56 protein-coding genes and 1 pseudogene (1 of these 57 running past the window's edge) are annotated in these 57,671 nt (G+C 35.8%); 31 read left to right on the top strand and 26 right to left on the bottom strand.

The annotated features are described in order from the left end of the window. The 4 genes from BST93_RS00750 to BST93_RS00735 all read left to right on the top strand — a co-directional run. Window positions 1-205, top strand: partial view of a LexA family transcriptional regulator gene (locus BST93_RS00750; RefSeq protein ID WP_105017723.1) — the final stretch only. Its footprint begins 566 nt before the window's first position; only the last 205 of its 771 coding nucleotides appear in the window; its start codon lies beyond the left edge, outside the window; its stop codon occupies window positions 203-205. An 89-nt stretch (window positions 206-294) separates the two neighbouring features. Continuing rightward, complete coding sequence (locus tag BST93_RS00745) at window positions 295-567, top strand: hypothetical protein (protein WP_042276391.1); 273 nt, start codon at window positions 295-297, stop codon at window positions 565-567. Between the two features lie 58 nt (window positions 568-625). Then, window positions 626-1,117 (top strand): hypothetical protein, encoded by a 492-nt coding sequence (locus BST93_RS00740; protein ID WP_085775554.1) that lies wholly within the window; start codon window positions 626-628, stop codon window positions 1,115-1,117. Between the two features lie 6 nt (window positions 1,118-1,123). Then, a complete protein-coding gene (locus tag BST93_RS00735) occupies window positions 1,124-1,378 on the top strand; it encodes a hypothetical protein (RefSeq protein WP_105017722.1) in 255 nt (84 codons plus the stop codon). A 209-nt stretch (window positions 1,379-1,587) separates the two neighbouring features. Here the strand turns inward: BST93_RS00735 and BST93_RS14140 are convergent, their stop codons facing one another. Together BST93_RS14140 and BST93_RS00730 are read right to left on the bottom strand one after the other, a co-directional pair. Next, a complete protein-coding gene (locus BST93_RS14140; RefSeq protein ID WP_157546975.1) occupies window positions 1,588-1,761 on the bottom strand; it encodes a hypothetical protein in 174 nt (57 codons plus the stop codon). 9 nt (window positions 1,762-1,770) lie between these two features. After that, on the bottom strand, window positions 1,771-1,977 hold the full coding sequence (locus tag BST93_RS00730) for a hypothetical protein (RefSeq protein ID WP_105017721.1): 207 nt from the start codon (window positions 1,975-1,977) through the stop codon (window positions 1,771-1,773). A 137-nt stretch (window positions 1,978-2,114) separates the two neighbouring features. On the opposite strand from BST93_RS00730, the gene BST93_RS00725 reads away from it, so the two are divergent. Further along, window positions 2,115-2,774: a DUF2461 domain-containing protein gene (locus BST93_RS00725; protein ID WP_105017720.1), complete on the top strand. Its 660-nt coding sequence runs from the start codon at window positions 2,115-2,117 to the stop codon at window positions 2,772-2,774. A gap of 19 nt (window positions 2,775-2,793) precedes the next feature. Here BST93_RS00725 and BST93_RS00720 read toward each other — a convergent pair whose 3' ends face one another. Together BST93_RS00720 and BST93_RS00715 are read right to left on the bottom strand one after the other, a co-directional pair. Then, window positions 2,794-3,771 carry a carboxypeptidase-like regulatory domain-containing protein gene (locus BST93_RS00720; RefSeq protein WP_105017719.1) on the bottom strand — a complete coding sequence of 326 codons (978 nt, stop codon included), beginning with the start codon at window positions 3,769-3,771 and terminating at the stop codon, window positions 2,794-2,796. Continuing rightward, window positions 3,746-5,008 carry a 3-deoxy-D-manno-octulosonic acid transferase gene (locus tag BST93_RS00715; protein ID WP_181072521.1) on the bottom strand — a complete coding sequence of 421 codons (1,263 nt, stop codon included), beginning with the start codon at window positions 5,006-5,008 and terminating at the stop codon, window positions 3,746-3,748. The genes BST93_RS00720 and BST93_RS00715 overlap by 26 nt, the downstream gene beginning before the upstream one ends. A gap of 118 nt (window positions 5,009-5,126) precedes the next feature. On the opposite strand from BST93_RS00715, the gene BST93_RS00710 reads away from it, so the two are divergent. Further along, window positions 5,127-6,260, top strand: a complete 1,134-nt coding sequence (locus tag BST93_RS00710) for a DegT/DnrJ/EryC1/StrS family aminotransferase (protein ID WP_105017717.1) — start codon at window positions 5,127-5,129, stop codon at window positions 6,258-6,260. Window positions 6,261-6,262: 2 nt separating this feature from the next. Further along, window positions 6,263-7,555 (top strand): metal-dependent hydrolase family protein, encoded by a 1,293-nt coding sequence (locus BST93_RS00705; protein ID WP_105017716.1) that lies wholly within the window; start codon window positions 6,263-6,265, stop codon window positions 7,553-7,555. Window positions 7,556-7,608: 53 nt separating this feature from the next. On the opposite strand, the gene BST93_RS00700 is transcribed toward BST93_RS00705, so the two are convergent. From BST93_RS00700 to BST93_RS00690, 3 genes are all read right to left on the bottom strand, one after another. Next, window positions 7,609-8,952 (bottom strand): ABC1 kinase family protein, encoded by a 1,344-nt coding sequence (locus BST93_RS00700; protein ID WP_060523354.1) that lies wholly within the window; start codon window positions 8,950-8,952, stop codon window positions 7,609-7,611. A 110-nt stretch (window positions 8,953-9,062) separates the two neighbouring features. Beyond that, window positions 9,063-9,746: a TetR/AcrR family transcriptional regulator gene (locus tag BST93_RS00695; protein WP_085775734.1), complete on the bottom strand. Its 684-nt coding sequence runs from the start codon at window positions 9,744-9,746 to the stop codon at window positions 9,063-9,065. Window positions 9,747-9,911: 165 nt separating this feature from the next. Next, complete coding sequence (locus BST93_RS00690) at window positions 9,912-10,271, bottom strand: toxin-antitoxin system YwqK family antitoxin (RefSeq protein ID WP_042276378.1); 360 nt, start codon at window positions 10,269-10,271, stop codon at window positions 9,912-9,914. A 235-nt stretch (window positions 10,272-10,506) separates the two neighbouring features. On the opposite strand from BST93_RS00690, the gene aspS reads away from it, so the two are divergent. The 6 genes from aspS (at window position 10,507) to BST93_RS00660 (ending at window position 16,100) form a co-directional block, all read left to right on the top strand. After that, on the top strand, window positions 10,507-12,258 hold the full coding sequence (gene aspS / locus BST93_RS00685; protein ID WP_105017715.1) for an aspartate--tRNA ligase: 1,752 nt from the start codon (window positions 10,507-10,509) through the stop codon (window positions 12,256-12,258). A 23-nt stretch (window positions 12,259-12,281) separates the two neighbouring features. Then, window positions 12,282-12,539 (top strand): hypothetical protein, encoded by a 258-nt coding sequence (locus BST93_RS00680; protein ID WP_060523351.1) that lies wholly within the window; start codon window positions 12,282-12,284, stop codon window positions 12,537-12,539. A gap of 89 nt (window positions 12,540-12,628) precedes the next feature. After that, on the top strand, window positions 12,629-13,666 hold the full coding sequence (gene hemH, locus BST93_RS00675; RefSeq protein WP_105017714.1) for a ferrochelatase: 1,038 nt from the start codon (window positions 12,629-12,631) through the stop codon (window positions 13,664-13,666). A 51-nt stretch (window positions 13,667-13,717) separates the two neighbouring features. Further along, window positions 13,718-15,112 carry an MATE family efflux transporter gene (locus tag BST93_RS00670; RefSeq protein WP_042276369.1) on the top strand — a complete coding sequence of 465 codons (1,395 nt, stop codon included), beginning with the start codon at window positions 13,718-13,720 and terminating at the stop codon, window positions 15,110-15,112. A gap of 6 nt (window positions 15,113-15,118) precedes the next feature. Next, the gene (locus BST93_RS00665) at window positions 15,119-15,598 is read left to right on the top strand and encodes an acyl-CoA thioesterase (RefSeq protein ID WP_105017713.1); all 480 of its coding nucleotides are present in this window, start codon (window positions 15,119-15,121) and stop codon (window positions 15,596-15,598) included. 70 nt (window positions 15,599-15,668) lie between these two features. Continuing rightward, entirely contained in the window at window positions 15,669-16,100 is a 432-nt protein-coding gene (locus BST93_RS00660) for a hypothetical protein (protein WP_105017712.1), read from the top strand. On the opposite strand, the gene BST93_RS00655 is transcribed toward BST93_RS00660, so the two are convergent. Together BST93_RS00655 and BST93_RS00650 are read right to left on the bottom strand one after the other, a co-directional pair. After that, complete coding sequence (locus tag BST93_RS00655) at window positions 16,087-16,992, bottom strand: DMT family transporter (RefSeq protein WP_105017711.1); 906 nt, start codon at window positions 16,990-16,992, stop codon at window positions 16,087-16,089. The two genes, BST93_RS00660 and BST93_RS00655, sit on opposite strands and share 14 nt — an antisense overlap. Beyond that, window positions 16,985-17,344 (bottom strand): arsenate reductase family protein, encoded by a 360-nt coding sequence (locus BST93_RS00650; protein WP_105017710.1) that lies wholly within the window; start codon window positions 17,342-17,344, stop codon window positions 16,985-16,987. The genes BST93_RS00655 and BST93_RS00650 overlap by 8 nt, the downstream gene beginning before the upstream one ends. 122 nt (window positions 17,345-17,466) lie before the next feature. Here BST93_RS00650 and BST93_RS00645 point away from each other — a divergent pair, with 122 nt between their 5' ends. Next, window positions 17,467-18,642, top strand: a complete 1,176-nt coding sequence (locus BST93_RS00645) for a cystathionine gamma-synthase (protein ID WP_258150472.1) — start codon at window positions 17,467-17,469, stop codon at window positions 18,640-18,642. Between the two features lie 19 nt (window positions 18,643-18,661). On the opposite strand, the gene BST93_RS00640 is transcribed toward BST93_RS00645, so the two are convergent. Continuing rightward, window positions 18,662-19,972 carry an alkaline phosphatase D family protein gene (locus BST93_RS00640; RefSeq protein WP_105017708.1) on the bottom strand — a complete coding sequence of 437 codons (1,311 nt, stop codon included), beginning with the start codon at window positions 19,970-19,972 and terminating at the stop codon, window positions 18,662-18,664. A 182-nt stretch (window positions 19,973-20,154) separates the two neighbouring features. On the opposite strand from BST93_RS00640, the gene BST93_RS00635 reads away from it, so the two are divergent. From BST93_RS00635 to BST93_RS00610, 6 genes are all read left to right on the top strand, one after another. Beyond that, the gene (locus tag BST93_RS00635) at window positions 20,155-20,589 is read left to right on the top strand and encodes an ATP-dependent zinc protease family protein (RefSeq protein WP_042277260.1); all 435 of its coding nucleotides are present in this window, start codon (window positions 20,155-20,157) and stop codon (window positions 20,587-20,589) included. Further along, a complete protein-coding gene (rimK, locus tag BST93_RS00630; RefSeq protein ID WP_060523344.1) occupies window positions 20,579-21,451 on the top strand; it encodes a 30S ribosomal protein S6--L-glutamate ligase in 873 nt (290 codons plus the stop codon). Before BST93_RS00635 ends, rimK begins: the two co-directional genes overlap by 11 nt. 3 nt (window positions 21,452-21,454) lie before the next feature. Beyond that, window positions 21,455-22,399: a succinylglutamate desuccinylase/aspartoacylase family protein gene (locus BST93_RS00625; protein WP_082586918.1), complete on the top strand. Its 945-nt coding sequence runs from the start codon at window positions 21,455-21,457 to the stop codon at window positions 22,397-22,399. Beyond that, window positions 22,392-22,967: a 5-formyltetrahydrofolate cyclo-ligase gene (locus BST93_RS00620; RefSeq protein ID WP_105017707.1), complete on the top strand. Its 576-nt coding sequence runs from the start codon at window positions 22,392-22,394 to the stop codon at window positions 22,965-22,967. Before BST93_RS00625 ends, BST93_RS00620 begins: the two co-directional genes overlap by 8 nt. Before the next feature lie 112 nt (window positions 22,968-23,079). Beyond that, complete coding sequence (locus BST93_RS00615) at window positions 23,080-24,180, top strand: sensor histidine kinase (RefSeq protein ID WP_105017706.1); 1,101 nt, start codon at window positions 23,080-23,082, stop codon at window positions 24,178-24,180. Between the two features lie 2 nt (window positions 24,181-24,182). Beyond that, a complete protein-coding gene (locus BST93_RS00610; RefSeq protein WP_085775569.1) occupies window positions 24,183-24,590 on the top strand; it encodes a response regulator in 408 nt (135 codons plus the stop codon). 2 nt (window positions 24,591-24,592) lie between these two features. On the opposite strand, the gene BST93_RS00605 is transcribed toward BST93_RS00610, so the two are convergent. The 5 genes from BST93_RS00605 to BST93_RS00585 all read right to left on the bottom strand — a co-directional run bounded on the left by BST93_RS00605 (window position 24,593) and on the right by BST93_RS00585 (window position 32,372). Then, complete coding sequence (locus BST93_RS00605) at window positions 24,593-25,204, bottom strand: lipoprotein signal peptidase (protein WP_105017705.1); 612 nt, start codon at window positions 25,202-25,204, stop codon at window positions 24,593-24,595. Window positions 25,205-25,231: 27 nt separating this feature from the next. Continuing rightward, the gene (locus BST93_RS00600; RefSeq protein ID WP_105017704.1) at window positions 25,232-25,921 is read right to left on the bottom strand and encodes a hypothetical protein; all 690 of its coding nucleotides are present in this window, start codon (window positions 25,919-25,921) and stop codon (window positions 25,232-25,234) included. A gap of 31 nt (window positions 25,922-25,952) precedes the next feature. Beyond that, a complete protein-coding gene (locus BST93_RS00595) occupies window positions 25,953-26,339 on the bottom strand; it encodes a TraR/DksA family transcriptional regulator (protein ID WP_042276339.1) in 387 nt (128 codons plus the stop codon). A gap of 3 nt (window positions 26,340-26,342) precedes the next feature. Then, window positions 26,343-29,747, bottom strand: a complete 3,405-nt coding sequence (gene ileS, locus BST93_RS00590) for an isoleucine--tRNA ligase (RefSeq protein ID WP_105017703.1) — start codon at window positions 29,745-29,747, stop codon at window positions 26,343-26,345. 138 nt (window positions 29,748-29,885) lie between these two features. Beyond that, window positions 29,886-32,372 carry a ligase-associated DNA damage response DEXH box helicase gene (locus BST93_RS00585; RefSeq protein ID WP_105017702.1) on the bottom strand — a complete coding sequence of 829 codons (2,487 nt, stop codon included), beginning with the start codon at window positions 32,370-32,372 and terminating at the stop codon, window positions 29,886-29,888. 139 nt (window positions 32,373-32,511) lie between these two features. Between BST93_RS00585 and BST93_RS00580 the strand changes: the two genes are divergently transcribed. Beyond that, on the top strand, window positions 32,512-32,814 hold the full coding sequence (locus tag BST93_RS00580; protein ID WP_042276335.1) for a hypothetical protein: 303 nt from the start codon (window positions 32,512-32,514) through the stop codon (window positions 32,812-32,814). Here the strand turns inward: BST93_RS00580 and BST93_RS00575 are convergent, their stop codons facing one another. Next, window positions 32,815-33,354 (bottom strand): alpha-ketoglutarate decarboxylase, encoded by a 540-nt coding sequence (locus BST93_RS00575; RefSeq protein ID WP_105017701.1) that lies wholly within the window; start codon window positions 33,352-33,354, stop codon window positions 32,815-32,817. A gap of 116 nt (window positions 33,355-33,470) precedes the next feature. On the opposite strand from BST93_RS00575, the gene BST93_RS00570 reads away from it, so the two are divergent. Both BST93_RS00570 and odhB read left to right on the top strand, forming a co-directional pair. Then, window positions 33,471-36,221 carry a 2-oxoglutarate dehydrogenase E1 component gene (locus BST93_RS00570; protein ID WP_105017700.1) on the top strand — a complete coding sequence of 917 codons (2,751 nt, stop codon included), beginning with the start codon at window positions 33,471-33,473 and terminating at the stop codon, window positions 36,219-36,221. A 3-nt stretch (window positions 36,222-36,224) separates the two neighbouring features. Next, a complete protein-coding gene (odhB, locus tag BST93_RS00565) occupies window positions 36,225-37,508 on the top strand; it encodes a 2-oxoglutarate dehydrogenase complex dihydrolipoyllysine-residue succinyltransferase (RefSeq protein WP_060523334.1) in 1,284 nt (427 codons plus the stop codon). A gap of 72 nt (window positions 37,509-37,580) precedes the next feature. On the opposite strand, the gene fabD is transcribed toward odhB, so the two are convergent. Continuing rightward, entirely contained in the window at window positions 37,581-38,465 is an 885-nt protein-coding gene (fabD, locus tag BST93_RS00560; protein ID WP_105017699.1) for an ACP S-malonyltransferase, read from the bottom strand. An 87-nt stretch (window positions 38,466-38,552) separates the two neighbouring features. Next, the gene (locus tag BST93_RS00555; protein WP_308736845.1) at window positions 38,553-39,476 is read right to left on the bottom strand and encodes a dihydrofolate reductase; all 924 of its coding nucleotides are present in this window, start codon (window positions 39,474-39,476) and stop codon (window positions 38,553-38,555) included. A gap of 20 nt (window positions 39,477-39,496) precedes the next feature. On the opposite strand from BST93_RS00555, the gene BST93_RS00550 reads away from it, so the two are divergent. The 4 genes from BST93_RS00550 to BST93_RS00535 all read left to right on the top strand — a co-directional run bounded on the left by BST93_RS00550 (window position 39,497) and on the right by BST93_RS00535 (window position 45,358). Then, window positions 39,497-40,579 carry an aminotransferase class V-fold PLP-dependent enzyme gene (locus BST93_RS00550; protein WP_105017697.1) on the top strand — a complete coding sequence of 361 codons (1,083 nt, stop codon included), beginning with the start codon at window positions 39,497-39,499 and terminating at the stop codon, window positions 40,577-40,579. Between the two features lie 19 nt (window positions 40,580-40,598). Then, on the top strand, window positions 40,599-42,695 hold the full coding sequence (locus tag BST93_RS00545; protein WP_105017696.1) for a T9SS type B sorting domain-containing protein: 2,097 nt from the start codon (window positions 40,599-40,601) through the stop codon (window positions 42,693-42,695). 151 nt (window positions 42,696-42,846) lie between these two features. Continuing rightward, complete coding sequence (locus BST93_RS00540; RefSeq protein WP_105017695.1) at window positions 42,847-43,647, top strand: phage tail-like protein; 801 nt, start codon at window positions 42,847-42,849, stop codon at window positions 43,645-43,647. Between the two features lie 142 nt (window positions 43,648-43,789). After that, on the top strand, window positions 43,790-45,358 hold the full coding sequence (locus BST93_RS00535; RefSeq protein WP_105017694.1) for a glycoside hydrolase family 16 protein: 1,569 nt from the start codon (window positions 43,790-43,792) through the stop codon (window positions 45,356-45,358). A 43-nt stretch (window positions 45,359-45,401) separates the two neighbouring features. On the opposite strand, the gene BST93_RS00530 is transcribed toward BST93_RS00535, so the two are convergent. Both BST93_RS00530 and polA read right to left on the bottom strand, forming a co-directional pair. Then, window positions 45,402-46,331 (bottom strand): alpha/beta hydrolase, encoded by a 930-nt coding sequence (locus tag BST93_RS00530; RefSeq protein ID WP_105018121.1) that lies wholly within the window; start codon window positions 46,329-46,331, stop codon window positions 45,402-45,404. A gap of 17 nt (window positions 46,332-46,348) precedes the next feature. Further along, entirely contained in the window at window positions 46,349-49,198 is a 2,850-nt protein-coding gene (gene polA, locus BST93_RS00525; protein WP_105017693.1) for a DNA polymerase I, read from the bottom strand. Between the two features lie 110 nt (window positions 49,199-49,308). Here polA and BST93_RS00520 point away from each other — a divergent pair, with 110 nt between their 5' ends. Both BST93_RS00520 and BST93_RS00515 read left to right on the top strand, forming a co-directional pair. Further along, the gene (locus BST93_RS00520; RefSeq protein ID WP_105017692.1) at window positions 49,309-50,553 is read left to right on the top strand and encodes a metallophosphoesterase; all 1,245 of its coding nucleotides are present in this window, start codon (window positions 49,309-49,311) and stop codon (window positions 50,551-50,553) included. A gap of 44 nt (window positions 50,554-50,597) precedes the next feature. Continuing rightward, complete coding sequence (locus tag BST93_RS00515) at window positions 50,598-50,894, top strand: thioredoxin family protein (protein ID WP_042276304.1); 297 nt, start codon at window positions 50,598-50,600, stop codon at window positions 50,892-50,894. Between the two features lies 1 nt (window position 50,895). Here BST93_RS00515 and BST93_RS00510 read toward each other — a convergent pair whose 3' ends face one another. Both BST93_RS00510 and BST93_RS00505 read right to left on the bottom strand, forming a co-directional pair. Continuing rightward, the gene (locus tag BST93_RS00510) at window positions 50,896-51,513 is read right to left on the bottom strand and encodes a polysaccharide deacetylase family protein (RefSeq protein ID WP_105017691.1); all 618 of its coding nucleotides are present in this window, start codon (window positions 51,511-51,513) and stop codon (window positions 50,896-50,898) included. Window positions 51,514-51,515: 2 nt separating this feature from the next. Then, window positions 51,516-53,420 carry a hypothetical protein gene (locus BST93_RS00505; protein ID WP_219843729.1) on the bottom strand — a complete coding sequence of 635 codons (1,905 nt, stop codon included), beginning with the start codon at window positions 53,418-53,420 and terminating at the stop codon, window positions 51,516-51,518. 161 nt (window positions 53,421-53,581) lie between these two features. On the opposite strand from BST93_RS00505, the gene BST93_RS00500 reads away from it, so the two are divergent. Further along, window positions 53,582-55,531 carry a hypothetical protein gene (locus BST93_RS00500; RefSeq protein WP_181072517.1) on the top strand — a complete coding sequence of 650 codons (1,950 nt, stop codon included), beginning with the start codon at window positions 53,582-53,584 and terminating at the stop codon, window positions 55,529-55,531. A 2-nt stretch (window positions 55,532-55,533) separates the two neighbouring features. Beyond that, a complete protein-coding gene (locus BST93_RS00495; protein WP_105017691.1) occupies window positions 55,534-56,151 on the top strand; it encodes a polysaccharide deacetylase family protein in 618 nt (205 codons plus the stop codon). A 1-nt stretch (window position 56,152) separates the two neighbouring features. Here the strand turns inward: BST93_RS00495 and BST93_RS00490 are convergent. The 4 genes and pseudogenes from BST93_RS00490 to BST93_RS14420 all read right to left on the bottom strand — a co-directional run. After that, window positions 56,153-56,448: pseudogene (locus tag BST93_RS00490) on the bottom strand (thioredoxin family protein). A 44-nt stretch (window positions 56,449-56,492) separates the two neighbouring features. Beyond that, complete coding sequence (locus BST93_RS14430; RefSeq protein WP_258150452.1) at window positions 56,493-56,684, bottom strand: hypothetical protein; 192 nt, start codon at window positions 56,682-56,684, stop codon at window positions 56,493-56,495. Between the two features lie 17 nt (window positions 56,685-56,701). Beyond that, the gene (locus BST93_RS14425) at window positions 56,702-57,037 is read right to left on the bottom strand and encodes a metallophosphoesterase family protein (RefSeq protein WP_258150451.1); all 336 of its coding nucleotides are present in this window, start codon (window positions 57,035-57,037) and stop codon (window positions 56,702-56,704) included. Then, window positions 57,022-57,671: metallophosphoesterase (locus BST93_RS14420; RefSeq protein WP_373420724.1), on the bottom strand; the 650-nt coding region annotated here is incomplete at its 5' end. The genes BST93_RS14420 and BST93_RS14425, both read right to left, overlap by 16 nt.

Raw genomic sequence — 57,671 nt, 5'->3', positions numbered from 1 at the left:
TAGTCGCGAGGTATACTTGATTTCATTAAATAGAGAATATCCAGTTATTGAACAACCCGTAGAAGAAATTACAGAACTATGGGAAGTGAATTCAAAACTAAGTTTTGACCTAGAGGTACGAGAAGGTCAAGAAGCTATGATTAGCTTACAAGAAGGTTTAGAAAGTTTAAGAGAAGAAATTAAAAAAATAAAGAGCTATAATTAATTTTTAATATTAACAATAGTATCAATATTTTGTTAATAAGTTAAACAATGCAATTTTTTTTTATTTAACTTTATGGAAATTAATGAGTTATGAAAACATTTTATCTTATTGGATTATTAATGACTTTTTCAAATTTTTCAACATCTGATTACAATTATTGTGGATGTGGGGATTTTGAAGGAGGTATTACACATTACCAAATTTTGAATAATGGTAGAGGTTGCTGTACTGGGACTGTGGTCGGTGAATACGCTTATTACGATACTTATGTAAATGAGGGTGAAGCATGGCATTGGATTGGTAGGGAATTTATTTCACCGGCAGCCGCACAAGAATCTTGTTGTTCAGGTCAAAACGTTTAAATTTTTATATTATGAAAAAAATAAATTATTCTATTTTGTTTTACTAGCTATAATACTTATGGCGTGTACTAACAATTCTGAACAGATTAAAGATGATTCAGAAAAAGGGACCATTCCATCAGAAGTAGAAAAATATGCAGTTCCAAAATCTTCTGTCAGCTGGAATTCGGATAAATTTAATAAGTTGTCAATTGATGATTTGTTTGATGTTTACAAAGCTGAAAAAAATGAACATCGATCGGAATTGTATTATAACAATTTATTAGCTATGTGGCACACTAATTTTTATAGTAGGACTTCTCAATTAAATGAAGAGCAAGTCAATGTTTTAATAAATGACATGTCAAGGATGAATTCTAATATCCCCTCAATGGCTACTTTTTATTCATTGGTAAACAAAAATTATAAATTATCAGACCCAAAAAGGAAAAAATTATTGGATGATTTTTATAATAAAAACAAAATGTATTTAGAGAATGCTTCTTGGAATAATCAAGAACTTCAAAAACAGAAATTAGGACAGCTTAATAAACTGCAATTCTTAAATTAATTTGTTATGAAGCTAAAAATCTATGTATTAATTATATCTATGTTTTTTCTAAACTTTTCTTTTGGAAAAAACTGTGATTGTGGGAATTTTGAGACAGGTTTGATAAAGTATAGTGTAGAAGATGAAACAGGCTGTTGTAGTGGTTCTTTCATTGGTGAAAATGGCATGATCGGTTTTTATGAACAAAGCGAAGGTGCTTGGATGTTAGTAGACGTAGAACCAATATCATTTTCCAGTATTACTGAGCAGTGTTGTTCATGATTAATATAGGTTAAATGTTTTTACTATTCTTACAACATCAATCTAAATTGAAATGAAAAGTGCATTAAATAAGTTTAATTATAATAAGCCTATCGAACAGATAAATAAACAAATGTGTTGAACTTATGGGTTGAATTTAGCAAGACTTTAAATCCAAAGCATAAAAAAAGGCACTTAAAAGTGCCTTTTTTATAAGATTAATCTTGATTTTAATCCTTATCTGCTGGTGTAGGATTAGTATCAAAACTTTCTTGAGCATCGCTGTCGTTAGCGTCTTCACCTAGTCCTTGTACTTCAACTTTGTCCATTCCAGGTCGTTCGTCACGACAACTGGTTAAACTTAAGGTGAACAAGAATAATAGACCTAATAATATCTTTTTCATAGCAATTTTTTAATTATCGTCGCCTATTTTTTCTATTTGCTCATCAATCTCTTCATTAACTTCTTTATCTACTTTTTTAGCAGCACGTTCAAGAGCTCCTTCAGTTTCTTCAGCTTCCTTTTCAACTTCTTTGATTACTGTTTTAGTTTCAGTTTCTCTACAAGAAATGACTAATGTTGTACAAGCAATCGCAAGTAATAAAACTATTTTTTTCATGTCGGTGTTTGTTTTGATCAAAGATATGTAGCTCACCTAGCAGTTAGTCTTATAATTATATTAAGTACTTATAAAAACTGTTAAATTGTTTACGCTTTCGCGAAAGCGAAACTATTTTAACACAAATTGTTTAAAATATGAATTTTAGAAAAATGTTTGAATTTTTGCGTGAATTGCAAAAAAACAATAATAAAGAATGGATGGATCAAAATAGGAAACGCTACCATGAGGTACGGGACGATTACATAGTCTGGTTGAATGAGCTGGATCAAAAACTAATGCAAGTTGATGATAATTATATTTCAACCGATGGACGCAAGGCGCTTAATCGAATTAATAACAACCTGTTATATCATCCTAACAAGCCTATATATAAAGATCATTTTGGGGCAGGATTAGATTTAAACGCTAGCGGTAAGCAGGGTGATTTTTATATCCATATAGGTGTAAATGAGTCTTTTCTGGCTGGTGGTTATTGGAAACCTAAAAAGGAATTGCTAGACTCTATAAGGGATGCTATTGATTATAACGGCGATGAATTCAAGAAGGTGCTTAATAAGAAGTCTTTTAAAGACACCTTTGACCTTATCGATGACGGCGAAAGTTTGAAAACGGCGCCTAAAGGATTTTCACAAGATCATGAACATATTGATTTATTGCGTAAAAAAACACATGCTGTATCGCATTCTCTTACCCAAAAGGAAGTTATGCAAGCCGATTTTATGGATCATTGTGTGCATATTTATAAAGAGATGATGCCCTTTAGAGACTATTTGAATAAGGCGGTAACCGTGTAGTCTAGATTTTTTCTTTGGATTAGTCTTTGTAGAACACTTTAAACTCGGCGCCCATGCCGTAATTTTCATGACCACTGCGCAGTAATTTGCTTTTTGGATTATAGGAGAAATCAAAAAGTGTCCATTGCTTGTTGTTTAAAAATATGCGACGTACATACGTTTTCTTCCCTTCTATCTCGTCAGTAAAAGGTAATAGAGGTCTATAAGTTGTGGCTATTTTTTGGGTACCGTACTTAGATTTGAATTCACGATATTTTTTTGCTTTTATTAATTCGCCCTTGGGCGTGGTATAGCCTAAAACTTGTATGGAAGCAAAAATGCCTTCTTGAGGAATATTAATATTGAGATCTTCAATATCCAGCTCGTACACGTCGCCGGCTTCTTGGGTAATTATAAAAGTTTTTGAAGGCCACAGAGATTCTCTTACTGGTTTGCCATCTGGTGATACGTCGTAAAACACAACTCTAAACATGGTAGAGAATCTTCTGGTCTGTTTACGATTTTTGCTGCGCTGCGTGTCTTCTAGTAATATAGGTAGTTTTAATATTTTGATTTGAGTAGGTGCGTTTTCATAGCGATCAAATCTTACAGCGATTTCACTTTCTACAGTAGGTAGCCAGCAATCATGATAATTATCATGAACGAGCTCTTTCTTTTTCTTTCGTTTGTGTTTTCCTGTAAGTTGTGCGTTTATAATAACTGTTTCCAGATTGTTTTGTTTGGCTTTGAGGAATAAAGTGTCTGCGATTTTACTTGATGATAAAGCCAGTTCTTGATAGCCTATTGAGCTAATGAATAAAGAATCAACATCCTTATAAAGGACCTTTGAGAATTTGAATACACCATCACCATCGGCAAAGGTTCCATTACCGTTACCAAAACTTACCGTGGCAAATGCAATGCCTTCTTTTGTTTCATTGTCCACTACAACAATGTTATCTTGGGCATTATTAATTAAACTTATAAAAAGGCTAATTATGGACAACCATATCTTCATTGTATTCTTTTAAATAATTAAGTATTAATCGAGTGGCACCCGTATTGCTGTTAATCCAATGTCCAGAAATCATACCAGTTTTGTCTCTTAAATAATCATCTTCAAAAAGTTTATTGATTATCTCATTGAATTCTTGTTTGTTTTTTATTGAAAACAGTCCGCCTAAATCTTCAAGTTTTCCTGCCTCAGGAAATTTTTCATAGTTTTTTCCAATCACTACCGGTATTCCAAAGGTTGCGGCCTCGAGAATATTGTGCAATCCTTTTGTACCCATAGCTCCACCTACATAAGCAATACTAGCGTAGCTATAGGCTAGAGTAAGCTTTCCTATACTGTCGATTATAAGGGTAGTTGTTTCTTCGACTACTTTATTTTTTTCAATCTCACTGTACAATTGTACAGGATGATCAAGTTGATCTATTAATTGCTTTATCGCATTACTATGAACTTCGTGTGGTGCTATGATTACCTTGTAATCTTCATTTTGACTATTGGAGTTTAACCAGTTCTTCATAACCGAAATATCCTCTGGCCAGCTACTACCTACCACGAGGCACTTTTTGTTAGCGAGAAATTCATCTAAGAAATCTAGATGGTTACCACGCTCAATGAGTTGGCTGGCACGATCAAACCTAGTATCGCCGCTCACGGTTGCATTTGTATATCCCAGATTTTTAAGATGGTATAATGAATGTTCATCTTGTAAAAAGAAATGAGAAAAGGCTTCTAAAGAAGGTGTCATCCACTTGCCGTACCAGGAATTAAAAGGCATTTTTTCTCTAAAAACTCCACTTACTAGTATGGTGTGAATCTTTTTAAGTTTAAGTTGATTAAGGTATTGTGGCCAAAACTCATATTTTACCATAATTGCGAGACTGGGCTCAACAATCTTTATGAATTTTTGAGCATTAGTCCTTGTGTCAAGAGGTAGGTAACAAACAACATCAGCCAGCGATGTATGCTTTTTATTTTCATAACCACTAGGTGAGAAAAAGCTTAAAACAACTTGATATTTTTCTCGATTAATTTTTTCTAGCACTGGGACTACTTGTTCAAACTCTCCTAGGCTGGCTGCGTGAACCCAGATTTTTGGAGTAGTTTTCTTTACCTTTTGATCAAGGATATCCCACGTAGCACCACGACCTTTTGCCCCTAGGTTAATCTTTTTATTGAATAATCCGATTAGGGGCAAGCCAGCCTTTGCAGCAGCCATTATAATACGATATAAAACTTTCAAAAAACAATTGATTTTACTCAAAAATAGTACAAAAAATACGCTTGGGTCATGCTCCTAATATTGCGTATTTTTACAAGTAGAGTCAAAACATTGACTTTTTCCAAAAATTAAATTACAAATGCGTAAGATTCAAATGGTTGACCTCAAAGGTCAATATGAAAAAATAAAAGAAGAGGTAGATGCAGGTATCATGAATGTGATAGAATCTACCGCATATATAAATGGTCCCGAAGTTCACGCTTTTCAAAAAGAGCTAGAAGAGTACCTAGATGTAAAACATGTGATACCATGTGCCAATGGTACTGATGCTCTTCAAATAGCTATGATGGGATTGGGTCTAGAGCCAGGTGATGAAGTGATTACTGCCGATTTTACGTTTGCAGCGACAGTTGAGGTAATTGCGCTACTTAGGCTTACACCAGTTCTAGTGGATGTTAATCCTTTCAATTTTAACATTGATCCAGAAGCTATAAGAAAAGCCATTACTCCTAAAACTAAGGCCATCGTACCTGTTCATTTATTTGGGCAAGTAGCAAACATGAGTGAAATCATGGAAATTGCAAGAGAGCATGATTTGTATGTGATTGAGGATAATGCACAAGCTATTGGAGCTAACTACTTAAATGAGGATGGTACTAAGTCTAAGACTGGAACAATAGGTAATGTAGGTACTACTTCTTTTTTTCCTTCCAAAAATTTAGGTTGTTATGGTGATGGTGGCGCTATTTTTACTAATGATGATGATCTTGCTCATACCATAAGAGGAATCGTGAATCATGGAATGTATGTTAGATATCACCACGATGTTGTAGGAGTCAATTCACGATTGGATTCTGTTCAGGCAACTGTTCTTAGATCAAAATTACGTCGTCTAGATCAATACAATGAGGCTCGTAGAACCGCTGCTAGAAAATACACGGCAGCACTTGCTGGTAACGAGAAGATTATCACGCCGCTCATTTGTGATAACTGTGATTGTCATGTGTTTCATCAATATACCTTACTTGTAAAAGATACCGATCGCGATGCGCTCGTAGCCTATTTGAACCAACATGATATTCCTTGCGGTGTTTACTATCCTATACCATTACACCTTCAAAAAGCCTATGCCGATGATCGCTATCAAGAAAAGGACTTTGGAGTAACAAATAGATTAGTAAAGGAATGTATATCATTACCTATGCACACAGAATTGGATGACGAGCAAATCAAATTTATAACAGACAAAGTATTAGAGTTTGTAAATTCTTAATTATGAAAAATATCGCAGCACTGATGTTGTTGGTATGTCTCGCTTTCGCGAAAGCGTACTCACAACAACCTTCAACCACAACGTTCATACACGCAGGTCACTTACTAGATGCCAAAAAAGGTGAGTGGCAAACCGAAATGACTTTAATCATTGAAGGGAATAAAATACAATCAGTGCAGAAGGGATACAAAACACCTACAGGACAAATAAACCTTATAGATTTAAAAGATCAATGGGTGATGCCAGGATTTACAGATATGCATGTGCATATGGAGACAGAATATAATCCACATGCATATGTCCAAAAATATGTAGACGATCCAGCAGATGTTGCTTATGACTCAGTAAAGTATGCTGAAATCACACTTCTTTCAGGTTTTACAACAGTAAGAGATTTAGGTGGTAGTGGTATAAATATTTCCCTGCGAGATGCTATTAATAAAGGGAAAGTACCGGGACCGCGTATTTTTACGGCTGGAAAATCTATTGCTAGTACTGGCGGTCATGCAGACCCTACAAATGGTAGTAATCAAAAATTAATGGGTGATCCAGGTCCCAGACAAGGAGTAATTAATTCTCCCGAAGAAGGTAGGGAAGCTGTTAGACATAGGTATAAAAATGGCGCAGACTGTATAAAGATTACAGCAACTGGTGGTGTTTTAAGTGTTGCAAAAAACGGCAGTAACCCACAATTTACTATTGAAGAAATACGCTCGATTACACAAACCGCTGCTGATTATGGGTTTCATGTAGCTGCTCATGCTCACGGTGACGAGGGCATGCGTAGGGCTGTTGAAGGTGGTGTTAAAACCATTGAGCATGGTACCTATATGAGTGAAGAAACAATGGATCTTATGATTGAGAAAAATTGCTATCTAGTTCCTACCATAACGGCAGGTAAAGAAGTGGCACTCAAAGCAGAGGAAGAAGGTTTTTATCCAGAAGTGGTTGTACCCAAGGCGAGAGAAGTTGGTCCACAAATACAAGGGACCTTTGCGAGAGCCTACAAGCGAGGTGTGCCTATTGTTTTTGGTACTGATGCTGGTGTGTTTGCCCATGGTAAAAATGCCAAGGAATTTGGCTACATGGTAGAAGCTGGAATGAAACCTATGGAAGCCTTACAAAGCGCCACTATTTCACCAGCTATAATCCTTAATATGGAAAATGAAATCGGACAGTTGCAACCTGGTTTCTATGCAGATGTGGTAGCGGTAACAGAAAATCCAGAAAAGAATATCGCCATTCTAGAGCAAATAGATTTTGTTATGAAGGATGGAGTGGTTTATAAAGATTAAGTATCGATTCTATAAACTGCTTAATACTATAATTTCTAATAGCGCGCTTCACATTATGAGAGCGCGCTATGATTTTTAAGACCTTTTTCTTCTAGATATTTTATATAATCGTGAGTGTTTACAGTTGCTTTTAAATCGTGTAATAGATTATATAGTCCAAAGAAAGTGCGATTGATATATAGGAAATGCTTACTACCTCTATTACCGTTCATTTTACGCAATTCCTTATCGTTGCTATACTTCTCACTTAAAGAGGATATTTCATCCCAAAAAGATTCATCAGAAAAGTCGAAAGTTTTTTCTTGAAAAGGTTTAGTAAACAAACTAAGCATCTCATGGAATAAAGCAGAGAAATATTCAATTTCTTGATCAGTATCGTCTGGACGTAGGATTTCTAGCTGTTTCAATTTTTCCTTGAATGTATCAGGGTTGTTGATATGTTCTGGTACCGCAAGCTCAAAGTAAGGCTGGTAAAATTCTTCAGGTACTTGTTTGATACATCCAAAATCTATTGCAATTAATTCATTATCCTCTGAAATTAGAAAATTACCAGGATGAGGATCTGCATGTACGGCTTTAAGGCCGTGCATTTGAAACATGTAAAAATCCCAAAGCGTTTGACCTAATTTATTCCCAGTTTTGGAGTTAAAATCTGTTTTTGCAAATTCACTTAAGTGTGTTCCTTGCATCCAATCCATGGTTATAATGCGCTTGCTAGAAAGCTCTGGATAATAAGATGGAAATTTTAATCCAGGTATATGGCTACAAGCCTCAGTAACTTCTATACTTTGCTTTACCTCTAATTCATAGTCGGTTTCTTCTAAAAGTTTTTCTTCTACTTCGGCAAAATAACGCTTGCTGTCTTCGCCTTTCAAATTGAACATTTTGATGGCGATAGGCTTTACAAGGGCAAGGTCACTACTTATAGAATCTGCCACTCCTGGATATTGAATTTTTACAGCGAGCTGTTTACCATCCTTAGTCGCTTTGTGCACTTGACCGATACTAGCTGCATTTACAGAATCTTTTGAAAACGAATCATATATATCTTCAGGATATGCGTTTTGATACTTTCTAAATGTTTTACGAACTAAGGGTGCTGATAATGGTGGAACGCTAAATTGAGCTAGACTAAATTTTTCTACGTAAGCACCAGGTAACAAGCTCTTATCCATAGAAAGCATTTGAGCTACTTTAAGAGCGCTACCTTTCAAACTTTTTAATCCATCATAAATATCGGCAGCATTGTCCTCGTCCAAAGTACTACGGTCAAGAGTTGGATTAACAGCTTTTTTTGAATAATACTTTAGGTAGTTGGCACCTATTTTGGCACCAGTCTTTACTAGCTCTGTAGTGCGGCCTATTTTACTAGTAGGTATTTTGTCAATTGTTTTCATAACAAGAAAATGTAAAACCTGATTTACATGCAAAAGGCTTATAGCTGTAACCGATTGCAAAACGATTTAGATGCTTTTAGACCTTAAAATTCTTTATATCAATTTAGATTTTAAGCCATGCGCTCCTTCCATAGGAATTTACCAAAGTCTAAAACTGCATCTAAGGGTGTGTTATCAAAAACATCAAAAATGGTATTAACGGATTTTTCAATAGCCATGTCTGTTTTTTCAAATCCTGGACTATCGTCATCCATCCAAAATTTTAAAAGGAAAAGCATTTGAATCCATGCGCCCTCGCTGTAGATACTTTCTGAACGCTCTAGTAAAATATTGGTCTTACTTTCATTACGTTCTTGAATTAATGTTCGGGCAAAATCCTTTACATGTTTTCTTAAACCTTTAAGTTCATCCATTTTGTTCATCATGCTTTGTTTACCATGTAGAGTAAATAAAACATAACTACGATTCATAGTTAGTAATTCAAAAAAGGTGTAGAAAAAAGTGAGCATTTTTTCACGATTAGAAAAATGTGCATAATCCTCATTCTTATGAGCAACGTCCATTGTCATAGTAAAAAAGGTATTCCAAATTTCCTTGCGTAAACCTTCTATGCTTCCAAAATGTGCATAGAATTCTTGCTCTTCCATTTTATTTTCCTTGGCAAACTTGTATACACTTTTAGGTTCTTTTTCATGCTCTAAAACGTATTCCATGTAAGCCGTTATAATATCCTGGCGATTAGGAGTTTTCTTTTTAGTTGTCTTTTTTGCGGTAGATTTTTTTACTGTGGCCATAACAATTAATCCTTTTGGTAAAAATACAATTTTGTTTAACAAATACGTTAATTAAGTTAAACAAAGATTTGTTAAAGATTAGTCGTTAATAGATCTCAGAACTTAAAACTAGAAACAAAAAAACCTCGCCATTTGGCGAGGTTTTTATTGTATAAATTTTTAAAATTAAGGTTTATTAATGGCTACTGCCTCCTTATTTGTCCAGTTGTTTACAGCAACAATTGCATTATTAGAATAATCAACCTCTACTAGTGTTTCACCTTTCCAAAAAAACCACTTACCACTTCTTTCATTTTGTGAATATTCTGCTTGTGCTATCTTATTACCATTTTGATCATAAGAAATCCATTCACCATGGCGTTTTTTGTTTAAAAATGTTCCTTCCTCTGCAATTGAACCGTTGTCATGGAAATAAGTCGCCTTAACCATACCATTTTCTAATTGTTCAAATTGGGGCTTGTTTTCTTCTTGAGCGCTTACTATAAAACCTACAAGCAATGCTGCTACCATCAATACGTTTTTCATGACCTATACTTTTTAAGTTCTACCCAAATTTAACTTTAAAATTACATATACGCAACAATTAGGTAACGTTAAATTTACATTAAAGGTGTATCATTCTGAATAACAGAATATTATTAATTTTTAAAATCACATGTTTCATCGTGTTTTGTCATTGCTATGATTTAAAATGTTAAGTATTTAATGTTTAATATCCGTTGGAATCGGTTTATTTTTGCTGCTCCTTATAGAACATATTATGTATAGAACACACGACTGCGGAAGTTTAAGAGTGAGCGATGTAAATAAAGAGGTAACCCTGTCTGGTTGGGTTCAAAAATCTCGTGACAAAGGATTTATGATTTGGGTTGATTTGAGAGATCGTTACGGTATTACACAGCTTATTTTTGATGAGGACCGTACAGATGAGACAGTTATGAAAACCGCTCAAACGTTAGGTCGCGAGTATGTAATACAAGTAAAAGGTACTGTAATCGAGCGTGAATCAAAAAATGCTAAAATACCTACAGGTGATGTTGAAATACTTGTAAAGGAATTAAAAATTCTAAGTGCTTCAAAAACGCCACCGTTTACTATTGAAGATGAAACAGATGGTGGTGAAGAACTTAGAATGAAATACCGCTACCTAGATATACGTCGTAATCCCGTGCGTGAAAATCTTATTTTCCGATCTAAGGTAGCTATGCAGGTACGTAATTTTCTTGCATCTAAGGATTTTGTAGAGGTAGAAACACCTGTTTTGATCAAATCAACTCCTGAAGGCGCTCGTGACTTTGTAGTCCCTAGTCGAATGAATGAAGGTCAGTTTTATGCACTACCACAATCTCCTCAAACCTTTAAGCAGTTGCTTATGGTAGGTGGACTGGATAAATATTTTCAGATAGTTAAATGTTTCCGTGATGAGGACTTAAGAGCAGACAGGCAGCCGGAATTCACACAAATAGACTGTGAAATGTCATTTGTTGAGCAGGAAGATGTACTTAACATTTTTGAGGAAATGACGAGGCATTTACTAAAAGAAGTTAAGAATGTCCAGGTTGATAAGTTTCCTCGTATGACTTATCAGGAAGCGATGGAAAAATACGGTAATGACAAACCAGATATTCGCTTTGGGATGGAGTTTGGTGATCTTTCCGCTTTCGCGAAAGCGAGAGATTTTAAAATCTTTAATGAAGCAGAAATTGTAGTTGGAATTGCTGTTCCAGGTGCAGCTAGCATGACTCGTAAGGAAATTGATAAGTTAATTGATTGGGTAAAACGTCCTCAAGTAGGCGCTCTAGGAATGGTCTATGTAAAGTGCAATGAGGATGGTAGTTTTAAATCTAGTGTAGATAAATTTTATTCACAAGAAGATCTAGCTCAATGGGCAGAAGCTACAGGAGCACAGGCCGGTGACTTGATTTGTGTATTGTCTGGACCTACAAATAAAACGCGCACGCAATTAAGCGCTCTACGTATGGAAATGGCAGAAAGACTAGGACTGCGCAATCCAGAAGAATTTGCTCCTTTGTGGGTAATTGATTTTCCATTATTAGAATGGGATGAGGATACAGAGCGCTATCACGCGATGCATCACCCATTCACATCACCAAAACCTGAAGATATTGAGAAACTTTCTACAGATCCTGGTAATGTAAGAGCCAATGCATATGATCTTGTCCTTAATGGAAATGAAATAGGTGGTGGATCGGTAAGAATATTTGATAAGGAATTACAGGCGCTTATGTTTAACCATTTAGGTTTTACGCCTGAAGAGGCTAGAGCTCAATTTGGCTTTTTAATGGATGCTTTTGAATATGGGGCACCACCTCACGCAGGACTTGCTTTTGGATTTGATAGATTGGTTTCTATTCTAGGTGGTCAGGAAACTATTCGTGATTTCATCGCATTTCCTAAGAATAATAGTGGTCGCGACGTTATGATTGATGCACCTGCAGCAATTGATCAGGAGCAATTACAAGAATTAAATTTAAAGGTAACAGTAGAATAATTAGTCAAATATCCTTTAGTTAAATGAAACCATTGAAAATCCTTGCAGTCTTATTGATACTAGCTGTTATCGTTATAGGTGCAGGGTTTTATCTAGTGCATTTAGGTAATGCCGTTGCTATGGGGCATAAACTTATAGGTTTATCTACCTTGTTTATTTTTTTCATCATAATGCCTGCCTTTATTTGGGTTAGATATAGTAAAAAGGACTTATCAGGTTTCAACCTGAATAAAGACAAGGAGAAGGAAGATATTGATGAAAATGGAGTAAATTGGGATTAAAATTTCCAAATATTACTATAAGTAATAGTAATTGACTAAAAATAATAACGACCACACAAAAGTTAATTTTGTAGTTCTAAATTTGTTCAATGAAAAAAGGAGTTCTTCTTGTTAATCTGGGTTCGCCAGATAGTACCGATCCTAAAGATGTAAAGAAATATCTAGATGAGTTTTTAATGGACGAACGGGTAGTTGATTTACCTTACATATTAAGAGCTCTTTTAGTAAAAGGAATTATACTTAATACGAGACCAAAGAAAAGTGCAAAAGCTTATAGTAAGATTTGGTGGGAAGAAGGAAGTCCGTTGATCGTCCTTTCAGAGCGTCTTCAGGAAAAAATAGATGCATACACCAGTGTGCCTATTTCGCTTGCTATGAGATACGGCTCTATGACTATTGAGAATGGTCTTAAGGAGCTACACGACCAAGGAGTTGATGAGGTCCTACTTATTCCGTTATATCCTCAATACGCAATGGCAACTACTGAAACCATACTTGTGTTAGCCGAGGAAATAAGAAAGGAACAATTTCCACAAATGGAATTTACTGTAATGCCTCCTTTTTATAATCACCCTGATTATATCAGAGTATTGTCTGAATCGATTAAAGAATCGTTAGAAGGTAAGGATTATGAACATCTTTTATTCTCATATCACGGAGTCCCTAAACGTCATATAAGAAAAAGCGATATAACAAATGGTCATTGTAAAATGAATGGTACTTGTTGTGCTACACCATCACCAGCACATGAGTTTTGTTATAGTCATCAATGCCATGAGGTTACAAGATTAGTAGGTGAGTACTTAAATTTAGAAGATGGTACCTACAGCACTACATTTCAATCTAGATTAGGCTTTGATCCATGGTTAACTCCTTATACCGATCGAACTATTGAAAAAATGGGTCTAGGTGGAGTTAAAAAGCTCGCTATCGCAACACCAGCTTTTGTAAGTGATTGTCTAGAAACCTTGGAAGAAATTGCTATGGAAGGTGAAGAAATCTTTCACGAAGTGGGTGGGAAACAGTTTCACGTTATTCCATGCTTAAATACAAGAGAAGATTGGGTGAAAGTAATGTCTAGATGGATTGATGAATGGGCATTACAAGGAGCTGAAGCCACCGTATAAATAACATTCTTATAAGACAAGAGTGCTACTCGTGCTGTAACTTTGTGCGCCATGTCCCAAACCTCTGTAGCACATAATAAATCACAGTCTTTAGGTATTTTACCAATTAAAGGATTATTGATAAAACAAGCAATTCCTGCAAGTATTGGAATTCTTGTAATGTCCTTAAATATTTTAGTAGATACCATTTTTGTAGGTAATTGGATTGGAGATGTCGCCATTGCAGCGATAAACGTCGTTTTGCCAGTATCTTTTTTTATTGCCGCTTTGGGAATGGCGATCGGTATAGGAGGCTCAAGTATTATATCCCGAGCAATGGGTGATAATAATTATTCAAAGGCCAAAACGACCTTTGGTAATATGATAAGCATCACCTTAATAATAACCGTAGTCTTGGTTGTTGTTGGGTTGTTATTTATTGAGAATTTAGTACCTGCATTTGGTGGAAAAGGAGCCATCTACGAACCTGCTGCTATTTACTATCGCATTGTACTTTATGGAGTGCCTATTCTTGCTATGTGTATGATGGGGAATAATGTCATAAGAGCTGAAGGAGCTCCTATTCATGCAATGATAGCCATGCTTATTCCTTCTATAGGTAACCTGCTGCTGGATTACGTCTTTATTAAGTATTTAGGCTGGGGAATGATGGGTGCCGCATGGGCTACCACGGCGAGTTATGGATTATGCTTTCTTTATGTAGCCGGTTTTTTTATTTCTGGTAAAAGTGAATTGCTGTGCTCAATTAAAGATTTTGTGCCTAACTTTTCAATAATAAGAGAAATAGGAGCTTTGGGTTTTGTTTCCTTATCCAGACAAGCAACTACCAGTGTGCTTTACTTAATTTTAAATAACATATTGTTTGAGTTGGGTGGCGAAGAAAGTGTTGCTGTATTTGGAATTATAGGTAGAATGATGATGTTTGCATTGTTCCCTGTACTTGGAATTACTCAAGGTTTTTTACCTATTGCTGGATTTAATTATGGAGCAAAGAAGTATGACCGTGTAAGAGAGGTGATTTTCACAAGTATTATTTGGGCTTGTATTTTAGGAACTATCATTTTCCTATTATTAATTTTAAATACGGATTTTATAGGAGATGTTTTTACAGACACCCCACAAGTGATTGATCGTACTTCATTTGCCTTGGGTCTTGTTTTTCTTTCCTTGCCTATCATAAGTATACAATTAATTGGAGCGGCTTACTATCAAGCAATAGGTAAAGCAATACCTGCTTTATTGCTCACCCTACTACGAACTGCGATTATCTTAATTCCTTTACTTTTGATTTTACCCAATTTTTTTGGAGAAACAGGAGTTTGGATAAGTTTTCCTATTGCAGATATAAGTGCCACTTTAATAACGGCTTATTTCCTATGGAAAGCCATGAAGAAATTAAAAGATAATTCGGCTGTGAAGTCGCCGGATTTTAATCATTTAAACTAATAAAAAATGTACAAAAAAGAATTTGATGTAAGATGGAGTGATATAGATGCCAATAGGCATCTAGCAAATAGTGCCTATCAAAACTTTATGAGTCATACCCGTATGGGTTATCTCATTGAAATGGGATTTGGACAACGAGAAATGCATGAGCACAATATAGGTCCTGTCATCTTTAATGAGAATATTTTTTATTTTAAAGAAGTTCATCAAGGGAAACCAATAACAGTTACTTGTGAGCTTATTGGTCTAAGTGAAGACGGTAGTTTATTCAGTTTTAGACACAATTTTTACGATTATAAAGGTCGTAACCTTACTAGAGGAACAATGATGGGTGCATGGATGGATCTATCGTCACGTCGAATGACGGCTTTACCCGATGAATTGTTGCAGAAGATTAATAATGTGGAACGAGCAGATGATTTTAAATGGTTAACACGAGAAGATACTCGTTCACATGGTCAAGCTCCTAATGATCTTATCAGTTGATTAGATAAAAGTGGTGATTTGTTCGATGATATTATTTGCTTAAAATAGGCAATTCTATTAAATTGCAGATATGCAGTCAGTTGAACAATCACCATTTTATCCTTCGGTGCTAAAGGAACTTCATTTTCCTTTTGGTAAGTTCTACTTGTTTGAAAAATTTGTCATTGCCGAAGTTGATGAAGGCGTTACCTTTTCTTGGACTCATGCAAAATTAGTTATTGAAGAGGTAACTGATTTTTACGATCAAACCGATGGTAGCAATTTAATATACATAACAAATAGGATTAATAAGTATGACGTAAAGCCAGTAGATTGGCTTAAATTTTTCATGCATACTTTCTCTCTAAAAGGTTATGCCGTTGTTACCGATTCAAGTGTTGGTACACAGAATGCAAAGCTTGAATCTTTGTTCATGAAATCTAAATTCAAAACCTTCCAAAGTTTACTTGATGCAGTTCAATGGGCAGCTGCATTGCATGATGAGCTAGTTAAGTCGTCCTGATTTTTTGCTTTTGCTTTAAGCTGCTTAAAAACACTCCAGAAAAAATCATTATCCCAGCAGCTATTTTTTGCCAGGTAATAGTATCCTTATCTAAACTTACAGCGATAATAGTCGCCAGTAAAGGTTGTAAATAGACAAACACGGCTACTACACTAGGTTTTAGGTTTTTGATCGCTATAATATTAAGACCATAAGTTCCTAATGTAGCAAACACAATCACGTAACCTATAAACATTAAAGTTTCCCAGCTGGCGCTACTTATATCAAATGCAACAATCTCATTATAGCCAAATGGTAAAATAAATAATACTCCAAAGAAATACAGCCACCTAAGTAAGATTAGAACATGGTATTTCTGTGTGAGCTTTTTTGCTAGAATAATGTAAAACGCATAACTAAGAGCATTTACAAAAATCAAAAAATTCCCCAGTGTTGGGTTTGAAGCATCTGCTCCTATACCAGTTGATTGTAAAATAAGAAAAGTAGCACCAGAAAAACCTATTAAAATCCCAAGTATACGAATCCCAAATAATTTTTCTTTAAGAAATATTGCGCTTAATACAAGAACCAAAATAGGAGTAGTAACCATTAAAACTGCTGCGCTTATAGGTGATGTAAGCGACAAACCTTTCATAAAGGTAAGCATGTTAAATCCCACACCGCAAAAAGCTGCCAATGCAATATGAGCAAGCTCCTTTAAGGTCATTTTTGTTCTAGGAGCAAAAACAAAACTTAAACCCCAGAATATTAGTCCGGTAATTAAAACACGGTACAAAGTAAGCCCGTAAGGACCTATAAGTGCAGGAGTAACCTCTTTGGCTGCAGTAAAATTAAACGCGTAAAAAAGTGCGACTAGAAAAGCACATACAATAGCAATTGCTCTTTTACTCATTTCCAAGTGCTTGTGCAGCTGCTGCTACAGTTTTCTTACTATTTCCTATAAAAGCAACTCCATCAAGTATTAGAATAGGGCGTTTAATAAAGGAGTAATGATCCAGCAATAGTGATCTATAGTCTTTTTCAGATAACTTTTGTTCATGTAAACCACGACCTCTGTACTGTTGGGATCTTCTATTAAATAAGGCTTCATAAGATCCTGCTTGATCTTTTAAAAAATTCACTTGTTCTTCAGTCACAGGTTCTTCTTTGGTATTTTGAAGAATAACAGATTCAGGTAGATGCAACTCTTTCTGAATACGTTTACATGTATTACATGTATTTAAATAAATGAATCTATTTTCCATGTTGCAAAGGTACGCTAGCTTAATGTGAATTATGATATAATTTTATGTATTGAAATAGAAAGGTATACGCTTTCGCGAAAGCGTAATAATCATCAATTGCCACGCTATAATAGCAATTTGTTATCTTCAACCACAAGTTAGAAAAAGAGAAAATGAAATTCAATACCAAAGCTATACATGGTGGCCAAAAAAATATCGATCCAGCTTATAATGCTGTAATGCCACCCATATATCAAACAACATCCTACAAACAATCGAGTCCAGGTAAAAATAAAGGTTATGCTTATTCACGTAGTGCAAATCCTACTAGAACAGCGCTAGAAAATGCCATTGCTAGTATAGAGAATGCTCAGTACGGAATAACCTTTGGATCAGGTATGGCGGCCATAGACGCGGTTCTTAAATTATTAAAACCAGGAGATGAAGTCATTTCCACTAGTGACCTTTATGGTGGATCTTATCGATTATTCACCCAAATTTTTGAACAATTAGGTGTTAAATTCAAGTTTGTAGATATGAAAGATGCTCATTTAATTGAGGAGCATATCACAAGCGCTACCAAAATGATATGGGTAGAAACACCTACAAATCCTACTATGAGTATAATTGATATACGTGCTATAGCTACACTGACAGAGAGTAGAGATATACTCGTAGTGGTTGATAATACATTTGCAACGCCCTATCTTCAAAACCCTATCGAGCTAGGTGCTCATATAGTAATGCATAGCGCAACTAAATATTTAGGTGGTCATAGTGATGTGGTTTTGGGCGCTCTTGTGGTTGATGACGAAATACTTGCTAAAAAACTGTACTTTATTCAAAATGCAAGCGGAGCCATTCCAGGTCCGCAAGATTGTTTTCTAGTGTTGCGTGGTATTAAAACGCTGCATGTGCGTATGCAACGGCACTGTGAAAATGCTGCTCAAATTGCTAACTTCCTACAATCTCATTCTAAAGTTGATAAGGTATACTGGCCTGGTCTTAAAAGTCATCCTAATCATGAAATTGCCAGCAGTCAAATGAGAGACTTCGGCGGTATGATATCCTTCAGTACTAAAAATGACACCAAAGAAAGTGCACTTTCCATTCTAGAAAATCTACATCTCTTTACCCTAGCCGAATCCCTAGGAGGCATTGAATCCTTGGCTGGTCATCCTGTTACAATGACCCATGGAAGTATTCCTAAGGAAGAAAGAGAAAAGACTGGTGTAGTGGATTCCCTTATTCGTTTAAGTATAGGTATAGAAGATGTTGAGGATTTAATAAAGGACCTAGAACAGGCGTTAGAAAAGTAGTGCCGCTAGGACTACTTTTCTAATATCTCAATTCTTTTGCGGTAATGCTATAGTCAAATACTTTTTTACCATTTTGGTCATATATAGTGAGGACTAATTTGCGTTCTTTACGTGGTCCACTCACTTCTACAATCCCAAAGTTTTTTTCATAAAAAGTCTTGCCTTTCACTTGAAGTGTGTTTCCTTCGTCTCTCGCAGCATGTGTTCCAGAGGTCAATGGAGAACAAGTAATGTCGATAAGAGGATAGGCATTTTCTCGTTCTAGTCTAGATATTTCTGTGTGATGCCTATCACCACTCATGAATAAAACACCGCTTATTCTTTCTTCATGTAAACGCTTGAATAAATAATCTCTTTCCTCAGGATAGGTAGCATAGTTTTCAAACTTTGCAGCATCGCTCACAACCTGACCACCACTCACGATAATCTTAAAAGGAGCACGACTATTTTGAAGAGCGTCGATTAACCAATTAACTTGCTCCATTCCAAAATAAGCTTTGTTTTTTTCTCTACTATCATTAGGAGCTCTATGATACCTGTTGTCTAGCATGAATACTTCAACATCGGCCCATGAAAAGTGTTGGGCTACACCACCATTACCAGCAGCATTTGTATTAAGATTACCCCAGTAATCATTAAAGGCTTTTTCTGCAATATGTTTATTTACATAACTCCTGTCTGCATTATTAGGGCCATAATCATGATCGTCCCATGTAGCATAGTGATGTACACTACCTAAAAGAGGTTGTAATTCTGGAGTACTGCGAGTATGTCTATGACGATGGCGTATTCCTGTTTCAGTCATAAAATCAGGTGTACGTAAATAAGTATTATCACCAGTCCATAGCATAAAATCAGGCTGTTTAGCGAGTATACTATTAAATATTTCATAACCATCTCCATAAGGATTAGGTCTATCGTCCTTCTTTTCATTTATAAAAGCACATGAGCCTATAGCAAATGAAAAGTTAGGCGGTTCCGTACGATATTGCCATAATGCCTGCGTTTTGAATGACAACTTGTAATCTCTAGGTACATGTACATTATTGATGTATAATTTATAGGTATATTGAGTACCAAATTCTACCTGTCTAGGATATAGTTTTGCAATAAAATCATCCTCAATACTTGTTGTTACTGTCGGAGTAAAAACCTCTTGTTCACCTTCTTTATAATAACCTATTTTGACCTGAGCTGGCTGTGTAGTTTGAACCCAAATTAAGGCTTCTCGATAAGCAGAATATCCTACCATAGGACCAGACTGCAATAAGTCTTGTTGAGCGTTTAAAGTAGTGGCTAATAACAAAAGGAAAATCCAAAATTTATTCATGATAATTTTTTTTCAAATTTCTGCTCAAAATTATTAGTGTGCGTTAATGGAATGTTATCATTATAAATATATGAGAAGAATTGTCTTTTTTTGCCGCGAATTTTCGTAATATGTGATGGAGTATGTTGATTTCGCTTTCGCGAAAGCGAAACAGAACCCAATTTTTAAATCATTTTAAATACTTGACAAAAAAAATAACCATAGGTCGCACAGATCGTGCTCATTTTCCTGAACTTGGATTTCTAGATATTGATATAAAAATCGATACAGGAGCTTATACATCGTCCATTTATTGTACTGATATTGGAGAGGAAGACGGTGCGCTTACTGCAAATTTTCTTGATCCAGAACATCCCAAGTACAACGGTCGAAAAATGTATTTTGAGGAGTATGAAATTACCCAAGTACGCAGTAGTAACGGTCAGTCACAATTAAGGTATGAGGTAAAAACTATTATTACCTTATTCAAAAAACATTATGTAATATCCCTTACACTATCTGATCGCAAGGAAATGAGGTACCCTGTTTTAATAGGGCGTAAATTTTTATCTAAGAAATTTGTAGTGGATACCGAATTACAAGACCTTTCTTTTATACTTTCACAAAATGAAAATTGATATTCTATCACGCAGTACCACATTATACAGTACAAAGCGATTACTAGAAGAGGCAAAAAATGCAGGACATAAAGCCAGGGCTATAAATGTATTGCATTGCGATATAAAACTAGAAAAACATAAGCCCAGTGTTTATTATCACGGTGAGAGATTACCCGTGCCAGACGCTGTAATACCTAGAATAGGAGCTAGTATCACTTTTTATGGAACCGCTATTGTACGACAATTTGAGATGATGAATTGTTTTACAACTGTGAGTAGTCAGGCGCTAGTTACCTCAAGAGATAAATTACAAAGTTTGCAAAAACTAGCTCGTAGCGGTGTGGGAATGCCAAAAACGGTTTTCACTAATTTTGGTGAACACACAGATGAAATTTGTGAGCAAGTAGGTGGACCACCAGTAGTCATCAAAGTGCTAGAAGGGACACAAGGAATAGGTGTAAATCTAGCAGAATCTCTAGAGGCTGCAGACGCCATTATAGATGCTCATAATGATCTAAGAACAAGGGTAATAATTCAGGAATTCATAAAAGAAGCTGGTGGCGCCGATTTAAGAGCCTTTGTGGTTGGGAATAAAGTGGTAGGAGCGATGAAAAGACAAGCCAAAAAAGGCGAGTTTAGATCCAATTTACATCGTGGTGGAACAGCATCAAAAATCAAATTAACTCCTGAAGAAGAACGCACGGCTCTTGCCGCAGCCAAAGCGCTAGGATTAGGGGTTTGTGGTGTTGATTTATTACAAAGTTCACGAGGACCTTTAGTCCTCGAGGTGAACAGTTCTCCTGGATTAGAAGGAATTGAAGGAGCGACTGGGTATAATATCGCTCGTGAAATTATCAAGTTCATAGAAAAAAACATGTAAGCATTGAGAATATTAGGAACCGAAATTAAAGCAGGTAATAGTTATACACTCAATCTCAATAAAGTAAAACTTTATTCAACTTCTGAAGTTGAAGTGCCAGTCATTATTGAGCGTGGTGAACTAGATGGACCTGTTGTGTTACTTACAGGTGGTATTCATGGCGATGAGATTAACGGGATTGAGGTTGTGCGTCAAATTATAGCGCACGGCTGGAACAAACCTAAACGTGGGACCATAATATGTATTCCGGTAGTTAATATTTTTGGTTTCTTGCAGTTAAAAAGAGAGTTTCCTGATGGTAGAGACTTGAATAGAGTTTTTCCTGGAACAAAAAAGGGTTCTTTAGCTAGCCGTTTTGCTTATCAACTTTCTAATGAAGTGTTGCCAATAGTTGATATTGTTATGGATTTTCATACCGGTGGAGCTCAACGTTATAATGCACCTCACCTAAGAGTTGATGCCGCAGAGAGTAAATCTATTGAATTGGCAAAAGTATTCAACGCACCTTGCTTGTACTTTTCAAGTAATATTTCAAAAACTTTTAGAGCGACATGTTCAAAAAAAGGTATTCCTTATTTGTTATATGAAGGTGGTAAATCAGGCGATAGCGACAAAACGATTGCTGTCGAGGCTGTAAAAGGAGTTTTAAGAGTTTTAGAGCATTTAGATATGGTAACAGAAGGTCTGCCGGATATTTCTGTTAATCATACTACTGTCGAGATCACTAAATCTTCATGGTTAAGAGCGAAAAAATCCGGCTTTATTCATCCTAAAGCTCAGGCAGGCGATAAAGTAAAAAAAGATGAAATTATCGCTAGTATTACGGATCCGTATGGAAAATTGCGACATGAAATAAAAGCACCGCATGATACCTTCTTGCTCAATGTTAATTATGGACCAGTAGTTTATCAGGGCGATGCTATTTTTCATATCTCTAAAGATGAATAAGGCTCAGTTACGTAAACTTTATAAAAAAAAGCGCCTATCCTTATCTACAGATGAGGTGCAGCACAAGAGCGTTCAAATTGCTAATAACTTACTTCAATTAGATATTTGGCATTATGATTATTACCATTTGTTCCTACCTATAAAGAAGTGGAATGAAGTCGATACCCAACCTATTATGAATATCCTTATGTCCAAGGATAAAAATATTGTTATTAGTCATAGTGATTTTGATTCTATTCAAATGATCAATATTTTGTTAGAAGAGCAAACTGTAATAAAAGAAAACAAATATGGAATCCCAGAGCCTATTAATGGAGAAAGAATTAGGGATCATCTTATGGATGTAGTTTTTGTTCCTTTATTAATAACAGATGAAAAAGGTTACAGGGTAGGTTACGGGAAAGGTTTTTATGATAGGTTTTTAGCCAATTGCCGACCAAACGTATTGAAAATAGGTATTTCTTTTTTTGAACCAATAAATGAAATTGAGGATGTTCACGACATGGATGTTACATTAGATATGGTTGTTACGCCAGAAAAAATATACCGTATAACAAAGAATGATTAAAAATATTACCTAAGTTAAATTTTGACTTTTGTTAATTAACATTTAATTCATAGTTTTAGATTCTAAAGGAATTGTTCCTAATAAATAAGATTCACGTTTTTCCCTAAGAACGATGATAGAAAAATCCAATCAACCTCTTAAAAAATTATTAGAGGATAAAGAATATTTTTTAAGTGAAACTGCAGAGCTTACCGTTACTGGAGCTTACAGTGGTAACTTAAAGACAGGAGAAGGTTATATCGATGATATTGGAAGAAATATTTTGGATATACCTAAAAACTATAATCTAGACATTCACTCTGCACTCAGTTTTTTTGCTGATCGTAAGAAAGCAGTAGAACTGTTCTACTCTTGTATCAATGGCGGTAGCTTTGTTCTCGATATTGAAATGAAAGATTATCATGGTAATGTCTTCTGGGCAAAGGCCAGTGGTAAACCTTTACATGATAGCGAGCATAACATTGTTGGGGTTAGAGGTGTGTTCACCAGTATTGATAGGTTTGTAAGAAGAGGCAATGAGCTTGAAAATAGAGCAAAACTTATTCAAGAGCAAAATGATAGATTGGTCCATTTTGCACATATAGTTTCGCACAACCTTAGATCTCACGCTAGCAATTTACAGCTTACTTTAGATGCGTTTAATGATATAAGAGATAAAGGTCAACAAACAGATATTTTCTTTAATTATCTAACCGAAATAAGCAACAACCTGTCATCCACATTGGAGCATCTCAACCAGGTCGTTACTATTAATATAGAAGAAAAAAAGGTTCAACAGGTTAACTTAGAAACAATTTTCAAAGAGTGTTTACTTGAGTTTAAAGAAGAGCTTCTTGCTATTGATGCAAAAGTTAGAGGTGATTTCACAGATCTATCCGTGATAAATTATGTGCCTTCGTTTTTAAAAAATATTTTCATTCAACTTATATCTAATAGTATTAAATTTAGAAGTAGAAAAGAACCTCTTAGAATCAAGGTAAGAACTAAGGTTAAAAATAAGAGGAAACTATTGGTTTTTAAAGATAACGGCGTCGGTATAGATATGAACAAACAGGCAGATTATATCTTTAAAATGTTTGAATCAACTGATGCTAGTGGTGAGTCACAAGGTATAGGTTTATTTGTTCTTAAAAATCAAGTAGAAAGCTTAGGTGGTGATGTCATGGTAAAAAGCAAATTAAATAAAGGAACGTCGTTTACTATTAAATTTTAAAAATGAGCGTTTTAAAAAAAGCTTGTATTATTGATGATGATCGGCTCTATGTGAGCTTGATGAGTATGATTGTAGATAAATATGATCTCGTTGATGAACTTGTACTTTTTGAAAATGGTGATCAGGCATTAAAGTTTTTTGAGCTCGTTTTAAAAGATAAAATCGAGGCGCCGCAGGTTGTCTTATTAGATCTGAATATGCCTATCATGAATGGATGGGAATTACTAGATGTCTTAGAAGATCACACCGCTGCCTTACAAGAAAAAGGAATACATTTATTAGTGGTAAGTTCTAGTATTAATCAAAATGAAATTGCTAAAGCAAAGAAACACGCTCTTGTAAGTGATTTCATTACAAAACCACTATCTAAAACACATTTACTCGAAATTTTCAATAAGATTTCTTCCTAGAATTAATTTTTAGGAAAAGCTTTTTTACTGAAAAGTAGCAGCAGAATTACACCAATCGTAATCGCACTATCTGCAATATTAAAAACAGCATTGAAAAATGTAAATTTATTTCCTCCTATACCTGGAACCCAATTAGGAAAAGTTCCATCAAATAAAGGGAAGTAAAGCATGTCTACTACCTTTCCATAGAAAATAGGAGCGTATCCACCTTCCTCTGGTAAAAATTCTGCTACACCATGGTAGCTGTCAGAAAATAAAACACCATAAAACACACTATCGATTATATTTCCTATCGCACCAGCGAGAATTAAGGATATGCATATGATTAGTATTTTATGACTGTGTTTTTTAATACTGCTCCATAGCCAATAACCTATTCCCATTACAGCAAAAATTCTGAAAACTACTAAGATTATCTTACCATAATCTCCTGGGATTTCGGTTCCCCATGCTGCGCCAGCATTTTCATAAAAAACTAATTTGAATTTACCCCAATCTAGTATGGCATCATTTGAATTACTTGCTAGTTGATAATTAAGTTTAATATATATCTTACTTATTTGATCCAGTAGGAGAACTGAAAAAACAATAAGTAATGCTTTTGATAATTTCATGTACGGCTTTTGTGAACTGCTAAAATACTACTTATCCTCTGTATTTAAAATGCTAATATTACCAGAAGATGTTTGAATGATACCACCATTTTTATTGGGACGTTTTTTTCTTCTTTTATCATTAAATGTCGCTTTTTTTCCTAGACGAATTTCTGGTGAAATAGAATCGCAATAAATAGTCGTAGAACCTAGAATGTTGGTGATGTCCAGGTCGCAATTAGGGTCTTCAATAGTGATAGCGCCAGATGTACAATTAATCTGAATATAAGAAAATAAACCTCGTGTATGAATTGAAGCACTTTGCGCAACAATATTTAGATTCATGTCGTGTGGTATTACCATTTTTACTACTGCGTCTGTCACTTTGTGAGCAGCTAGTTTATCATCAGGTTTTTGATAGATATTTGAGATTGGATCTTTAAAAAATACCGTGTCATTTTTAATATAATGAGTGAGTTCAACGGCTTCTTTATATTCACCACGTTGTGTTGTCGTTATGGATATATTAGTTGTTTGAGTAGCTTGTAAATGGATTTCGGCATACTCATTAAGTTCAATCATTAAGGTACGCAGGTTACCTGCGGTAAATGTTGTAGCTCTAGTATTTGAAGAGTTGTCTTGAGAGTACGCTTTCGCGAAAGCGAACAACACTAAAACACTGGTATAAAAAAACCTTTTACAAGTTATCTGATTTGTAATACCATGCAGATAGCTCATAAAAGGCCTGTATTTAGGGAGAAGTAATTTGTTATTGCATGTTTTTAGCCTCTATACTTAGAGTGGCATGTGGAACAAGCTCTAGGCGTTCTTTCTTGATCTTTTTGCCTAGTTTACGGCAAATACCGTACGTTTTGTTCTCAATTCTTATAAGAGCATTTTTAAGATCTCTTATAAATTTCTCTTGACGAATCGCAAGTTGCGCGTTTGCTTCCTTGCTCATGACCTCACTACCTTCATCAAATGCTTTGAATTGTGGTGCGGTATCATCAGTACCATTATTAGCATCGTTTGCATAGGAGCTTTTAATAAGCTCATACTGCTCTTGTGCATCTTTAATTTTAGCTTCAATTAACTCTTTAAAGTATGCTAGATCTTCATCGCTATAACGTTCCTTTTTTACTTCTACATCGCTCATAATTTATTGTTTTGTTATCTGTATTGCGGTCGCAATGTCGTCAAACTCAATTATCGTACCGTTATCTACAGATTGTGTTATTGTTAAATCATTGGCTAATGTTTCATCTTTAATATACTGGGCATTTTTCTCTACCGCAGCATCCATTTCTGGGTGCGATTGCATTGTGATCGTTATGCGGTCTGTTACCTCGAGTCCGGAGTCCTTTCTTATGTTTTGAATACGATTCACTAATTCACGTGAAATCCCTTCCTGTTTGAGCTCTGGAGAAATAGTTACATCGAGCGCAACTGTAATGCCTGATTGATTAGCAACTAGCCATCCTTCTATATCCGAAGATGTTATCTCAACGTCTTCGAGGCTCAATATAGTATCAGTACCATTAATGTTTATGTTAATTTCTCCATTTTTTTCTAACAAAGCAATGTCTTCTTGTTGAAAACTTTTGATTTTCCCAGCGATCTTGCCCATTTCCTTACCAAAACGAGGTCCCAGAACTTTAAAGTTTGGCTTTATTTCTTTAACAAGTATCCCACTTGCGTCATCGATTAACTCCACCTCTTTAACATTTACCTCGCTCTTTACTAGATCTGCAATAGCTTCTATTTGAGCCTTGTCCTTAGTGTCTAAAACAGGAATCATAACACGTTGCAAGGGTTGTCTTACTTTAATGCTTTCTTTTTTACGTAATGAAAGTGTGAGACTTGAAATCACTTGTGCTTTGTGCATTTTTTCCTCTAACTCACTATTGATAAGATCGTTGTTTGCGATAGGGAATTGGGATAGGTGTACACTTTCACTGCTGTTGCTCTCGCAAACACTTGTCAAGTCACGGTATAATTGATCCATGAAAAAAGGAGCGATAGGAGCGCCTAATTGAGCTACTGTTTTCAAACAAGTATATAGGGTTTGATAAGCAGCGATTTTATCTTGCTCGTAACTACCTTTCCAAAAACGTCTTCTACATAATCTTACGTACCAGTTACTTAAATTCTCTGTCACAAAGGTGGTGATTGCTCTTGCAGCTCTAGTAGGTTCGTATTCCTCGTAGAAAGCTGTTGTGTCTTTGATAAGAGTATTAAGTTCAGACAGGATCCATCGATCAATTTCTGGACGTTCATTTAATGGAATGTCCTCTTCATCGTATTTAAAGCCATCAACATTTGCATACAGGGCAAAAAAGCTATAGGTATTATACAAGGTTCCAAAAAACTTACGCTGCACTTCTTGAATACCATCAGTATCAAATCTTAGGTTGTCCCAAGGATTTGCATTACTCACCATGTACCATCTTGTGGCATCGGCGCCATATTTGCCTAAAGTCTCAAATGGGTCCACTGCATTCCCTAATCGCTTAGACATTTTTTGACCATTCTTATCCAGAACCAGTCCGTTTGATACTACATTTTTGTAAGCAACATCGTCACTAATCATAGTAGCAATAGCATGTAGTGTGTAAAACCATCCACGAGTTTGATCCACACCTTCGGCTATAAAATCTGCCTTGCGTAAACCGTTCTCTACGGCTTCTTTATTTTCAAATGGATAGTGCCATTGGGAATACGGCATTGAACCACTATCAAACCATACGTCAATCAAGTCTGCCTCGCGGTGCAAGTGCTCTCCATTATCAGCAATAAGTATTATTTGATCTACAACATTTTTGTGTAAATCAATCAAATCATAGTTTTGATCACTCATATCACCAGCTGTAAATCCTTCAAACGGATTTTTTGACATAACACCAGCGGCGATAGATTTTTCTATCTCGTTCATTAGTTCTTCTACAGAGCCTATTATGATTTCTTTAGTCCCTGTCTCATTGCGCCATATAGGTAGTGGGATTCCCCAAAAACGTGATCTAGAAAGATTCCAATCATTGGCATTAGCCAGCCAGTTACCAAATCTTCCTTCACCAGTTGATTTTGGTTTCCAATTAATGGTCTTATTTAACTCGTGCATACGGTCTTTGAAAGCCGTAGCTTTGATAAACCAGCTATCTAGCGGATAATAAAGTACAGGCTTGTCAGTTCTCCAACAATGTGGATAACTGTGAACATATTTTTCTACTTTAAAAGCACGATTTTGTTCTTTTAGGGCGATGGCTATTTCTACATCGACACTGCGTTCTGGAGCATTGTCTTTATAGTATTCGTTTTTCACATACTTGCCACCTATAAAAGGTAAGTCTCCTCTAAATTTACCTTGTAAATCTACAAGCGGTACAGGATTGTTGTTTTCATCCAATACTAGCATTGGTGGAATTTCTGGAGTTGCTTGTTTTGCTACAAGTGCATCATCTGCTCCAAAGGTTGGTGCAGTGTGTACAATACCAGTTCCATCTTCTGTAGTTACAAAATCGCCTGCTATTACTCTAAAAGCATTTTCTGCATTTTCATAAGGTAATGCATATTCCAGTAGTTGGTCGTATTTGATATTTACCAGATCTACTCCTTTGCAAGTTCCTAATAGCGTATATGGTATTTTTTTGTCGCCCAGTTTGTATTCTTGTTTCGCTTTCGCGAAAGCGTCATTATCAAAATGTTCATATTTCTTACCAAACTGATAGCTTACAAGGGCTTCTGCTAGTATGACTTGCATTGATTCACCTGTATATTGGTTGAAAGTTTCTACAAGTACGTAGTCAATCTTTGGTCCAACAGTAAGCGCTGTGTTAGATGGTAAAGTCCATGGAGTAGTAGTCCATGCTAGGAAGAAAACTTCACCTTGAGTGATAAACGGTAACTGTGCAGGATCAGTTACTTTAAACTGCGCAGTCACAGTTGTATCTGTAACATCACGGTAGCATCCTGGTTGGTTTAATTCGTGCGAACTCAAACCTGTTCCGGCAGCTGGTGAATAAGGTTGGATGGTGTAACCTTTATAAAGTAAATCTTTATTATAAATTTCTTTAAGTAACCACCATACACTTTCCATGTATTTAGGCTTGTAGGTTATGTATGGATCTTCCATATCTACCCAATAACCCATATCCTCAGTTAGGTTACTCCATATATCGGTGTATTTTAATACAGCGTCTTTACAGGCTTGGTTGTATTCTTCAATAGATATTTTAGTACCTATATCTTCTTTGGTAATGCCTAAAGCTTTTTCCACACCTAGTTCCACTGGTAAACCGTGCGTATCCCATCCAGCTTTACGATTAACTTGATAGCCTTGCTGTGTCTTAAAACGACAGAACAAATCCTTGATAGTACGACCCATAACATGGTGAATACCAGGCAATCCATTTGCCGATGGTGGTCCTTCAAAGAAAATAAAAGGTTCGTTACCTTCTCTTGTAGTTACCGACTTGTTGAAGATGTCCTGATCTTTCCAGAATTGTTTGATTTTCTTATCAACTTCAGGAAGATTTAAACCTTTGTATTCATTGAATTTAGTACTCATGTCACCAGTGTTTTAAGGTGTGCAAAAGTAGGGAAAAGGTACGAGTTTTAATAGCTTTTTAAATCTTGTAAGCATTACTTTTCTCAAGGCGTTTAGACTTGATTTATCACAAAACTTATTTACTGGAAAATAATACAATTATTCCCATTTCAATTGCATTCGTTTAATGCGGTCAGCTAGTTTTTCACTCGATAATTTAGCTCTCAATCTATCGGTAATTATTGGGAATGAAAAGGGTGTAGGTTTATCACACTGATTCCAGATGATGTCTTGCGACTTTATACGTTCTAGGCTTTCGCGCAAGCGGTATTCTTCTATTTGTTGCTCGTAAGTTTCTGTATAGGCTTGTCGCAAGAGAAGATTATCTGGTTCATTGTCTTTGAATACTTCAAATAATAATTGACTGCTATTTTGTAAATGTTTTGTTTTAATGATTTTGTTGGGATAACCAGTAAAGACCAATCCTGCAATTACTGCGATGTCTCTAAACTGTCTTTTAGCTAATTCTGTGGCATTAACACTAGCTATCATATCTTGGGATAGCATATCGGGTGTAAGTAGGTTGTTATCCAATAGGTCTTGCATATTAAAAGGCTGATCACTTAGTAATTCAAAACCGTAATCGTTAAAGGCAAGTGAAAAAGAAATGGGCTGAAGCAAACTTACTCTATAAGCGATCAAACCTGCCATGGCTTCATGAACAAATCTTCCTTCAAACGGATAAAATACCGAATGGTATCCTTCTCTAGTTTTAAAGGTTTCTATTAAAAATTGATCAGGTAGTGGTATGATGCTTTCTTGTTGTTGACGTTTAATAATATCTTTAAGAGCTTGCACCTCTGGTGATTTCTTTTTCCCTGTTTGAAAATTTATCATCTCTTCCCTAAGCAATTCACCTAATTGAGAGCTCAGCGGTAAACGACTACCTTGCCAATTGCTCACTTGTCCTTTCTTTTTATTTGAAATGCGTACTTGTGCTACCATTCCCTTTAGTCGTACAAATTCTAAAGTGCGTCCAGCAAATACAAACACATCACCACGATTAAGTTTGCTTATAAAATACTCTTCAATAGTTCCTACATATCCACCTGTCACGTATTTCACAGTCACATCTTGTCCCGTAACAATGGTTCCTATTTGTAATCGATGTCTCATCGCTATTGCTCTAGAATCGATAAAATACCGACCGGTATCATCTATTTCTACTTTTTTATATTCATCGTAGTTACTTAAACTATTGCTTCCATGAACAATAAAATTGAGACACCATTGCCATTCATCCTGGCTAATGGATTGAAAGCAAAAAGTTTGTTTAATTTCCTTATAAATTTGATCGGGATAAAAACCACCACCTACTGCTAGTGTACATAGATATTGAATGAGCACATCGTAACATAATAGGTAGGGCAGCCTGTCTTCAACGGCTTGATTTGTTACCGCTTTTTGCAGCGCACTTGCTTCAATAAGTTCAAGTGCGTGTGTAGGTAAAAAGTAGATTACACTGGTCTCTCCAGGTCTATGTCCACTACGACCAGCCCTTTGTAAAAATCGCGCAACCCCTTTTGGACCACCTACTTGGATGATTGTTTCTACCGGTGCAAAATCTACTCCTAAATCTAATGATGAGGTACAAACACAAGCCTTTAACGACTCATTGCGTATCGCGTTTTCTACCCATATGCGAGTTTCTTTATTAATAGATCCATGATGCATAGCTACCTCACCAGCAAATTCTGGATGGCTGCTCATCAATGCTTGAAACCATATTTCACATTGCGCTCTTGTGTTTGTAAATATTAAAGTGCTTTTACTGGAGTTTATTATGTGTACAACGTCTTCCAATAAGTGCAAACCTAAGTGGCCTCTCCATGGCATTTTATCCATCTTTTTGGGGATGATGGATTGTACCTTAATGTCCTTTTTAATATTTGCCTTTATTAAAACACAATCTTTAGGGATTACATTGTCATTCAATTGCGTATTATGTTCGTGGGTAGGAACGCCTAATAAGACATCTTGAGCCTGATTTAAATTTCCAATGGTAGCACTAATTCCCCAAATCCTTATTCCTGAACTTATTGTTCTCAAACGGGAAATGGCTAGTTCCATTTGTACACCTCGTTTAGTGCCCAGCAGCTCATGCCATTCATCAATGACTAGAGCTTCACACGTTTTAAAAGTATTATTACAATCTTTACTTGCTAGTAATAAATGTAAACTTTCAGGAGTTGTAATTAATAAATCGGGCATGCTCTTTTTTTGAGCGCTTCTTTCCTTGCTCGATGTATCACCTGTTCTTATTCCCACTTTAAAGGGTAATTCAATAGCATCTACAAAGGATTGTGTGGTTTGTGCAATTTCATTCGACAGAGATCGTAAAGGTGTTATCCAGACAGCTTTTAATCCTTTACTGGGCTTTTTCTTATAATCGGGATTTTGTTTGATGTAATTTAACACAATCGCGATCCAAAGAGCATACGTTTTACCACTACCCGTTGGTGCATTGAGCAAGCCGTGTTTTCCTTTTAAAAAGGCATGCCATGCGTTTTTTTGAAAAGGAAACGGTGTCCATCCTTTGTCTTCAAAAAAAGTTTCGGCAATTTTAAATAGATCTTTATTGGTCATGTATTGAGTATGCTATCCAATTTTACTCTTTTTGTCTGTAAAAAGTTGTTACTATTACCTTAATTTGTTGTTTGAGTGAATTATTAAATGATTCGCTTTCGCGAAAGCGTGAAACAAACCATTTACAAAAAAGTATAAAATGTCTCATCAATTAGAGCTTATTAAAGATAAGCTGCAACGACATCACGTGTTTTCACTTTATCGCAATCAAATCAATAAAGATTTGGAGCGCAGTGGTTATCCAGTTGTGCAGTCTGACACGCCGGACGAATTTCTGGAATCCGTTATCCAATTATTATCAGACGCAATAGAAGATAGCGATCCCAAGTTACAGCAATTGTATTACCTGGCAGATGTGCAGGAACGACACTTGGAACATGGTATAGTAATAGGGTTCTTGTATCGAGAATGGGTGAAAATTCAATTTAGATTGAGGCAATAATTAGAAGAGTAATCTTACAAATGGTTGTAAACCATTGTTGTAGATGCTTTTATCATCATTGTAAAGAATGTCATACCTAAATCCAATAACAAAATTCCCTTGTCGATAACCAGCACCTAGAAATAGTGCAGGTACCCAGTACTCTCTATCCAAAGCACTGTTTTCAAAATTTTGATTCACGTAGAAATATTCAAAATCCGCGCTTACCTGTAAATAATCAATAGGATTTGCAATACCAATTATACTAGCTCCATAAATATTTGACGAGAAATCTTGAAAACTAGCATTATTAACATCTCTTTCAGAATAGCTGTAATTTAAGCCTAAACCAACCCCAAAATTAGGTTTAAGTTGATAAATAGCTTGTGGAGCAATAATGATTGAGGTGAAATTGTTATTAAATCCAGCTCCAATATTTCCTCCAAATCTTACTTTATTCCAAAAATCTGACTCTGTGGTAGTAGACTGACTGAAAGATTTACAAATTACCAAGGTAAAAATTATGAAAAATGCAATAATGTTAGAATGTCTGTTTTTCATTATTCTGAGTTTTAGGAATTTCAATCGTTATAAATATACAAAAGTCGATGTCAAGCGAGCACTTTTCTTTACTTTTGCTATCATATTTGAAAAAAAGGAAATTTCCTTACAATTTTATGGATAAGTATTCATTTCTGAACGCAGCACACACTGCTTACTTTGCTCAGCTTTACGACGAATATTTGATCAATCCAGATCGCATTGAACCTTCATGGAGAGCTTTCTTCCAAGGCTTTGATTTCGGTATGGAAAGTGCTCATGAAGGTGACTTAGTAGTAGAACATCAGGGAAGCAGCGTTACAGTTCCCGATAATGTTAAAAAAGAATTTCAAGTTGTTAAACTTATAGATGCCTATCGTTCTAGAGGACATTTGTTTACAAGAACAAATCCGGTAAGAGAGCGACGTAACTATGACCCTAAATTAGATATCCAGAACTTTGGATTGTCTAATGAAGATTTGGGCAAAGAGTTTGACTCTGGAGAACTTATAGGTATAGGAAAAGCTACACTTCAAACTATCATAGATCATCTTAAGATGGTTTACTGTGAAAGTATAGGTGTAGAGTATATGTATATAAGAAAACCAGATGAGGTAAAGTGGATACAAAACTGGTTACACCAAAATAATAATCACGCAAAATTTAATGAAAATCAGAAAAAACAAATTCTGAAAAAATTAAACGAAGCAGTATCTTTTGAATCTTTCTTACATACAAAATATGTAGGTCAAAAAAGATTCTCATTAGAAGGTAACGAGTCTTTAATTCCTGGTCTTGATGCATTAATTGAAAACGCTGCCGATAAAGGCGTTAATCAATTTGTACTAGGAATGGCACACCGTGGACGTCTTAATGTTCTTACCAATATATTTGGTAAGCCAGTAACTGATATCTTTTCAGAATTTGATGGAAAGGATTATGAACAAGACATCTTTGATGGTGATGTTAAGTACCACTTAGGTTACACAAGCAAGCGCAAGACTGATAATGGAAATGATATTAACATCAATATTGTTCCTAATCCATCACACCTTGAAACTGTAGGAGCGGTCGTAGAAGGTATCGCAAGAGCTAAACAGGACATGCACACGCCTAATGATATGAGTAAGACCTTACCTATCGTATTACATGGTGATGCTGCTGTCGCTGGACAAGGGATTGTTTATGAAGTGGTGCAAATGGCACAGCTAGAAGCTTATAAAACAGGAGGAACCATTCATGTTGTTGTTAATAATCAGGTAGGTTTTACAACTAATTACTTAGATGCTAGATCAAGTACATATTGTACTGATATAGCAAAAGTTACTTTATCACCAGTTCTTCATGTAAATGCCGATGATGCCGAAGCTGTAGTCCATGCGATGAATTTTGCGCTAGATTACAGAATGGAGTTTGGGCGTGATGTTTTTATTGACCTATTAGGTTATAGAAAATACGGTCACAATGAAGGTGATGAACCTATGTTCACTCAACCCCAATTATATAAAGCAATTAAAAAGCATAAGAATTCTAGAGATATTTATGCTGATAAATTGCTTAAAGAAGGACTGATCAATAAGGATCACGTAAAGAATCTTGAGAAATCCTACAAAGAAGGATTAGAAGAAGAACTAGAGAGTTCGCGAAAAAAAGAAAATACCATCATCACACCTTTCATGCAAGATGAGTGGGAAGGATACCACACAGCAACTGAGGATAAAATGATGGAAAAAGTGCCTACTGGAGTAAAAAGAGAGGTGCTTGAAAAAATCACCAAAACAATCTCCCAACTTCCAGAGGATCGTAATTTCATACGTAAAATCAAGAAAATTGTTGAGGTTAGACAAACCATGTTTGATAAGGATGAGCTAGACTGGGCAATGGGAGAACACCTAGCCTATGGTAGCTTAATGCTTGAAGGATATAACATACGTATGAGTGGTCAGGATGTAGAACGCGGTACATTCTCACACCGTCATGCAGTTGTAAAGTCAGAAAATCAAGAGCAAGAGTTTATCCTTCATAACAATCTAGACGCAACTGGTAAATTTGAGATTTACAATTCACATCTTTCAGAATATGGTGTTGTAGGGTTTGAGTATGGATATGCACTAGCTAGGCCAAAAACATTGACTATTTGGGAAGCCCAGTTTGGAGATTTCTCAAATGGTGCACAGATTATGATTGACCAGTATATCAGTGCTGGAGAAGATAAGTGGAAAAACCAAAACGGGCTGGTAATGCTTTTACCACATGGTTATGAAGGTCAAGGAGCTGAACACTCTAGTGCTCGTCCAGAACGTTACCTGCAACTATGTGCTAGAGATAATATGTTTGTTGCAAATTGTACAACTCCGGCAAACATGTTCCACCTATTGCGTCGTCAAATGGTTGTGGATTATCGTAAACCACTTATCGTGTTCACTCCAAAATCATTGCTTAGATTACCGGCAGCGGTAAGTAAAGTAGAAGAGTTTGAGAATGGACATTTCCAAGAAATTATCGATAGTGATGCTGGTGATTCCGCTTTCGCGAAAGCAAAAACACTAGTGTTTACATCAGGTAAATTCTACTACGATTTATTAGAGTATAGAAAAGAGAATAATCGTAACGATGTTGCAATCGTACGTATTGAACAACTATTCCCTTTACCAGTAAATCAAATTCAAGAAATTATAAAAAATTACGGTAGCGAGGACATCGTTTGGGCTCAAGAAGAGCCTCGTAACATGGGAGCATATGCTCACTTACTACTGCACATGCCAGAAACAAGAAACTGGCGAGTATGTTCAAGAAATATGTATGCCGCACCAGCAACGGGTAGTGCAACTCGTTCAAAATTGCGTCATAGTAAAGTAATAGAAGACGTTTTTAATAACAATAAGTAAATTATGGCTCTAGAAATGAAAGTGCCTTCACCAGGCGAGTCGATTACAGAAGTAGAAATCGCAGAATGGCTCGTTGCCGATGGCGACTGGGTAGAAAAAGACCAGGCAATTGCCGAGGTAGATAGTGATAAAGCAACCCTAGAATTACCAGCAGAAGCTAGTGGTATTATAACCTTAAAAGCAGAAGAAGGTGATGCTGTCGCAGTAGGTGAAGTAGTCTGTTTAATTGATACTGAAGCTCCAAATCCAAATGGAGGTTCTCAAGATGTAAATAACGAGAGCTCAACCTATGAAGGTGGTGATGAAGGTGGTGGACAAGCAGCTGAAAAAGAGCAGGCAAAAAGTGCACCCGATTCAAAATCTACTAGTCATGATAAAGCACCACAACCTACACAGGCTAAAGAGTCGTATGCTACAGGTACAGCTAGTCCAGCAGCTAAGAAAATTTTAGATGAAAAAGGTATTGATGCTGGTAGCGTGAAAGGTACTGGTCGCGATGGTCGTATAACAAAAGAAGATGCGGTAAGTGCAACACCTTCTATGGGAACACCTGGAGCTGGCTCTAGAGGAGTTTCTCGATCTAAATTATCCATGCTGCGTCGTAAAGTAGCAGAACGTTTAGTAAGTGCAAAAAATGAAACAGCAATGTTGACCACCTTTAACGAGGCAAACATGCAACCTATTTTTGACTTACGTAAAGAATATAAAGAAGACTTTAAAGCCAAACATGGAGTTTCTCTAGGATTTATGTCCTTCTTTACCAAGGCAGTAGTACGTGCCCTAGATTTATATCCTGCTGTAAACAGTATGATAGATGGTAAAGAAATGATTACTTATGATTATAAAGATATTTCTATTGCAGTATCAGGTCCTAAAGGATTAATGGTGCCTGTAATACGAAATGCAGAGAATCTAAGTTTTAGAGGAGTAGAGGCAGAAGTAAAACGTCTAGCATTGCGTGCTCGTGATGGACAAATCACAGTTGATGAGATGACGGGTGGAACCTTTACTATTTCAAATGGTGGAGTTTTCGGTAGCATGATGAGTACTCCTATTATCAATCCACCTCAAAGTGGTATTTTGGGAATGCACAATATTATTGAGCGACCAATTGCAGAAAATGGACAAGTTGTAATACGTCCTATGATGTACCTAGCTTTATCTTACGATCATAGAATTATCGATGGTAAGGAATCTGTAGGCTTCTTAGTAGCTATTAAAGAAGCACTAGAAGATCCTATCAATTTATTGATGGATGGCGATGTGAAGAAAGCGCTTGAAATGTAAAACATTTTAAAAGGAATAAAAAAAACCCTATTCTTAATTGAATAGGGTTTTTTGCTTTTGTTCTAGTATGAATTATTCTATAGTTGCACTACTTGTGGTAACTTCTCTATCGATCTTTTTAATCATTCCTTGCAGCGCGCGACCAGGCCCTACTTCAATAAACTCATTAGCACCATCCTTGATCATTTCTTGAATGGATTGTGTCCATTTTACAGGTGCCGTAAGTTGATAAATAAGGTTTGTTTTTATATCGTCGGTATTGTTTAGAGCAAACGTGGTTACGTTCTGGTAAATAGGACAAATTGGTTTTGAAAATTCTGTAGCTTCAATAGCTGCGGCTAGTTCTTCTCTTGCAGGTTCCATTAACGGAGAATGAAAAGCACCACCTACTGGAAGTATTAAAGCACGTTTTGCTCCTGCCGCCTTTAATCTTTCACAAGCTTCCTCAACAGCAGGTACTGCTCCAGAAATTACTAATTGTCCAGGACAATTATAGTTGGCAGCAACAACAGTTCCTTTTACTTCTTTACAAACCTGTTCTACAACATCATCTGTCAAGCCTAAAATTGCGGCCATAGTACTAGACTGTATTTCACATGCGGCTTGCATCGCTAGTGCTCGTTTAGAAACTAGATTAAGTCCGTCCTCAAATTTTAAACAATTTGTAGCAGTAAGTGCACTTAATTCTCCTAAGGAATGTCCAGCTACCATATCCGGATTAAAGGCATCGCCCATCGTTTTTGCTAGAATTACAGAATGTAAAAAAACGGCAGGTTGTGTAACCTTAGTTTGCTTAAGTTCTTCTGCTGTTCCTTCAAACATGATTTTGGCAATGTCAAATCCTAGTTGCTCGTTTGCTTGTTCAAATAAAGCCCTTGCAGAGGCGTGATTATCATATAAGTCTTTTCCCATTCCTGTGAACTGGGCTCCTTGTCCAGGAAAAACGTATGCTTTCATATTAGTAATTTTTCAGGTTGTAAAAGTAGGCTTTTGTAGGTTTACTTGCTATAACTAGTTTGCAGGTGTCCTTTATCTTGATTGTTGTTATTTACGCTTCCAAGTTTCAAAATCAAAAGCATAGTCATGCTTATCATCCCTAGGATGATGTTCTTTATTTATAAGACTCCACTCGTTCGTATCAATTTCTGGAAAAAAAGCATCAGCAGTGAAAGAGCCATGAACTCTAGTAAGTTCAATGTTAGTGGCGTAAGGTAGAGCTAATTGATAAATTTCTCCACCACCTATTATAAACGGTTTTTCATCTTCACTTGCTGCTGCAAGGGCAGTTTCCATGTCGTGGACTACGATGGCCTGTGAGGTTTTGTAATTTTTATCACGTGTGAGTACTATATGAGTGCGATTAGGTAAAGGTTTAGGGAAAGACTCAAAAGTTTTTCTTCCCATAATAATATGATGACCAGTTGTAATAGCTTTAAAACGTTTAAAGTCGTCTGGCAAATGCCATACTAAATCACCATCTTTCCCCAATTCATTATTGCTGCCTGCAGCTGCAATCATGGTCAAAGTTTTATTGTTTGAAGATTGAGATATGATTTTTGTTTTAGGTAAAGGCTTTTCACTATTAATTTTAGATTCAAGCTGTGCGATGCGTTCTTGTTGTTTTTGAACCAATCGGTTGTACTGTTTTTTTTCCCATTCTGGACCCAGCAGTCTATTTGTTATGAATACTTTAAATGCGTGATAAATCAATAATAACAACCAAACAAACAGCACCCATATCCACCATTCCACACCTAGAAATTTTTTAGGTTCACTTTGCATAAGAACTTGTGAGATGATTATTAAACCAATAGCTCCTACAAGGAAAACAACAAAATGAGTGAATAGACCACGTTTTTCCTTAATGCGTCGTTGGGCATTTTCTATAAGTTCCTTTTGTAGAGGATCGATTTCTGGTACGTGTTTCTTTTTAAAACCGAACATGATTAGTTGTATTTTTATACTCAAATGTACAGTATAAAGACTTTATGGACTCATCCCTTATCAAGAATTTAAGAGCAGCTTACCCCATTCTTAATAGGTACACTTATTTAAATGTGGCTAATCACGGGTTGCTTTCTCAAGCGGTCATTAATGAACGCATTCACATACTACATCAATTAAGAGATGAAGGATCAAAGTTTACTAACCTTTCCAGTAATTTGATTGATACCTGCAGGAAACGTCTATCGCAATTTCTTGATTCACATATTGATTACACAGCTTTTGTCCCTAATTTTTCACAAGCTTTTATTCACGTTTTGCATACTCTGGATAAGGAATCTAAATTTTTATTAATTGAAAATGATTACCCATCACTTAACGACGCTGTAAGGCAACGAGGTTTTATTACTCAATATGTTACTATAGACAATGAAATTGAGCAGAAAATCCTAGAAGCTTTTAGAGAGGAAGCTCCTGATTTTTTCTGCTTTAGTATGGTTCAATATATTTCTGGAATTCAATTAAACAATGAATTTATAAAGCAACTTAAACATGAATTTCCCGATACGGTTTTTATTGCAGATTTAACTCAATACGTGGGATGTGAGGAGTTCCGCTTTCGCGAAAGCGGAATAGATATAATCATCGCAAGTTGTTACAAATGGCTACACGCAGGTGATGGAATAGGATTTATTTCAATTCAACCAGATTCATATTCAAAGGTATCTAGTCATTTAAATCAACTTATAAATACTCGTCAGGATAATCGCAGTTTAATGATACAGCAGTTTGAGCCAGGACATGTTGATTTGCTAGCTATATCTTCATTGAATCTAGCTTTAAAAGAAGTAGAAAAAATAGGAATTCAAAATATTGATTTAAGGCATAAAACATTGTCCAAGAATGTATTTCAAGAATTTAAGCAGCGTAAGTTGTTAGATCCATCTGTCATGCACAGAGAATCCCATTCAGGTATATTTAACATTAATGGTGATGAACACTTGTATCAAAAGTTGCTTGATTCAAATATTATTACCTCGTTACGAGGTCCCGGTATAAGAGTGAGTTTTTGTTATTTGAATACTCTCGAGGAATTGCATCATTTATTACACGTACTGGTTAAATAATTAAACCTATTTTTACTAAATGAAGCGTTTTAAATTTTTACAGTTTTTTATTTGTTTAGTGATTGGTTTTTCCTCGGTTGCTCAAAATCCCAATGATTGTACCAATGCCATTTTACTTTGTGGTAATACAGATTTAGGATTAACACCATCAGGAGCTGGGACCAATGATTTTGCAAGCCCCAACAATCAAGTGCCTTTTTGTTATGATTTTCCGGTAGATCAGGCCTGGTTTAGGGTGGAAATTGAAAATACGGGAAGCTTTAGATTTGATTTGGTGCCCGATGTTGCATATGCTGATTATGATTTCGCTGTCTTTGGACCTGTGACAGATTGTAATAATTTGGGAGCTGCAATTAGATGTAGCAGTACAAACCCACAACGTGCTGGTGTTTCAAGTAACACAGGATTAAATGATACAGAGACTGATGTAACAGAAGGTCCTGGTGCAAATGGGAATGGATATTTAAGAGAGATTGATGCTACAGCTGGTGAAGTATATTATATTATTGTAGGACTTGCAGTAGGTACAGGAGGATTTCAACTTAATCCTGGAGGAACGGCAACCTTGCCGCCAGGTCCTATAGCACATCCTGTACAAGATCAAGAGTATTGTGATAACCTAGGGCCACAAGACGGAATTAGAGAGTTTGATTTTACCCAGTTTGACGCTACTATTATAAATGGTCAATCCAACGTAATAGTAACTTACCACGAAAGCTTGAATGATGCTAATATAGGTACTGGTGCATTATCATTTCCTTATACAAATTCAACAAGTACTTTTTCAGTATTTGCTAGAATTGAACGTACTGACTCAAATTGTACTGACTTTACAGAGTTTGAAATTGTGGTTGATGAAAATGGCATACCTAATGATCTTGATGAAGTAGTTGTATGCTCAGTTAATAATACAGAGTCTTATGATCTTGCGGCAAATGTAGATTTATTTGTAGCAAATGCGAGTTCGTACAACATTACCTATCATGATACTGAACAAGATGCTTTTAACGACACCAATCCTATAAATCCAAATGTTACAGCTACTACCACACAAACTTTTTATTTTTTAAAGGTTACCGATCCAGCAGGTATTATTTGTGATTCTGTGGTTCGAGTTCCTTTGAGACTGTATAATCCTCCAGTTGTGCAAAATCCTAATAATTATCTTGTTTGTGATATAGAAAATGATGGGTTAGAGCAAATTATTTTAAGTGATTTAACGTCTGAGATACTTGGTGCTTTAGACCCAAATTTATTTGAAGTAAGGCATTATCTAACTAATAATGATCGCTCAGTACCTACCAATAACTTATCGGGTACACCGCAAATTTCACAACCTGTTACTAGTATTTTTTCTCGTGTTACTGATGTAAATTCAGGATGCTTTACTGATTTAGATTTTAATGTTGTATTGAATAGAACGCCTGACTTAAGGATGCAGGACCCAATAATTATATGCGAAGAGAATACACAGCCTATTACTATAGGTGTGGAATTTGGATTTGAATTCTATGAATGGAGTACAGGTGAAAGTGGACAAGACACCAACACAATTGATGTACTCTCACCGGGATCTTATACGGTAACTGTTACAAACAATGAGGGATGTACCTCTCAGCTGACTATCGAGGCTCTACCATCTTCAAAAGCTACTATTGATGAAATCATCACTCAGGATTTTAGAAATGGCGATAATACAGCTACAATACTGGTAAGCGGTTCTGGAGACTACGAATTTTCAGTAGATGACGGTGCTTATCAAAGTTCTAATTTCTTTGATGGATTGTACAAAGGCTATCATGATCTAAGGGTGAGAGATAGAAACGGATGTGGTGTAATTTTTGCCACTTTTGTAACATTGGATTATCAACGTTTTTTTACTCCAAATCAAGATGGCTTTAATGATTACTGGACATTTGACGGACTTAAAGAATATCCAGGAGCTCAACTTTTTATTTATGATCGTCATGGTAAGTTACTTAAGCAGCTATCGCCAGATACAGTAGGTTGGGATGGTACGTATAATGGTAACCCTTTACCTTCATCCACTTATTGGTTTACACTAGAGATTGAAAATAGACCAAAGGTTTCAGGAAGTTTTGCTCTGGTTAGATAAAAATCGATGAATCGCATTTATTTTAATTGAATTCACCGATTAAAACGGTGTTAAATTCGATTAAAAACAATGGTTAACAATTGATAATTATTTTTTTTGTCCTTTCGTCTATAGAAACTTTATTTGCGTTGATTTTAAAAGAAAACGTATTATGAAGTCCCTAAAAATTCTATTTTTTCTAGTTCCTTTTGTTGTTTTTTCTCAAGTTGGTCTTAATACTAGTTCACCAGAAGGAGTGCTCGATATAGTTTCTTCCAATACGGGTGTTTTATTACCTAGAATAGCGCTTTCATCCAATACGGATAACACTACTATAATAAATCCTAATGGAGGTCCTATCGCCGATGGTACTATTGTTTACAACACAGGAACAGGCGGTTTAACACCTGCAGGAATTTTTATTTTTGAAAGCGGTAGTTGGGCACTTATGACTACAGATAGAGAAAAACAAATTCACTTTGGAACAATAACAATAACAAGCAGTGGATCAGTATCTGTTACAGGTGTAGGATTTGAGCCATCTAGTGTTGAATTTGTTGCGATAAATAGGGTGCAAACAGCTAACGAAGGAGCGTCTCGATCTAGTCAAAATAATAGCAATGATATTAGAATGGCTGGTGGAATGACAACTGGTTTTGCCCAAAATAATGGTGGTACCATAGATCAATATGCAATGGCAACTGGTTTGAGTGGCTCCAGTATAAATAACATTGGAACTTATTCTTCTACTAACCATTGTTTTGCCGCATTATTTGTAAATAATAATGGAGAGCCTATTCACGATAATGGATCAGCTACTGGCGGTACAGATGCTCAAGAAGGCTTGATAAGAGCCTCAATGACTTCTTTTGATACCGATGGATTTACGATTAATGTAGATAGATTCCTTGCGGGATCTAGCACTAATAGTAGAGAGAATCAGATCGTGGTAATGTATAAAGCTTATAGATAGACTTATATAAATCTATGATTTGAGTTGAAGCATGTTTATTTGAAGAAAAAAAGTAAGGAAAAGTAAATAGTAGCACCTCTGTATAGTTTTTGTAGAGGTGGTAAATAGGTGTCGTGTATGCTGGTTCAGTTACATTTGATACATGAAAATTTATAGTCTTTTCTTCTTTATTATAGGATTTTGTTGGTCCAATAGCCAGCAATTACCGTTAGATTTTGAAAACAATTCTTTTCCTTTTTCTTCGTTTTCGGGATCAGGATTTTCCTTTAGAGGTGATCCTTCACAAGCAGGTAACCAAGTGGGTGAATTTTTCAATAATGGTGCTGCTGCTTATCAAGGGTTTTTTATTGATTTAGGAACACCTGTAGATTTAGATAACGATCCAAATCTATCTCTGAGATTTTATGCCTTTGATCCAAATAGTCACAACATTATAGTAAAACTTGAGAATGGAATAAATACTGATATTGAAGTCAGTACAACAGTAGTTAATTCTCAAAATTCTTGGGCAACACTCAATTTTGATTTTTCAAATGCTACAGAAACTGCTACAGGAAATACAGTTACTGGAACGGGTACTTACAGTCGGATAACCTTGTTTATCGATGGTGGTTCCTTAACGCCTGGAACCTACCTCATAGACGATATCGATAACAATGCTGTCGTATCTCCACCACCTAATCCTATTGATGTAGTCTATACAGATCTTGTCTGGTCAGATGAATTTAATACACCTGGTTTCAATAACCCTGTTGATCCAACAAAGTGGTTTCATCAAACACAAATGATTACTCCAACAGGATGGGCAAACGGCGAGATTCAGCACTATACAAATCGATTAGATAATTCTTATGTAGAAAATGGAATGCTGCATATAGTTGCAAAAAGAGAAAATTTTACTGATCAAGGTGAGACGAAACAATATACTAGTGCTAGATTGAATTCTAAGTTTGCGTTTACTCATGGTAGAGTAGACGTAAGGGCTAAACTACCAATTGGTGATGGTACGTGGCCAGCTATTTGGATGTTAAGTAAAAATATAAATGAAGATGGTGGTTATTGGGACAGCCAGTTCGGTACAACTAATTGGCCTTTGTGTGGGGAAATCGATATTATGGAACATGGATTAGGGCCGGTAAACCAAGTTTCTGCGGCCTTACATACAAATTGTTCAGGATGTTTTGGAGCAACCATGAATTATCAGCCGTTTATGTTATCAGATGTTGCAAATACGTTTCATATATATTCGGTAAACTGGTCGCCACAACAAATAACGTTTCTGATAGATGATGTTCCTTTTTATACCTATAACCCTACTATACGCAATGTCGATACTTGGCCATTTGATGCAGATCAATATTTATTATTGAATGTAGCCATGGGTGGTATTGCTGGAACGGTAGATCCTAATTTTGTGCAAAGTGATATGCAAATTGACTATGTACGTATTTATCAAAATGTGCTATCACTAGATGATGAATCTAGTTATACCTTAAAATTATATCCAAACCCTGCAAAAGAAAGGATTATCATAACATCTTCAAAAACCATAGATGAGTTATATATTTTTGATATGATGGGAAAACAGGTTTATTTCAATCAAAATAATATAGGAACTATTGATGTTTCTCAATTAAGTAATGGAACTTATTTACTTAAGGCAAGAATAGATGATATTGTTATAACCGATAAAGTTATTATTCATCACTAATAAACAGGTGTGTCAAAAAAATCACGTTCTATTTATTAGGTAACTATTGAAAAAGAAATTCTAAAGGGATAATAACCCTATCTCTCCAAGCATTTTCGCTGTGATTCTCTCCAGGGAAGTATCCCGTTCTCCAATTTTTAGCAGTGTAACCTTTCTCTTTAACAATGAAATCAACCTCTTTTTGAATCTCTGGATATAGGGCATCCAAAGTTTCATCACCACAGTCAAAATATAATTTGTGTGTAGCTGGATCTGGAAGATTGTTTTTTAAGTATTGTTTGAAGGCGTTTGGAATAGGATTGTTTTCCAAAGTAAACGTTCCAGGCCAGTGAGTTGAAAGACATGCAGCACCTCCAAAAACTTGTGGATATTCACATAGAGCATACATAGAAATCAAGCCACCCATACTGCTGCCTGCAATAAAGGTGTTGTCTTTATCTGTATAGGTATTGAACATCTCATCAATGTGAGGTTTTAACTCACGCACTATGAATTTCAAATAATTATCCGAAGTTGGAGTAAAGCTAGATTCAAGAGGAACATGCGACTGTTTTAATTGTTCGCTTACAATATTTCTTTCATCTTCAGTAAGCATTTCAAAAGGTTTTTGTGGGAAATAATCACTATGTCTAGTTTCACCACCATTCCAAATACCTACAATAATAAATTCCTTTGAACATGCATCTCTCTTATAGAGTTGACGTGCAGCCTCATCCATTTCCCATGACTGTTTATTCCACGATCCTTCAGCATCGTATAGCATTTGACCATCGTGCATGTATAAAACTGAATACCTTTTATTATTAGAATAATCATCTGGCAACCATATATCAATATTCCTAGCTGTAACGTAATTTGATTTAAAATCAGGAATTCGTTGAATACTACCTTGGGATACCTCTGGTAAATCCTCTTGAGAATGAGTACACGATAAACTCATCAAAGTAATTATTAAGATAAAAGCTGTTTTCATCGAGATCTTTTTTTGACTTAATGCGCCTCTAACCAATCATTTCCTAAACCAACTTCAACATCTAGAGGTACACTCATTTTATAGGCATTTTCCATTTCTGTTTTAATGAGTTTTTTCATGTTTTCTAATTCATCATCATGAATATCAAAGACTAATTCATCATGCACCTGAAGTAGCATTTTTGATTTGCAATTTAATGCTTCAAACTTGTTGTGAATATTGATCATGGCTAACTTAATGATGTCAGCAGCACTACCTTGAATAGGTGCGTTCACTGCATTTCGTTCAGCAGCGCCTCGAACAACAGCATTAGAACTATTTATATCCTTCAAGTAGCGTCTACGACCTAACACAGTTTCTACATATCCATTCTCTCTAGCAAAGTCGACTTGTTCTTGCATGTATGCTTTTAACTTAGGATAAGTTGCGTAATAGGTGTCAATAAGTTCTTTAGCTTCACTACGAGATAAATCTGTCTGATTGCTTAAGCCAAATGCACTTACCCCATAAATAATCCCAAAGTTCACTGTCTTTGCGTTACTACGTTGCTCACGGGTAACATCTTGAATAGGAACATTAAATACCCTTGCTGCTGTACTGGCATGAATATCTTCATTGTTTTGAAAAGCTGCAATCATGTTTTCCTCTTCACTTAATGCTGCAATAATGCGCAATTCAATTTGGGAGTAATCAGCCGCGACAAGCCTGTAATTTTCATTGCGTGGTACAAAAGCCTTACGCACTTGTCGGCCACGTTCAGTACGTATAGGTATGTTTTGTAAATTAGGATCTGTGGAGCTTAATCTTCCCGTTGCAGCTACAGTTTGCATGTAGTTAGTGTGTATGCGTTTCGTTTGTTGATTCACCTGATTAGGCAATGCGTCTACATAGGTTGATTTAAGTTTAGTGAGTCCTCGGTATTCTAAAACATTGGCAACAATTTGATGATCTTTAGCTAGATAACTTAGTACATCTTCTGCAGTAGAATATTGTCCTGTTTTAGTTTTCTTCGGCTTATCGACAAGTTTCATTTTGCCAAATAGTATTTCTCCTAATTGTTTAGGAGATCCTATGTTAAATTCTTCACCTGCAATTTCATATATGTTGGATTCTAACTGGGCTATGTCTTCTGTTAGCTTTCGCGAAAGCGTATCTAAATAATCGCAATCAAGATTTATACCTTCAATCTCCATAGCAGCAAGCACCTTCAAAAGTGGCATTTCTATTTCATGAAATAACTTATCAGTACCAGCGGCAGCTAGTTCTTTGATAAAAAATTCCTTAAGCTGGAACGTGATGTCTGCATCCTCTACGGCGTATTCTTTTACTTTATCCAAATCCACGTCGCGCATGGATTTTTGATTTTTACCTTTCTTTCCAATTAATTCGGTAATACTTTGTGGCGTATAGTTCAAGTAGGTCTCTGCTAGGACATCCATATTGTGACGCATGTCAGGATTAATTAAATAGTGCGCTAGCATAGTGTCAAACATAGGGCCCTTTACTTTAACCTCATATTTGTCTAGTACTTTAATATCGTACTTCAAATTTTGTCCAACTTTTTCAATCTGATCAGATTCAAAAAATGGTTTTAACTGCTGTAATAGTTCTATGGCTTGTTCTTGATCCTCTGGAAAAGGTAGGTAATAACCCTTACCTTTTTCCCATGAAAATGCAATTCCTACTAGTTGAGCTATTAAAGGATCAAGTCCTGTGGTTTCAGTATCAAAACAAACGCTGTTTTGATTCATTAAGGTCTGAATAAATAATTTTGTCCCCATTCCAGGCTGCACGATCTGGTACAAATGATCGGTGGTTGAAAGTGTATTACGACCAGTGGCATCAGCCTCTGCAGCGGTACCTGATCCTGGTGTAGAAAACAAATCAAATTGACCACTTGATGAACTGGTGCTGTTATCAGACGGTGTTTTTTTATTGTCTTCTTTGTAATTAACACCAGGGACATTATCTGGAGCAAATATTTTGGCTAGTGTTTCTTTGGCACGACGAAATTCCAATTCATCAAAAATCTCATGAACTTTCTCAACATCTGGATCATCTAGTGTGTATTTACTTGCGTTAAATTGAACAGGACAATCCAATTTAATGGTTGCAAGCTGTTTTGAAAGAAAACCTAATTCTCTATTAGCTTCTACTTTTTCTTTCATTTTACCTTTAAGTTGATCAAGGTTTTCATAAAGTCCTTCCATGGATCCATAGGCCTTAATAAACTTTTTTGCAGTTTTATCTCCTACTCCAGGTAACCCTGGAATGTTATCACTGGCATCACCCATCATTCCTAAATAGTCGATTACTTGTTCAGGTCGATCTACTTCAAACTTTTTTTGAACTTCGGGAATGCCCCATATTTCTATCCCATTGCCCATGCGAGCAGGACGATACATGTAGATATTGTCAGAAACTAACTGTGCATAATCCTTATCAGGTGTTACCATGTAAACGGTAAATCCTTCTTTTTCGGCTTGTTTTGATAAAGTACCTATTAAATCATCGGCCTCGATACCAGCTTCCTCGATAATGGGAATATGCATTGCCTTTAATATTTGTTGTATGTAGGGTACGGCTATTTTAATTGCTTCTGGTGTTTCGTCACGATTAGCTTTATAATCTGCATATAGTTCGGTACGCTCTGCACTTCCTTCCTTGTCAAAGGCAACAGCTAGGTATTCTGGTTTTTCACGTCTTATAACATCAAAAAGGCTGTTAGTAAATCCCATTATGGCACTGGTATCCATGCCTTGTGAATTGATTCTAGGATTTTTAATAAGAGCATAATATCCTCTAAAAATTAAAGCATAAGCATCTAGTAAAAACAGTCTTTTATCGTCGGTTCCGTCGTTCGTCATGATGAAAATTTGAGAAGGTTAAAGATAAAACTATATGCTAGGGTGAGCAAGAGCGCCGGCTTTAACTTTATCTTAATCCATAACCTGTTGTATTGGGTTAATTTAGCGCCATGAGATTTATATATATCATAGGTTTTTTCATTATTGTTGAAATTTATGCTTTTCAACTTATTCGAGTACTAGCTAAGGGTCATTGGTGGAAATGGGTATATCTAGCGGTATCAATACTTATTTTCCTAAACGTTGTTTTACAATTCTATTTATCTCCAGATCGCACTCAAGTAGTTCCAGTAAGAGATTTTGCAGTAACCTTATTTTTGGCTTTTCTAGCAGCCAAAACGGTCTTCTTACTCATCATGTTCTTCGAGGATATTGTGAGGATTGTAGAAGGTGTTATCTCGCTTTCGCGAAAGCATAATTCTACCGATCTAGAAGGAATGTCTGACGCTAGCTCATCTTTCCTGCCTAGCCGTCGTTCATTTATAGCCAAAACGGGACTAGCACTGGCTGCATTGCCTTTTGGAGCTATTTTATATGGAGCCTGGAAAGGGAAATACAATTATCAAGTACGTGAATATGAATTAAGTTTTGATGATTTACCCGAAGAATTTAATGGTTATAAAATTTCTCAAATAAGTGATATTCACGTAGGTAGTTTTGATGATAAGGATGAGGTAGCCTATGCCATTGACCTTGTAAATAAACAACAAAGTGATGTCATATTGTTCACAGGTGATCTGGTTAATAATGTGGCACGAGAACTTTATGGCTGGGAAGAAATCTTGGGAAGATTAAAGGCAAAGGATGGTGTGTTTTCTGTATTAGGGAATCATGATTATGGTGATTATGTGAATTGGGATAGTCAAAGTGAAAAGCGTAAAAATCTTGAAGAGTTATTCCAGATTCAAAAGAATATGGGATGGCGATTAATGATGGATGAAGCACATGAAATTAAGAGAGGTACGGATAGTTTACATATTGTAGGAGTTCAAAATTATGGTGGTGGACGTTTTCCTAAATATGGTAATCTAGACAAAGCTAGCGCCTCGTTGTCGGATTCTAGTTTTAAAGTTTTAATGAGTCATGATCCTAGTCACTGGGAATTACAAGTTAAAGATCATCCTAAAAAGTTTCATCTCACTCTAAGTGGTCATACTCATGGAATGCAATTTGGTGTTGAGATACCTGGTTTTTTTAAATGGAGTCCAGTGAGTTTTGTTTACAAACGATGGGCTGGTATCTATAAGGAATTAGATCAATTTTTAAATGTTAATCGTGGATTTGGTTTCATAGGTTATTCTGGACGTGCAGGAATTTGGCCAGAGATAACAGTGATAACCTTAAAACGTGCTTAATAGGGTAAAGTTTCTTATTTTTGATAAGATAAGGTGTACTTGATATGTCAAAATTTGGCGAGCTTATAAATACTGAAAAACCTGTTCTACTTAGTTTTTTTACCGAGTGGAATGAGGAATCACAAAGTATGCAGGATATTTTAAAAAATGTTGCTGCTACCCTTGGAGATCAGGCAAAAGTGATAAAAATCAATGTCGATAAGAATGTCGAGTTGTCCAATGCCCTACGTATTAAAACCTTGCCTACTTTTATTCTTTATAAGTCTGGTGAGATGATGTGGCGTCAAAGTGGAATACAAGATGGAAATGCTCTTGTTACCCTATTACAACAATACTCTTAAATTAAAGAGTCGCTGTTTCCCAGCCGTTGTCCTTCACGTATTGTAAATATTCGGGAAGCACTTGTTTCAACATTTCTAGAAATTTGTCACTGTCATGAAATACAATAATACTTCCGTTTTTAGTATGCTTTTTTAACTGTTTTAATACAACCGTCGGGTTTTGATTAACATCAAAATCTCCTGAAAGTACGTCCCACATTGTAATTTGATACCCTAGTTTTTTTAATGAGTTATAAGTAGATAACCCCAATTTACCATACGGTGGTCTAAACAACTTTGATTTAATAGAAGACTCTGCAAGCTTTACATTTTTAATGTATTGTTTGTCATTGGTTTTCCAACTATTTAAATGGTGTTGAGTATGATTACCTGTTTGATGACCACCATTTAATATACTGTCATAAAGATCAGGATGTTTAATTACATTATCTCCTACACAAAAAAAAGTAGCTTTCATTCCATAGGAATCTAAAAGCTCTAGAACATATGCTGTTGCATCTGGTTGTGGTCCATCATCGAAGGTTAAATAAACTTTTTTTTCTGAACGGCTTTTGTGCCAGGTACAACCTGGGAAAAGGGAAGTGACCCAATCAGGATTATGAAAGGGATACCATCTCATTTTTAATCCAGGCTATCTGACTTTGGAGTTTGTAAAGATTCAAGATCAGTATTTTCCTCGTTTATTCTTAGTAATTCTAGCATTGCACTATCGATTAACGCAGGATCTAAATCGTCGCTATTTGACGATATAGTATTTACAATACTTAATTTTTCTCTAGGATCATACTGTTTAGGGAATCGCATCATATATTCATTAAAAATATCAATTTGCTCAGTAGCAAATTTCATATCTTTTGCTAGAATAGCAGACTGTACAAGGTTTCTATACCTCTCAACAGCAGTAATAATTGCAATGCTTACATCTTCACCTTGATCGTCAATATTAAAGTTTTCATAGAACTCTAATTCATCTTGATATTTGGCAATTACTCTCAATAGTAAATCTCGTGCTTTTTCTCTTTTACCGATATTATAATAACCAGTCACAAAAGGTTCTATCATAGAATAATGGCCAAATAATTCTAAAGGCATTTTTTCCATTCCCAGGTCTAGGATTTCCTCAGCTTTATCTAGTTTGCCTTCTTCGGTAAGTGCGGTAGCTACTCGGGTAATGTTACTTCTAAACCCTACACTATTGCGTCTAGTTTCTACATCGTGTAAAACATCTGGATTACCGCTGTTACCCCATTTCCAACTTTTTAATACCTCATATCCATGATCAGCATCAACGCGACCCATTGAAAATGGATCTCTAGGGTCGTATTCTGATTTTATAGGTATTAGACGATAAGCGCAGCCATCTAATTGAAGATAATCTTTCATCCAAATATAGTCTTCGTCACCAAAGGCACCACCAGAAAAATAAATAGGTCGTTCCCAGTTATTAGCTGCAAGAATATCCAGCATGAACATTCTGTTTTTATATACATAATCACTGTCTAGTTCAATGATTATTTCGTCAACTATTTTATCAGCATCTTTTTCAGGTACCACACCATTAGCTAGTACAGCCTGCTTATTGACAGGAACTCGTATGAATTTACTAGGATAAGTATGCTCTTCATAAGGCCCGAATCGATCTTCCATGGTATAACGCTTGTTGCTGCGTACCCATGCCATCCAGTCTGTAATGTCCAGCGTATCTTTAAGGAATGCCTTAGGAGCACCCATTTCAACAGCTTTTTCTTTATCTAATGGTAATAAAACATCTCTAGTGCCATAGGTGTAATCGCTGTGTGATAAAGTGCTAGGAACTGGAGCGCTGTCCCATGCTTGCTTTTTCATATCATCCATATACCAGGCTGTGCTTAATAGGGAAGTACATACAACCCTAACATCAGTGCGATAATTCTCAACCTCTTGTAAATACCATAAAGGGAACGTGTCATTGTCACCTATTGTAAATATCATGGCATTAGGTAGGCAGCTATCTAAGTATTTACGCGCATTTTCTAAGGCAGAGTATTTTCCTGATCTATCATGGTCGTCCCAGTTTTGAACACCCATGAGTAAAGGTGCTGCTGCAAAACAAGCTACGAGTGAAACTAATTGTGCTGGCTTTGATTTTATAAGGTCTCTTAATCCTTCATAGATAGAATAAACTCCCATTCCTATCCACATAGAAAATACTAAAAAGGAACCTACATAGGCATAATCGCGTTCTCTTACTTGAAAAATGGCTTGATTAAGGTAAATAATTATAGCTATCCCGGTGAAAACAAAAAGTACTAGGGTAACATAAAAAGACTTTTTATCTTTTGTAAAATGAAATATAGCACCTAATAAACCTAGGATTAATGGTAAAAAGAAATAAGTGTTGCGTGCAGGATTATTTAACATGTCCTCACTTAACTCATCTTGATTACCTAGTCTGAATTCATCAATAAATTTAATTCCGCTTATCCAGTTACCATTAAATGGATCCCATTCTCCTTGAACATCATTCTGTCTTCCGGTAAAATCCACATGAAGTATCTTAAGTACATGTATGAAATTTGATAATTCAACATGTAATCTACGTTTTGAAAGAATCTGGTTTTGGAACTAACGAGTATATCAATGCATTGTAAGGTTTAAGAGATTATATTACTGTTTCAAAACCAGAGTTCTTTCAAAACGTAGATTACATGTTGAATTATCAAATTTCATACATGTACTTAAGATACTTCATGTGGAATTTTACCGGAAGACAGAATGATGTTCAAGGAGAATGGGATCCATTTAATGGTAACTGGATAAGCGGAATTAAATTTATTGATGAATTCAGACTAGGTAATCAAGATGAGTTAAGTGAGGACATGTTAAATAATCCTGCACGCAACACTTATTTCTTTTTACCATTAATCCTAGGTTTATTAGGTGCTATATTTCATTTTACAAAAGATAAAAAGTCTTTTTATGTTACCCTAGTACTTTTTGTTTTCACCGGGATAGCTATAATTATTTACCTTAATCAAGCCATTTTTCAAGTAAGAGAACGCGATTATGCCTATGTAGGTTCCTTTTTAGTATTTTCTATGTGGATAGGAATGGGAGTTTATTCTATCTATGAAGGATTAAGAGACCTTATAAAATCAAAGCCAGCACAATTAGTTTCACTCGTAGCTTGTTTTGCAGCAGCACCTTTACTCATGGGTGTTCAAAACTGGGACGACCATGATAGATCAGGAAAATACTCTGCCTTAGAAAATGCGCGTAAATACTTAGATAGCTGCCTACCTAATGCCATGATATTTACAATAGGTGACAATGACACGTTCCCTTTATGGTATTTACAAGAGGTTGAGAATTATCGCACTGATGTTAGGGTTGTATGTACTTCCCTATTAAGCACAGCCTGGTATATGGATGATATGAAAAAGCAAGCATGGGACAGCGCTCCAGTTCCTAGCACTTTATCACACAGCGATTACACCTATGGCACTAGAGATGTTTTATTACCATTAGATAAAGAAAAAGCTGTTGAAATGGGTGCTCCTAAGGCATTCCTTAAAGATACGCTGGACATTACAGACTGGATGGCATGGGTACGCAGCAACAAGCGTTATACCATGGAAGATCGATTCGGGCCTTATGAAGAGCATACTTATCCTAGTAAATTCATACGAGTTCCTGTCAATAAGCAGGCTGTACTAGCTAATGGTGTGGTACCTGAAAAAGATGCTGATAAAATAGTTGACGAAATAATCATTGAACTAGACAGTGATTATGTATATAAAAACAGAATGTTCATGCTGGATATTCTTGCAGCTAATAACTGGGAACGACCTATTTATTTTTCTGGTGGTGCCTTTGGTGACGAAGACTATATTTGGATGAAAGATTATCTTCAATTAGATGGCTGCGCTTATCGTCTAATACCTATAAAATCAGAATACGACCCTAGAGATCCATTTTCAATGGGTCGCGTTGATGCTGATCATGGATATGAGGTATTAAAAAGTTGGAAATGGGGTAACAGCGGTAATCCAGATGTTTTACACGATGTAGAAACTAGACGCAATAGTGTAGGGTTTAGAAGTAACATTACCCGAGTAGCTACCGCACTTACCGAAGAAGGCAAACTAGATAAAGCTGAGGAAATCCTAGACCTGGGAATGGAAAAAATGCCTTTAGAATTATTTGGCCATTATTCTATGATAGAACCTTTTGTGACTGGTTATTATAATATCGGTAAAAGAGAAAAAGCACGAGATTTACTATTGAGAGTAATTGCCAAATATCAAGATGAATTAGAGTTCTATGAAAACTTTAATATTGACGATCAAGGTGAAGATGTAAGCATTGCAATTATTACTGCTGTTGAGAGGTATAGAAACCTTGTACAGTCTGCTATTCTAGCAAAAGATATGAAATTTGCTACTGAGCAAATTGATATTTTTAATGAATATATGATGCGATTCCCTAAACAGTATGATCCTAGAGAAAAATTAAGTATTGTAAATACTATATCGTCAAATAGCGACGATTTAGATCCTGCGTTAATCGATAGTGCAATGCTAGAATTACTAAGAATAAACGAGGAAAATACTGATCTTGAATCTTTACAAACTCCAAAGTCAGATAGCCTGGATTAAAAATGAGATGGTATCCCTTTCATAATCCTGATTGGGTCACTTCCCTTTTCCCAGGTTGTACCTGGCACAAAAGCCGTTCAGAAAAAAAAGTTTATTTAACCTTCGATGATGGACCACAACCAGATGCAACAGCATATGTTCTAGAGCTTTTAGATTCCTATGGAATGAAAGCTACTTTTTTTTGTGTAGGAGATAATGTAATTAAACATCCTGATCTTTATGACAGTATATTAAATGGTGGTCATCAAACAGGTAATCATACTCAACACCATTTAAATAGTTGGAAAACCAATGACAAACAATACATTAAAAATGTAAAGCTTGCAGAGTCTTCTATTAAATCAAAGTTGTTTAGACCACCGTATGGTAAATTGGGGTTATCTACTTATAACTCATTAAAAAAACTAGGGTATCAAATTACAATGTGGGACGTACTTTCAGGAGATTTTGATGTTAATCAAAACCCGACGGTTGTATTAAAACAGTTAAAAAAGCATACTAAAAACGGAAGTATTATTGTATTTCATGACAGTGACAAATTTCTAGAAATGTTGAAACAAGTGCTTCCCGAATATTTACAATACGTGAAGGACAACGGCTGGGAAACAGCGACTCTTTAATTTAAGAGTATTGTTGTAATAGGGTAACAAGAGCATTTCCATCTTGTATTCCACTTTGACGCCACATCATCTCACCAGACTTATAAAGAATAAAAGTAGGCAAGGTTTTAATACGTAGGGCATTGGACAACTCGACATTCTTATCGACATTGATTTTTATCACTTTTGCCTGATCTCCAAGGGTAGCAGCAACATTTTTTAAAATATCCTGCATACTTTGTGATTCCTCATTCCACTCGGTAAAAAACTAAGTAGAACAGGTTTTTCAGTATTTATAAGCTCGCCAAATTTTGACATATCAAGTACACCTTATCTTATCAAAAATAAGAAACTTTACCCTATTAAGCACGTTTTAAGGTTATCACTGTTATCTCTGGCCAAATTCCTGCACGTCCAGAATAACCTATGAAACCAAATCCACGATTAACATTTAAAAATTGATCTAATTCCTTATAGATACCAGCCCATCGTTTGTAAACAAAACTCACTGGACTCCATTTAAAAAAACCAGGTATCTCAACACCAAATTGCATTCCATGAGTATGACCACTTAGAGTGAGATGAAACTTTTTAGGATGATCTTTAACTTGTAATTCCAGTGACTAGGATCATGACTCATTAAAACTTTAAAACTAGAATCCGACAACGAGGCGCTAGCTTTGTCTAGATTACCATATTTAGGAAAACGTCCACCACCATAATTTTGAACTCCTACAATATGTAAACTATCCGTACCTCTCTTAATTTCATGTGCTTCATCCATCATTAATCGCCATCCCATATTCTTTTGAATCTGGAATAACTCTTCAAGATTTTTACGCTTTTCACTTTGACTATCCCAATTCACATAATCACCATAATCATGATTCCCTAATACAGAAAACACACATCCTTTGCCTTTAATCTTCCCAAGATTTCTTCCCAGCCATAAAGTTCTCGTGCCACATTATTAACCAGATCACCTGTGAACAATATGACATCACTTTGTTGTTTATTTACAAGGTCAATGGCATAGGCTACCTCATCCTTATCATCAAAACTACCTACGTGAATATCACTTATTTGAGAAATTTTATAACCATTAAATTCTTCGGGTAAATCATCAAAACTTAATTCATATTCACGTACTTGATAATTGTATTTCCCTTTCCAGGCTCCATATAAAATAGCTCCAAAAGGCAATGCAGCCAGTGCTAGTCCCGTTTTGGCTATAAATGAACGACGGCTAGGCAGGAAAGATGAGCTAGCGTCAGACATTCCTTCTAGATCGGTAGAATTATGCTTTCGCGAAAGCGAGATAACACCTTCTACAATCCTCACAATATCCTCGAAGAACATGATGAGTAAGAAGACCGTTTTGGCTGCTAGAAAAGCCAAAAATAAGGTTACTGCAAAATCTCTTACTGGAACTACTTGAGTGCGATCTGGAGATAAATAGAATTGTAAAACAACGTTTAGGAAAATAAGTATTGATACCGCTAGATATACCCATTTCCACCAATGACCCTTAGCTAGTACTC

It is taken from the genome of Nonlabens tegetincola, from assembly GCF_002954355.1.
Taxonomy (GTDB): Bacteria; Bacteroidota; Bacteroidia; order Flavobacteriales; family Flavobacteriaceae; genus Nonlabens; species Nonlabens tegetincola.
The sequence above is the reverse complement of the archived record's forward strand: the minus strand, read 5'-3'. Positions and strand labels throughout refer to the sequence as shown.

Excerpts from the sequence above, each read along its gene's own strand:
- BST93_RS00520 (WP_105017692.1), top strand. The coding sequence starts at position 49,309 with ATGAGATTTATATATATCATAGGTTTTTTCATTATTGTTGAAATTTAT.
- BST93_RS00540 (WP_105017695.1), top strand. The coding sequence starts at position 42,847 with ATGAAGTCCCTAAAAATTCTATTTTTTCTAGTTCCTTTTGTTGTTTTT.
- BST93_RS00710 (WP_105017717.1), top strand. The coding sequence starts at position 5,127 with ATGCGTAAGATTCAAATGGTTGACCTCAAAGGTCAATATGAAAAAATA.
- hemH (WP_105017714.1), top strand. The coding sequence starts at position 12,629 with ATGAAAAAAGGAGTTCTTCTTGTTAATCTGGGTTCGCCAGATAGTACC.
- BST93_RS00650 (WP_105017710.1), bottom strand. The coding sequence starts at position 17,344 with ATGGAAAATAGATTCATTTATTTAAATACATGTAATACATGTAAACGT.
- BST93_RS00665 (WP_105017713.1), top strand. The coding sequence starts at position 15,119 with ATGTACAAAAAAGAATTTGATGTAAGATGGAGTGATATAGATGCCAAT.
- aspS (WP_105017715.1), top strand. The coding sequence starts at position 10,507 with ATGTATAGAACACACGACTGCGGAAGTTTAAGAGTGAGCGATGTAAAT.
- BST93_RS00600 (WP_105017704.1), bottom strand. The coding sequence starts at position 25,921 with ATGAGCTATCTGCATGGTATTACAAATCAGATAACTTGTAAAAGGTTT.
- BST93_RS00515 (WP_042276304.1), top strand. The coding sequence starts at position 50,598 with ATGTCAAAATTTGGCGAGCTTATAAATACTGAAAAACCTGTTCTACTT.
- BST93_RS00660 (WP_105017712.1), top strand. The coding sequence starts at position 15,669 with ATGCAGTCAGTTGAACAATCACCATTTTATCCTTCGGTGCTAAAGGAA.
- BST93_RS00620 (WP_105017707.1), top strand. The coding sequence starts at position 22,392 with ATGAATAAGGCTCAGTTACGTAAACTTTATAAAAAAAAGCGCCTATCC.
- polA (WP_105017693.1), bottom strand. The coding sequence starts at position 49,198 with ATGACGAACGACGGAACCGACGATAAAAGACTGTTTTTACTAGATGCT.
- BST93_RS00695 (WP_085775734.1), bottom strand. The coding sequence starts at position 9,746 with ATGGCCACAGTAAAAAAATCTACCGCAAAAAAGACAACTAAAAAGAAA.
- BST93_RS00615 (WP_105017706.1), top strand. The coding sequence starts at position 23,080 with ATGATAGAAAAATCCAATCAACCTCTTAAAAAATTATTAGAGGATAAA.
- BST93_RS14430 (WP_258150452.1), bottom strand. The coding sequence starts at position 56,684 with ATGCAATTTGGTGTTGAGATACCTGGTTTTTTTAAATGGAGTCCAGTG.
- BST93_RS00670 (WP_042276369.1), top strand. The coding sequence starts at position 13,718 with ATGTCCCAAACCTCTGTAGCACATAATAAATCACAGTCTTTAGGTATT.
- BST93_RS00745 (WP_042276391.1), top strand. The coding sequence starts at position 295 with ATGAAAACATTTTATCTTATTGGATTATTAATGACTTTTTCAAATTTT.
- BST93_RS00495 (WP_105017691.1), top strand. The coding sequence starts at position 55,534 with ATGAGATGGTATCCCTTTCATAATCCTGATTGGGTCACTTCCCTTTTC.
- BST93_RS00595 (WP_042276339.1), bottom strand. The coding sequence starts at position 26,339 with ATGAGCGATGTAGAAGTAAAAAAGGAACGTTATAGCGATGAAGATCTA.
- BST93_RS00740 (WP_085775554.1), top strand. The coding sequence starts at position 626 with ATGGCGTGTACTAACAATTCTGAACAGATTAAAGATGATTCAGAAAAA.
- BST93_RS00605 (WP_105017705.1), bottom strand. The coding sequence starts at position 25,204 with ATGAAATTATCAAAAGCATTACTTATTGTTTTTTCAGTTCTCCTACTG.
- BST93_RS00690 (WP_042276378.1), bottom strand. The coding sequence starts at position 10,271 with ATGAAAAACGTATTGATGGTAGCAGCATTGCTTGTAGGTTTTATAGTA.
- BST93_RS00640 (WP_105017708.1), bottom strand. The coding sequence starts at position 19,972 with ATGAATAAATTTTGGATTTTCCTTTTGTTATTAGCCACTACTTTAAAC.
- BST93_RS00655 (WP_105017711.1), bottom strand. The coding sequence starts at position 16,992 with ATGAGTAAAAGAGCAATTGCTATTGTATGTGCTTTTCTAGTCGCACTT.
- odhB (WP_060523334.1), top strand. The coding sequence starts at position 36,225 with ATGGCTCTAGAAATGAAAGTGCCTTCACCAGGCGAGTCGATTACAGAA.
- BST93_RS00705 (WP_105017716.1), top strand. The coding sequence starts at position 6,263 with ATGAAAAATATCGCAGCACTGATGTTGTTGGTATGTCTCGCTTTCGCG.
- BST93_RS14140 (WP_157546975.1), bottom strand. The coding sequence starts at position 1,761 with ATGAAAAAGATATTATTAGGTCTATTATTCTTGTTCACCTTAAGTTTA.
- BST93_RS00570 (WP_105017700.1), top strand. The coding sequence starts at position 33,471 with ATGGATAAGTATTCATTTCTGAACGCAGCACACACTGCTTACTTTGCT.
- BST93_RS00725 (WP_105017720.1), top strand. The coding sequence starts at position 2,115 with ATGAATTTTAGAAAAATGTTTGAATTTTTGCGTGAATTGCAAAAAAAC.
- BST93_RS00610 (WP_085775569.1), top strand. The coding sequence starts at position 24,183 with ATGAGCGTTTTAAAAAAAGCTTGTATTATTGATGATGATCGGCTCTAT.
- BST93_RS00585 (WP_105017702.1), bottom strand. The coding sequence starts at position 32,372 with ATGACCAATAAAGATCTATTTAAAATTGCCGAAACTTTTTTTGAAGAC.
- fabD (WP_105017699.1), bottom strand. The coding sequence starts at position 38,465 with ATGAAAGCATACGTTTTTCCTGGACAAGGAGCCCAGTTCACAGGAATG.
- BST93_RS00730 (WP_105017721.1), bottom strand. The coding sequence starts at position 1,977 with ATGAAAAAAATAGTTTTATTACTTGCGATTGCTTGTACAACATTAGTC.
- BST93_RS00700 (WP_060523354.1), bottom strand. The coding sequence starts at position 8,952 with ATGAAAACAATTGACAAAATACCTACTAGTAAAATAGGCCGCACTACA.
- BST93_RS00550 (WP_105017697.1), top strand. The coding sequence starts at position 39,497 with ATGGACTCATCCCTTATCAAGAATTTAAGAGCAGCTTACCCCATTCTT.
- rimK (WP_060523344.1), top strand. The coding sequence starts at position 20,579 with ATGAAAATTGATATTCTATCACGCAGTACCACATTATACAGTACAAAG.
- BST93_RS00575 (WP_105017701.1), bottom strand. The coding sequence starts at position 33,354 with ATGAAAAACAGACATTCTAACATTATTGCATTTTTCATAATTTTTACC.
- BST93_RS00530 (WP_105018121.1), bottom strand. The coding sequence starts at position 46,331 with ATGAAAACAGCTTTTATCTTAATAATTACTTTGATGAGTTTATCGTGT.
- BST93_RS00680 (WP_060523351.1), top strand. The coding sequence starts at position 12,282 with ATGAAACCATTGAAAATCCTTGCAGTCTTATTGATACTAGCTGTTATC.
- BST93_RS00510 (WP_105017691.1), bottom strand. The coding sequence starts at position 51,513 with ATGAGATGGTATCCCTTTCATAATCCTGATTGGGTCACTTCCCTTTTC.
- BST93_RS00720 (WP_105017719.1), bottom strand. The coding sequence starts at position 3,771 with ATGAAGATATGGTTGTCCATAATTAGCCTTTTTATAAGTTTAATTAAT.
- BST93_RS00580 (WP_042276335.1), top strand. The coding sequence starts at position 32,512 with ATGTCTCATCAATTAGAGCTTATTAAAGATAAGCTGCAACGACATCAC.
- BST93_RS00500 (WP_181072517.1), top strand. The coding sequence starts at position 53,582 with ATGTTGAATTATCAAATTTCATACATGTACTTAAGATACTTCATGTGG.
- BST93_RS00735 (WP_105017722.1), top strand. The coding sequence starts at position 1,124 with ATGAAGCTAAAAATCTATGTATTAATTATATCTATGTTTTTTCTAAAC.
- BST93_RS00535 (WP_105017694.1), top strand. The coding sequence starts at position 43,790 with ATGAAAATTTATAGTCTTTTCTTCTTTATTATAGGATTTTGTTGGTCC.
- ileS (WP_105017703.1), bottom strand. The coding sequence starts at position 29,747 with ATGAGTACTAAATTCAATGAATACAAAGGTTTAAATCTTCCTGAAGTT.
- BST93_RS00545 (WP_105017696.1), top strand. The coding sequence starts at position 40,599 with ATGAAGCGTTTTAAATTTTTACAGTTTTTTATTTGTTTAGTGATTGGT.